Raw genomic sequence first — 57,671 nt, forward strand, 5'->3', positions numbered from 1 at the left:
TCGCCGAGACCTCCGCCGCCGTGCTCGTCACGGTCGCCCTGACGATCCTTCTCGACTCGATCTGGTGGGCGATGCTCGCCGCCGCCGTGCTCATGACGGGGGTGTCGTTCGCCCTGGTGGGCGCGAGCCCCCGCACGGTCGGCCGTCAGCACGCGACCGGCCTGCTGCGGGCGTGCGCGCCGATCATCCGGTTCGTCCGCGTCCTCCTGGGGCCGTTCGCGAGCGCCCTCGTGCGCGCCGCCGCGCGTGCGACACCCGGGGGCGGCCGCGCGGCGCCGTTCGCGACAGAGGATCAGCTGCTGTCCATGGTCGACGAGGCCGTGGAGGCCGACCTGATCGAGGACGAGGACCGCGAGCTCATCCACTCCGTGTTCGACTTCACCGACACGTACGTGCGCGCGGTCATGGTGCCGCGCACCGACATGGTCACGATCGAGGCCGGGGCGACGACGGATGCCGCGATGGAGCTCTTCCTGCGCACCGGCGTATCCCGCGCTCCGGTCGTGGAGGGCGACGACGACGAGATCGTCGGGATGCTGTACCTCAAGGACCTCGCGCAGTTCGCGTTCGGTGCGCCCGAGGGCTGGCGCCAGGCCGGTGTCCGCGGCATCCTGCGCCCCGTCGTGTACGTGCCGGAGTCGATGATGGCGTCGGCGCTGCTGCAGCAGATGAAGGTCGACGCCGTGCACGTGTGCATCGTGGTCGACGAATACGGCGGCGTCGCGGGCCTGGTCACCCTCGAGGACCTCATCGAGGAGCTCGTCGGCGACATCGCCGACGAGTACGACCTGCCTCAGTCGGAGGTCTCCGAGCTCGAGCCCGGGCGTTTCCGGGTCAGCGCGCGGCTCTCGCTCGACGACCTCGGCGACCTCTTCGGCATCGAGATCGAGGACGACGACGTCGACACCGTGGGCGGCCTGTTCGGCAAGGCGCTCGGCCGCGTGCCACAGCCCGGTGCGCACGCGGAGGTGTCCGGGATCGTCATGACCGGCGGCGCGTCGCGGGGCCGGGGCCGCGGTCTTGCGACCGTGTTCGTCGAGGCGAGCGAGGAGCTGCGCGCGGTGCAGGAGTCCTACGCCGCCGAGACGGGCGAGATCCCGGTCCAGGGCGAAGGCCGACGACGGAGAGTGGAGTCCTCATGAGTGACAGCGGGTTCCGGTGCGGGTTCGCGACGTTCGTCGGCCGCCCGAACGTGGGCAAGTCGACGCTCACCAACGCCCTCGTCGGCGAGAAGGTCGCGATCACGAGCGACAAGCCGCAGACCACGCGTCGCGCGATCCGGGGGATCGTCAACCAGCCGGACGGGCAGCTGATCATCGTCGACACCCCCGGCATCCACCGCCCCCGAACGCTCCTCGGCCAGCGGCTCAACGACCTCGTCGAGCAGGTGCTCGGCGACGTGGACGTCATCGCGTTCTGCGTCCCGGCGACGGAGAAGGTGGGCCCCGGCGACCGCCGCATCGCCGAATCCCTCGACGGCTACCCGCGCGCCGCGAAGGTGGCGCTCGTGACCAAGACGGATGCCGCGAGCCGCGACCAGATCACGGAGCGCCTCATCGAGGTCGACTCGCTCCGTGAGGACTGGGCCGCCGTCATCCCGCTGTCCTCGCTCGCGGGGGATCAGCTCGACGTGCTCGCCGCGGAGCTGCTCGCCCTCATGCCCGAGGGTCCGGCGCTCTACGACAGCGACATCTCCACCGACGAGTCGGTCGAGGACCGCGTGGCCGAGATCATCCGCGAGGCCGCCCTCGAGGGCGTGCGCGACGAGCTTCCCCACTCGATCGCCGTGACGATCGCCGACATCGCCCCGCGTGAGGGCTCCGACCTGACCGACGTGTACGCCGACATCGTCGTCGAGCGCGACAGCCAGAAGGCCATCATCATCGGGCACCGCGGCTCCCGCCTGCGGGACGTGGGCGCCCGCGCCCGCGCCCAGATCGAACCGCTCCTGGGCACCCGGGTCTTCCTCGGGCTGCACGTGCGGGTGGCGAAGGAATGGCAGCGCGACGCCAAGAAGCTCGGCCGGCTCGGGTTCTGACCCCGCGCGTATCCGCCAGCTCGCGTTCGAGGCCGCCGGAGCCGCGCCGGGGCGCCGCACCGGCGGACCCTGCTAGCATGGCGGCATGCGTCTGGGTGGATTCCTTCTCCTTATCCGCCGCGACGAGGCCTCGATCTAGGGCCTTCCTCGTCGCGGAGCTGATGGCGTGCCCGCCCCTCACGACGAGAGAAGCATTCATCATGGAGAACACCCAGAAGACCTCGGGAATGCCGGTGCACAAGTACCGCCCGTACCACGATCAGATCCGCGTCGACCTGCCCGACCGCACCTGGCCCGACGCCCGCATCACGGCCGCGCCGCGTTGGTGCGCCGTCGATCTGCGCGATGGCAACCAGGCGCTCATCGACCCCATGAGCCCCGAGCGCAAGCGCATCATGTTCGACCTGCTCGTGCGGATGGGCTACAAGGAGATCGAGGTCGGCTTCCCCTCGGCGAGCCAGACGGACTTCGACTTCGTGCGCCACCTCATCGAGAACGACGTCATTCCCGACGACGTCACGATCCAGGTGCTGACCCAGTCGCGCGAGCATCTCATCGCCCGCACGTACGAGGCGATCGCGGGTGCGAAGCGCGCCATCGTGCACCTCTACAACTCCACGAGCGTGCTCCAGCGCGAGGTCGTCTTCCGCACCGACAAGCAAGGCATCATCGACATCGCCCTGGAGGGCGCGCGGCTCTGCCGGGAGTTCGAGAAGCGCGTGCCCGAGACGCGGGTCTTCTACGAGTACTCGCCCGAGAGCTACACCGGCACCGAGCTGGAGTTCGCGGTCGACGTCTGCAACCAGGTGCTCGAGGTGCTCGAGCCCACGCCGGAGCGCAAGGTCATCATCAACCTGCCCGCGACGGTCGAGATGGCCACGCCCAACGTGTACGCCGACTCGATCGAGTGGATGAGCCGGCACCTGAACCACCGCGAGAACGTCATCCTGTCGCTGCACCCGCACAACGACCGCGGCACCGCCGTCGCGGCGGCCGAGCTCGGCTACATGGCGGGGGCGGACCGCATCGAGGGGTGCCTCTTCGGCAACGGCGAGCGCACGGGCAATGTCGACCTCGTGGCCCTCGGCATCAACCTGCTGACGCAGGGCATCGACCCGCAGATCGACTTCGGCGACATCGATCAGATCAAGCGCACGGCCGAGTACTGCAACCAGCTGCCGGTGCCCGAGCGCAGTCCGTGGGCCGGCGACCTCGTGTACACCGCGTTCAGCGGATCGCACCAGGACGCGATCAAGAAGGGCTTCGAGGCCATGGAGGCGCGCGCCGCCGCCGAGGGGGTCTCGATCGACGAGCTCGAGTGGGCGGTGCCGTACCTGCCGATCGACCCGAAGGACCTGGGCCGCTCGTACGAGGCCGTCATCCGCGTCAACTCCCAGTCCGGCAAGGGGGGAGTGGCCTACCTGCTGAAGACCGACCACTCGCTCGACCTGCCGCGACGCCTGCAGATCGAGTTCTCGGCGGTGGTTCAGGCCAAGACCGACGAGGACGGCGGGGAGGTCACCAGCGAGCAGATCTGGTCGGTGTTCCGCGACGAGTACCTGCCCTCCGACGTCGACGACGAGCGCTGGGGTCGGTTCGAGCTGCTCGGCACCCGCACGGCGAGCGACATGACCGGCGACGTCGAGCTCCACGTGCGCCTGCGCGACGGCGACGAGGTCGAGGATGCCGCGGGCCACGGTAACGGGCCTATCGCCGCCTTCCTCGAGGTGGTTCGCGCCCGCGGCTTCGACATCTCGCTGTACGACTACGTCGAGCACACCCTCAGCGCCGGCGGCGATGCGCAGGCCGCCGCGTACGTCGAGCTTCAGATCGACGGCGAGCGCCTGTGGGGCGTCGGGATCGACGGCGACATCTCCACCGCGAGTCTCAAGGCCATCGTCTCGGGGGTCAACCGCGCGATCCGCGCCCGTCAGCCCGCCCTCGCCACCGCGGCGGTCTGAGCGCCGCCCCGCAAGAACCGGGGCAGGTTGCGTGCTGTGGGGCAGGTTCTGCCGTGCCCCACAGCACCGCACGTGCCCCACTTCGGCCCGGAGCAGGCGCGCGGGAATGATCTGTCCCCGCGTCGCCGTTCACCGACTTCGCGGGCGCCGCTACGGCTTCACGATCGGGAGGGCGCCCGTCTCGGCGGCGACGCGGCGGCGGTAGAGCATGCGCTGCTCCGGCAGCGAGAGGTCGAAGACGACGGCGAGCACGCGGATGACGGCCGTGACGGCGATCCCGGCGATGGCCGCGGGGACGAGCGGTGCGCCGAGCGTCGCGGCCACCGCGAGCACGGTGCAGCCGGCGCCCGCGGCGACGGCGTAGAGCGATCCGACGTGCATGATCGCGACGGGAAGACCCATGATGACGTCGCGGAGCACGCTGCCGCCGACGGCGGCGCAGACGCCGACGAAGACGGCGGGCACGGGAGGCACGCCGAGGGTGAGCGCCTTCGAGGTGCCGAACGCCCCGAACATGCCGATGACCACGGCATCCAGCCCGACGATGAGCGCGTTCAGTCTCTGGAACACGCCCGCCAGCAGCATGCCCAGCAGCGCGGCGCCCGTCGCGGTCAGGAGGTACTCGTTGCGCTGGAGCGTCGCGGGGGCGACGCCCAGGAGCAGGTCGCGGATGAGACCGCCGCCCATCCCGATGAGGATGCCGATGATCGCGACGCCGAGAAGATCCAGCCGGCGCTGGCCCCGGAACCCGGAGGCGAAGAGCGCGCCTTGGATGCCGCCGAGGCCGACGGCGGTGAGGTCGGCCCAGAGGGGGATGACGAAGGTCGGCACGTCCACGCATCCATTCTCCCGTGACGCGTCGATAATGGACCGATGCCCACCTACCGCGACGAGGTCGTGGTCCTGCGCACCCACAAGCTGGGCGAGGCCGACAGGATCCTGACGATGCTGAGCCGTCGGCACGGCAAGCTCCGCGCTGTGGCGAAGGGGGTGCGCCGCACGTCGTCGCGCTTCGGGTCGCGGCTGGAGCCCTTCATGGTCGCCGACGTGCAGCTGTACGCCGGGCGATCGCTGGACATCGTGCAGCAGGCCGAGAGCCTGGGGGCCTACGGCGCCGACATCGTCGTGCACTACGACCGCTACACCGCCGCCAACGCGATGGTCGAGACCGCCGACCGGTTGAGCGAGGCCGAGGCCACCCCCCAGCAGTACCTGCTGCTCGTGGGCGGCCTGCGGGCGCTGTCCCGCGGCGATCACGCATCGCGGGCGATCCTCGACTCCTACCTGCTGCGTGTCATGGCGCTCTCCGGCTGGGCGCCGAGCCTCTCCGAGTGCGCGCGCTGCGGCGCGCCGGGGCCGCACACGGCCTTCGTCGCCCAGCTGGGCGGGATGGTGTGCGGCTCGTGCGCACCGACCGGCAGCGCCCGCATCGGCGCGGGCGCGGTGCAGACGCTGGAGGCGCTCATGGCGGGGGAGTGGGCCGTCGTGGACTCCGCCCAGGCGGCCGACATCGCCGCGGCATCCGGTGTCATCGCCGCGTACACCCAATGGCACCTCGAGCGCGGCATCCGATCCCTGTCCCACCTGGAGGCCCCCCGGTGACGCCCAAGCCCTACACCCACAAGGACGCCGTCGCGTACCGCCCCGTCGACTGGACGGGACAGTATCCCCCGGCATTGCCCGCGCGGGGCGTGCCGGAACACGTCGCGATCGTGATGGACGGCAACGGGCGGTGGGCCAACCGGCGCGGCCTGTCTCGCGTCGAGGGTCACCGCGCCGGGGAGGCCGCCCTGCTGGACGTCGTGGCGGGCGCCATCCAGGCGGGCGTGAAGCACCTCAGCGTCTACGCCTTCTCCACTGAGAACTGGACGCGCTCTCCCGACGAGGTGCGCTTCCTGATGGGCTTCAACCGCGACGTCCTCCACCGGCGCCGCGATCAGCTGAACGAATGGGGAGTGCGGGTGCGGTGGGCCGGTCGCAAGCCGCGACTGTGGGGGTCGGTGATCAAGGAGTTGCAGTTCGCCGAGCGGCTCACGGCCGACAACGACGTGTTGACGCTGACGATGTGCGTCAACTACGGCGGTCGCGTCGAGCTCGTCGACGCCATGCGCTCGATCGCCGACGACGTCGCGGCGGGGCGGATGAAGCCCTCCGCCGTGTCGGAGAAGGCCATCCGCCGGCGGCTGTACGTGCCCGACATGCCCGACGTGGATCTCTTCGTGCGCTCCAGCGGGGAGCAGCGCACGTCCAACTTCCTGCTCTGGGAGTCGGCGTACGCAGAGATGGTCTTCCTCGACACCCTGTGGCCGGACTTCTCCCGCGTCGACCTCTGGCGGGCCATCGAGCTCTACCACCAGCGCGACCGGCGCTTCGGCGGGGCGGTAGACCGCCCCGCCGAAGAAGCGCCCTCCCTCGCCGCGGAAGGATAGCCGCACGGGAATACATCAGGAGCGACCGTCGTTGCGCACAGATGTGACGGATGCCATCAAGATCGACGTGTGGAGCGATATCGCTTGCCCCTGGTGCTACATCGGCAAGCGCAACCTGGAGCGCGGGCTCGCGCAGACTGCAGCGGATGACGACGCGCCGAGGGTGGAGGTGGTCCTCCACTCGTACGAGCTGTCGCCGGACACCCCGGTCGACTTCGAGGGATCGGAGACCGACTTCCTCGCCGGGCACAAGGGGATGCCCGCCGAGCAGGTGCAGCAGATGCTGGACCGCGTCACGGGCATCGCGGCCCAGGCCGGCCTCAACTACCGCTTCGACCTGCTGCGTCACACGAACACCGTGAAGGCGCACGAGCTGCTGCACGCCGCGAAGGCCCAGGGGCGCCAGGCGGAGATGGCGGAGCGGCTCATGTCCGCGTACTTCGAGGAGGGCCGCCACGTCGGTCGCATTGACGACCTCGTCGAGCTCGCCGCCGAGGCGGGGCTCGACGCGGACGATGTCCGCGACGCCCTCGACACGCAGCGGTACCTCTCCGACGTGCGCCAGGACCAGGAGCAAGCCCGCGCCTACGGCATCACCGGCGTCCCGTTCTTCGTCATCGACGGAACCTACGGCGTCTCGGGCGCACAGCCCCCGGAGGCGTTCGCGCAGGTCGCGCGGCAGGTATGGGCCGAACGCCGCACGGCGGCGGCCGAACCATCGGCCTGACGGGTCAGCCGGGCAGGTTCTCCTCGATCACCGCGACGATCTCCGGATCCTCGGGGATCACCGAGGGGCGGAAGCGGTGGGTGCGTCCGCCGGGCGTCAGCACGAACTTCTCGAAGTTCCAGAGCACGGGCCCGCGGGCGCCCTCCGCGTCGTCGGAACGCTTCAGCGCCTTGTACAGCGGCGCCGCGGATGCCCCGTTGACCTTCACCTTCTCGAAGATGGGGAAGCTCACGCCCCACGTCGTGGCGCAGTACTCGAGGATCTGCTCCATCGATCCGGGTTCCTGGCCGAGGAACTGATTGCACGGGAAGCCCAGCACAGTGAAGCCGCGATCGCCGTACCGTCGCTGCAGGTTCTCGAGCTGCTCGTACTGCGGGGTCAGGCCGCACTTCGAGGCGACGTTGACGATGAGGAGCACCGTGTCACCGAAGGCCCCGAGGGTCGTCTCCCCTCCCTCGGCGGTGCGGAACGGGATCTCGCGAAGGGACAGGCCGGCATCCGTCGTCATCCGTCCACCATAATTCGCCGCCATCGCGCGAGGGCGGCGCAGAGGCGATCGGGTCTGGGAGAATGGGGGAGTGCCTGCCCCGACCGCTCTCGCCCCCGCGCTCCGCATCGGGCCGCTCGACCTGCAGGTCCCGGTCGTCCTCGCCCCGATGGCGGGCATCACCAACACCGCGTTCCGTCGTCTCTGCCGCGAGTACGGCGCCGGCCTCTACGTGAGCGAGATGATCACCTCGCGTGCGCTCGTGGAACGCAACGAGACGACGATGCGCCTGGTCACGCACCACGAGTCGGAGACGCCTCGCTCGATCCAGCTCTACGGCGTGGACCCCGCGACGGTCGCCGAGGCGGTGCGGATCATCGTCGCGGAGGACCTGGCCGATCACGTCGACCTGAATTTCGGCTGCCCCGTGCCCAAGGTCACCCGCAAGGGCGGCGGTTCGGCCCTGCCCTGGAAGCTCGGGCTGTTCACCGAGATCGTGCGGCGGGCGGCGAGCGCCGCCGGCGACCTGCCGCTCACCGTCAAGATGCGCAAGGGCATCGACGACGACCACCTGACGTACCTCGAGGCGGGGCGTGCGGCGGAGGACGCGGGCGCTGCGGCCGTGGCGCTGCACGCGCGCACCGCCGCGCAGTTCTACTCCGGGACGGCCGACTGGAGCGCGATAGCGCGCTTGAAGGAGACCGTCACGTCGGTGCCGGTGCTGGGAAACGGCGACATCTGGTCGGCCGACGACGCCGTCCGCATGATGTCGGAGACGGGATGCGACGGGGTCGTCGTGGGGCGCGGATGCCTCGGGCGGCCCTGGCTGTTCGGCGAGCTGGCCGCGGCATTCGGCGCCGACGCCTCCCGCGTCGACCCGACCCTCGGTTTCGTCGCGGCCGCCTTCCGGCGCCACGCCGAGCTGCTCGTGGAGTTCTTCGATGACGAGGGTCGCGGGTGCCGGGACATCCGCAAGCACGTGGCCTGGTACTTCAAGGGATACCCCGTCGGCGGCGACGTGCGGGCGAGTCTCGCGACGGCATCCTCGCTCGCCGAGATCGACGCGCTGCTGGCCCAGCTCGATCACGACGCACCCTACCCGGGGGCTGCGGCCGAGGGGCAGCGGGGCCGCGCCGGCACCCCCAAGCGCCCCGCGCTGCCGGAGGGCTGGCTCGAGCACCGGGAGCTGGATGCGACCTCCTCGGGCGATCTCGCGGCCGCCGAACTGGACCACAGCGGTGGGTGAGGCCGCCGTGACCGCCGCAGGCTACGGCGCGGACGACGTGCAGCGTTTCCATCCGGAGCGCCACCGTTCCGAGAGGGACGACTTCGCGCGCGACCGCGCCCGCGTGCTGCACTCGGCGGCGCTTCGTCGGCTCGCCGCGAAGACGCAGGTGCTGAGCCCCGCGAGCCCGGCGGATTTCGCGCGCAACCGCCTCACGCACTCCCTCGAGGTCGCCCAGGTCGGACGCGAGCTCGCCACGCAGCTGAGCCTCGCCGCCGACGTCGTCGACACGGCATGCCTCAGCCACGACCTCGGGCATCCCCCCTTCGGCCACAACGGCGAGCGGGCGCTGAACGACTGGGCCGAGGGAATCGGCGGATTCGAGGGCAACGCGCAGACCCTGCGCATCCTCACCCGTCTCGAGCCCAAGGTCGTGGGATCGGACGGCGAGACGTTCGGGCTCAACCTCACGCGCGCGAGCCTGGATGCCTCGTGCAAGTACCCCTGGACGTCGGATCGTCCCATGTCCGATCCCGGCGGGCGCCTGAAGTACGGCGTCTACGCCGACGACGGAGAGGTGTTCGCCTGGATGCGGCAGGGCGCCCCGGGGCGGGTGCGCTGCATCGAGGCCGAGGTGATGGACCTCTCCGACGACATCGCCTACTCGGTCCACGACTTCGAGGACGCCGTCACGAACGGATACCTCGATCCCCGGCGGCTGTCGTCGGTCGCCGAGCACGACGCGCTGGTCACCGCGATCCAGACGTGGGTGGGCTACGACTTCGCGCGCGACGAGCTGGATGACGCGCTGTACCGGCTCACCCGCATGGGCGAGTGGATCCCGTCGTTCGACGGCTCGCGGGCCGACCTCGCGAGGCTGAAGAACCTCGCCAGCGACCTCATCGGCCGCTTCGCGCGCGCCGCGACGACGGCCACCCGCGAGGCGTATCCGTCCCGGTCGCTGACCAGATACGGCGCCCATGTCGTCGTCCCGCGCGTCGTCGAGGCCGAGGTCGCGGCGCTCAAGGGGATGGTCGGTGCCTTCGTCGTGTCGATCGAGGGCCGCAAGGAGCTCTACAAGGAGCAGCGCCGCATGCTCAAGCGGCTCGCGAGCGCCGTGTGGGAGGCGGGGCCGGGTCATCTCGCTCCGGTCTTCCGGCAGGACTTCGACGCCGCGACGGACGACGCGGCGCGTCGCCGTGTGGTGCTCGACCAGGTCGCGAGCCTGACCGACCAGGACGCGATCGCGTGGCACATTCGTCTCGTGGGCGATCTCGATGTGGCGGGCCTCGGCATCTGGACGCCGAGGGCCTACGAACCGGTATCCGTCGAGGCCCGGTGATGGCCGGGCTCATCCGGCAGGCCGACGTCGAGGAGGTCAAGGCCCGCACGAACATCGCCGACATCGTCGGCGAGCGCGTCGCACTCAAGCCGGCGGGAGTCGGATCGCTCAAGGGCCTGTGCCCCTTCCACGACGAGCGCAGCCCGAGCTTCCACGTCCGCCCGCAGCTGGGCTACTACCACTGCTTCGGGTGCGGGGAGTCGGGCGACGCGTACACGTTCCTCCGCAAGATGGATCACATGTCCTTCGCCGAGGCCGTCGAGCGCCTGGCCGCGCGGATCGGCTTCACGCTGCACTACGAGGAGGGCGGCGGTCCCTCACCGGCATCGAGCGGGCGTAGCCGCCTCTACGAGGCGAACGCGGCCGCGGCGGCGTACTTCCAGGGGCAGCTGACATCGCCAGAGGCCGAGGCGGGGCGCCGCTTCCTCGGCGAGCGCGGCTTCGATGCCGCCGCCGCGGCGCACTTCGGCGTGGGCTACGCCCCGCGGGGGTGGGAGGGGCTGACCAAAGCGCTGGGCGCGCAGGGATTCACCCGCGAGGAGCTCACATCCGCGGGGCTCGTCTCGCAGGGGCAGCGCGGGGTGTACGACAGGTTCCGGGGCCGCGTGGTGTGGCCCATCCGCGACGTCACGGGGCAGACGATCGGCTTCGGCGCGCGGCGCCTCTACGACGACGACAACGGCCCCAAGTACCTGAACACCCCCGAGACCCCGATCTACCGCAAGGCGCAGGTCCTCTACGGTCTCGATCTGGCCAAGCGGGACGTCTCGCGCGAGGACCGCGTCGTCGTCGTGGAGGGGTACACCGACGTGATGGCCTGCCACCTCGCGGGTGTCACGACGGCGATCGCGACGTGCGGCACCGCCTTCGGCACCGACCACATCTCGGTGCTGCGGCGCGTGATGGGGGACGACTCGGCCTCGGGTGAGGTGATCTTCACCTTCGACCCGGATGCCGCGGGCCAGAAGGCGGCGCTGCGCGCCTTCGCGGAGGAGAAGCGGTTCTCGGCCCAGACCTACGTGGCCGTCGCCCCCGACGGGCTGGATCCGTGCGACCTCCGCCTGGCGAAGGGGGACGGCGCCGTGCGCGCGCTCCTGAGCGGAAAGCAGCCGATGTTCGAGTTCGTCATCGACCAGCGGATCGCCAAGTTCGACCTGTCCTCGGTGGAGGGACGGGTCGGCGCGCTCCGCGCCGCGGCGCCCATCGTCGCCGAGATCCGCGACCCGTCACTGCGACCCGGCTACACCCGCGTCCTGGCCCGCAGGCTGGGGATGGACCTCTCCGAGGTGCGTCCGGCGGTCGAGCGCGCGGCGCGGGGGGAGGGGCGCGGGTCGTCCCGGTCCGAGCCTCCCCGCCGGGTCGGGGGGGCATCCGGCGGAGCGGAGGGAAATACCGCGCCGCCCGCGGTTCGGCTGCGCACGCTCCCGAACCACCCCGATGTCGCACTCGAGCGCGACGCGATCATGGCGCTGCTGCAGTACGGCCACTCGGTCCCCGAGGAGCTGCGGGCCCGTGCGCTCGGGATCGCGATGCGGCATCCGGCCCTCGACGCCATCCGCGAGGTGCTGCGGGATGCCGATCCGGCTCGACCCGGCTGGGCGCCGACGGCGGTCGACGCCGTGCGGGAGCCCTACCGGGCACTGGCGGCCGATCTCCTCGCGCAGCCCTTCCCCGCGATGGACGAGAGAGGAGCCCACGCGTCCGCGGTGTCGTTGGCGCGCCGCCTCGTGCTGCGGGAGTTCGACCGGCAGAAGGCCGAGCTGCTGGGCGCCGTGCAGCGGGTCCCCGCCGATTCGCCCGAGGGCCGTACTCTGCGCGTGCGGCTGCGCGACGTCGACGCCGAGCGCCACGCCTGGGCCGTCGAGGAGTGACACCGCTCGCCGGGAGTGGCACGTCCCCCCGCGGGAGGGCATGATGAAGAGTATGGTTCGTCGCCGCGAGACTCCGATGGCGGTCCTCGCCGATGATCTGTCCATCGACCACACCGACGGTTCGCGCCCGGGCGGGGGTCGCGCCGTCGACGGTGTCAGCTTCGCGCTGGAGCCCGGCGCATCGCTCGTGGTGCGCGGCGCGACCGGTTCGGGCAAGTCGAGCCTGCTCGCCGCCGTCGCGGGCCGGGGCGGTCCGGGGCTGAAGATCGTGGGCGGCGACGCCTGGGTGACCGGCATTTCCGTGCGTCGGCCGGGGCGGGCGCTGCGTCAGCTGACCTACTACACGGGATACCTCCCGCAGGGGGCCGGAGCCTCGCTGCCGCCGCGCCTGAGCGCCCGCGACATCATCGTGGATCCGCTCGTGAGCCGCGACAAGCGGGTGGCGCCGCGGGTGCTGGATCTGCGGGTCGCGACCCTTCTCGACGAGCTGCGGCTGCCGCTGGGCGCCGCGGATCGCTTCCCGTACGAACTGAGCGCCGGCATGCGGCAGCGCGTGGCGATCGCCCGCGCGCTCGTGCTCGACCCCCGGATCCTCGTGGCCGACGAGCCGCTCGCCAACCTCGACCTCGACGCGCGATCCGCCGTGCTCGGGGCGATCGAGCGCCGCCGCCGCGGTGCCGGCATGGCCTGCCTCGTCGCGACGAATGAGCCGGAGACCGCTGCGGCGCTGGATGCCGAGGTCCTCGTGCTGCGGCACGGGCACACGATCGCCCGCGGACTGCACACGGCGGTGAAGTGGTCGCCCCTCACCGATGCGGAGGCCGTGACCGTGTCGTGAGGTGTCCCCGGTCTTTGCTAAACTAGTCGGGTTGCCCGGAGCGATCCGGGCATGATCCTCCATAGCTCAATTGGCAGAGCAATCGGCTGTTAACCGATAGGTTCTTGGTTCGAGTCCAAGTGGGGGAGCTTTCTTCTCCGGTGGTTCGCGGCCCCTGCGGCGAGTACGCCGCACGTCGTACCGGATTCTCCCCGTGCGATACCGCGCCCTGGGACTGCTGCGCGCCGTCTCAACCCGCGGCGCGGCGTCCCTGCTGGGCGAGCGGGTCGTCGCCGATCATCCGCCACACCGTACGGGTGAGAGCGGGGTGCTCGATCGCGATCTGGCGCAGCACGCGGTAGTGGCGCACGTGGGAGGGCATCCGTCCCCCGTCGGCGATGATCGCGTCGGCCCTCAGCGTGTGGACGACCAGCTCGTCGACGGTCGGGATCTCCTCCATGAAGGCCCACGGATCCTGGCCTTGGCGCAGGCGCTCCTCGATCACGACACTGAGCTCCTCGGATGCCTCGGCGCGCAGCAGCTCGAGGCTGGCGCGTCGCTCGATCCGGATCTCGGTCATCAGAAAATCCTACGTCGCGATCCGCACGGTCGCACCGTCACGCGTCCAGGTCGTCGATCCCCGGCATCCACGAGTTGCCCGGACGCCCCCAACCCCGTTTGCGGGCGATCTTCTGCGCGGACTTCCCGTCGGAGTCGCCGAGGCGGTCGACGTAGAGCACGCCGTCGAGGTGGTCGAACTCGTGCTGGAGGATCCGCGCCCGCCAGCCGTCGACCTCGATGCGCACGGCACGGCCCTCGAGGTCCTCGCCGAGAAGCAGGGCCCGGTCCGCGCGCCGCAGCGGGTATCGCTCGCCGGGGAACGACAGGCACCCCTCGCTCTCCGCGTCCGGGTCCGGGGCTCCCGGCTCAAGGGGAGAGATCCACAGGACGGGGTTGATCACCACGCCGCGCCAGGGCGCGCCCTCGTCGTCCTCGTAGCTGTAGACGAAGACGCGGGCGTCGACGCCGACCTGGGGCGCGGCGAGCCCGACGCCGGGCGCGGCATCCATCGTGTCGAACATGTCGTCGACGAGCCGGCGGATGTCGTCGTCGACGGTCGTGACGGGGGAAGCGGGGGAGTGCAGGACGGGGTCGCCCATGATCCGGATCGGGAGTACGGCCACGTCAGAAGCCTAACCGCCGCCCGCCAGGTAACCTCGTTCCGTGATGTGGGCGGGGTCGGTCGAGGACGTCGGAGAGCAGCTCGTCGGCGCTTTCCAGAACCCGGGCCTGCTGCTCGGCATCCCGCTCGCCCTCGCCGGAGCGGTCTTCATGTCCTTCGGCGCGCAGTACCAGCACCGCGGCGTGATGAAGGTCGAGCGCCTCTCGGGCCGGCCAGGCGCATCGGGTCTGACGATGCAGCAGCTGCGGCGCCTGCTGACCCGCCCCTCCTGGGTGGTCGGGAGCCTCATGCTCGGGATGGCGATCATCTGCCAGCTGGGTGCGCTCTCCGTCGCCCCGCTCATCGTCGTGCAGCCGCTCGGCGCGATCGCGCTCGTCGTCACGACCCTTCTCAACTGGCGCGTGAGCGGACACGCCCCCACCCGCCGGTCGCTCACCGCGATCATCGCGTGCGTGGGGGGCATCTTCGTCTTCGTCCTCATCGCCGCGATCTTCGCCACGGAGCGAACCCTCTCGCAGAGCGAGCTGGTCACGGTGCTCGTCATCCTCGGAGCCGTGACGCTCATGCTCCTGGTGCTGTGGCTGTGGCTGCGGCGCCGGATGCGTGCCCTCTTCTACATCCTCGCGGCGGGCGTGGTCTACGGCTTCGTCGCGACGCTGGCCAAGGTCGTCATCAAGCGTGTGCAGGCGGGTGACTTCGAGTGGCTCACGCTCCTGTGCCTGATCGCCCTTCTTGGCGCCACCGCCATCGGCGCGTACTTCGTGCAGACCGCGTATTCCGCGGGTCCGCCCGACCTCGTCATCGCCGGGCTCACCGTGATCGACCCCATGGTCGCCGTGCTGATCGGTCTTCTCGTGCTCGGCGAGGGAGCCGCGGCACCCCTGTGGGCGCTCATCGGCTTCGGGGTCGCTGGTGCCGTCGCGACGTGGGGGGTCATCTCCCTGGCGCGATTCCACCCGCAGATCGTCAGCGACTCGCAGGAGCTCCCGCTGCTGCGCGGCGGCGCCTCGGACGCCGTCGACCGGGACCTGCCCGGCTAGCACCGGGAGACCCGCTCGGCCGGATGCGAGAAGGAGGCGGGCCGCTCTCCGGCGGCCCGCCTCCCGTGGTGGGGCGGGTGGGACTTGAACCCACGATCGTCGGGTTATGAGCCCGCTGCCTTGACCAGCTTGGCCACCGCCCCGTTCGCGACACCGAGCCTACCCGGCGCGAGGGGAGGGCGTCGGCGGCACGATCACATCGCCATGCCGATGTAGGAGTACTTCACGAAGACCTCCGGCTCGAGCCCCGCCTCCTCGAGCACACCCTGCACGGCGGTGAGCATGTACGTCGAATCCCACCCGAGGTAGAGGTGGTGATCGTCATCCAGCGCCTCCCACTCCCCGTTCCAGGCCTGAGCCGGATACACCGGGCCTCCCCGGCGCTGCGTGTAGTTCAGCACGTCCTCCCGCGCGTCGGCCCACAGGCGCGTGAAGACGCGGTGGAAGAGGGCACGGACGTCGTACACCTCCCAGTGCTCGCCGCAGTACTCCGTGTACTCGAACTCGCGCTGCCATCCGCGCGGCCATCCGCGGCGTCGCTGGGCGTCGAGGATCGGGGTGAGGTCGTCGTCGTCGATGGCGGCGTCGGTGGGTCGCGGCCACACCTCGACGAACCGCGCCGCGAGCGCCGCCGCCCGCTGCGAGATGGCGGCGGTGCCCCACGCCTCCTCCCGCGCCACGTCGATCGTGAGGGGCACGCCGCTGCGGGCGTAGATCTTCCTCTTCTCCGGGAAGGACGCGTCGAAGGCCCGCTCCGCGAGGTCCTCCTCGAGGAGCGTGAGGTTGCCGAGCGTCGATGCGAGCGCCCGGTGGCTGTTCTGCTCGTCCTCCGTGTAGTCGGCCCAGCGACGCTGCCCGTCCCCGCTCCAGCCGTCGCCGGGGGAGAGCGGCACGATGTGATCGACCTGCAGGCTCGCTCCGGCCGCAGTGCCGGCCATCCGCGCCAAGACATAGGCCGCGTGGGGCAGGTCGGTGAACTTCAGGGCGACCCGCACACGCTGGTCGGACGGCGTGATGCGCGAGGCGGCGCGGCGCAGCGAGGCCTCGCCCTCCGCGCGTGCGCGGCACAGGCGTGCGACGAGCCGCCGGGAGTCCAGGCCGACCACCGCCCGGCGGATCAGCAGAGACTGCACGAGCTCGAGCGTGGAGAGCAGCGCCTGCCGCGACGTCACCCCCGCGTCCTCGTCGTGCAGCGCGCTCATCACCAGCGGCCGCATGGCCGGGCCGAGAGTCGCGAGCGCCGCGAGGTGGCGGCCCACCTCGGCATCCTTCGCCCTCTCGGGCTGCAGCAGCATCCCGTACATCCGGGAGTACTGCTGCCACTCGCCCACCACGCCCCGGAGCGTGACGACGTCGAGCCGCGGGAACACCTGCCGGAACGCGTCGTAGACGCTGTGCTCGCCGGGGACGCTGAACTCCCGGCCCGTCTTCATGACGAGATAGTCCCGCCAGAAAGCGCCGATCGACTCGCCCGTGTTGCGCTCGATCTCCAGCCACGAGCCGTCCTCGATCTCGCTCTGCTCGGCATGGGAGAGTCCCATCAGCACGTAGTTGTGGATCAGCTCGTGATCGCGCAGCGGCTCTCCGGTGGAGTTCAGGCTCGCGAAGATCTGCTGCGCATTCGCGGCGGCGCCGAGGGTGATGGCGACGTGCTCGAGCTTGCGCAGCCCCTGCCAGATGCGCGGCACCTCTTCGGCGTTGATCTGACTGCGGAAGAAGGCGTAGTTGTCGGCGAAGCGCGACGCTCCGCCGTCTCCCTGCTCGCGTGCGAGCACGAGCGTCTCGAAAGCCTCCTGCCACGCGCGATGGGGCTGCAGCTTGGTGCGCCCGCGATCGCCGGCGTGCATCAGCACGCGCTCGAGCTCCCCCGCGAGGGCCGGGTCGTCGTCGCCGATCGTGTGACGCAGCGCGGCAACGAGGAGCATGAGCGTCGTCACGCGCTGCTGCCCGTCGATCAGAACGAGGTCGGATGCCGCGTCGGTGCCGTCCGTCGAGGAGAGGACCGACCCGATGAAGTGCATGTGCCGCTCATCGGTGTCGGACACCGCGCGGATGTCGGAGAGAAGCTGCTCGCAGCCGCCGATGTCCCAGCGGTACTGGCGCTGGTAGACGGGGACGACGATGCGGGCGGGAGTCTGCTGGAGCCACGCCACGGTGTTGACCGCCGTCGCGTGGATGTTCGTCGCCGATGCCATGTGTCCTCGCTCGCTCCTCGCGGCGCACCCGACCCGGGCGGACGCGGACGCGGGCCCGCGCATCTCGGCTGCGCGGAGGACCCAGGCCCCCGGCATCCGGGCACACCGCGCTCGATCTTAATCGACGGCGATCCGCGGACGCGGCAGCGGATATTCACGGCCCGGGCTCCGGGGGTCGTTCAGGCGCCGGAGGTAGGCTTGCCTAAGTTGGGCCTGTTAAAACGTGCTGGCCCTCTGACGAAAGGCATGTCACCTCATGGGTTACATCAAATCCGCCGCCCTCGAAGAGACCGGCTATGTGGTGCTCGACTCCTACAACCAGGAACTCGACCCCAAAGAATGGCTCGATCTCGAGTACAACGATTGGAAGTCCTCCGGGGACACGCGTTTCGCGCCCCTCGCGAGCGCCTTCGGCGACATCGAGTGCAACGGGTTCTGGAACCACAAGCCGCCGCGCACCGACAAGGACGGCGTCTGGATCGACTCGCAGGTCGCCAAGGCTCCGAACCTCACCCGCCGCGCCCAGGAGCCGGGTGCCAACGTCGGCCGCTGCCGCGTGATCGAGCTGCAGCCCAACACCTACGCCGACTGCCTCTACAACCTGCACCAGGACGACAACAACCGCCTCAACCCCGACGGCACGGGCTGGGTCGTCCGAGGCTTCTTCAACCTCACCGACGACAAGGACAGTTACTTCGTGCTGCGCCACAACCGCACCGACCCCGAGGGCGAGGTGCGCATCGCACTGCCGGCCGGCGCGCAGCTGATCGTCGACACGCAGCGCCTGTGGCACGCGGCCACCCACCCCGGCACCGAGCCCCGCTACTGCCTCATCACGTCGTGGACGTCCGGCCCCGAGCTCGACGCTTACATCGAGAAGTACAACGGCCGCTCGCACGTGCCGAGCGTCGAGGTGCCGCAGGACGAGCTCGACGCAGGTCAGGCCGAGCAGGCCCGCCGCCTCGCCGCCCGCGCCGCGTACTACGCCGCGAAGGGACAGGCCGAGAAGGTCGCGATGAGCGAAGCCTGAGCCGGCCGCTTCGAACGCCCCCGGTGCGACGGGTTCCCCGAGAGGGGCCTGTTGCGCCGGGGGCGTTGCGCTGTCGGCGTGGTGTTGTGATCACGCGCCCGCGCGGGGCATAATGGCGGCACAAACGCATATCCGTCGCTGATCCACATCCGCAGGTCGTAGGGGAAGACGCACCTGAAGGAACGGAAGTGGAAATGGCGACATCATCGGCGCGCGGAGTGATCTTCATTCACTCGGCGCCACGCGCGTTGTGCCCGCACCTCGAGTGGGCGATCGGCCGTGCCCTCGGACGAGCCGTGAATTTCGAGTGGGCGGAACAGCCGGTACTGCCCGGGGCCCGTCGTGCCGAGTTCTACTGGGAGGCCGCCGCCGGGACGGGCGCGGCCCTGGCCAGCGCGATCCGCGGGTGGGAGCATCTGCGCTTCGAGGTGACGGAAGACCCCACGCCGCGCTCCGACGGCGGGCGCTGGCTGCACACGCCCGACCTCGGCATCCACTTCGCCCAGACCGACTCGGCCGGCAACGTCGTCATCGGCGAGGATCGGTTGCGCTACGCCATGGAGATCGCGGCGGGGGACGCCCGGGAGCTCCAGCGGGAGCTGCAGGTCGCCCTCGGCTCCTCCTGGGACGAGGAACTCGAGCCCTTCCGCCACGCGAGCGACGAAGCGCCCGTCGTGTGGCTCCACAAGGTCGGCTGAGCGCACCCGCGGGCATCCCCGCGAACAGGCGGCACCGCCTCAGGCGGTCGCGAACGCCACGACGGCGTTGTGTCCGCCGAAGCCGAACGAGTTGCTGATCGCCAGCTGATCGCCCGCACCGAGATCCTGCGGGGATCCGGAGATGCGGAACGGCACCTCGGGGTCCTGCGTGGTCAGGTTGATCGTCGGCGGCGCCTGGCGCTGCCCGATGGCGAGAATCGTGAAGATCGCCTCGAGCGCACCCGTGCCGCCCAGGAGGTGTCCGGTCGAGGCCTTCGTCGCCGACACCGGGATCTCGTCGATGCGGGCGCCGAAGACGGCCCTGAGGGCCTGGTACTCGTTGGGGTCGCCGACGGGTGTCGACGTGGCGTGAGCGTTGATGTGCGTGACGTCGTCGGGCGACGCGCCCGCCATGTCGAGGGCGAGCCGCACCGCGCGAGCCGCTCCACGCCCCTCGGGGTCGTTCGCCGTGATGTGGTAGGAATCCGCCGTGACGCCACCGCCGACGACGTAGGCGTAGATCTTCGCGCCGCGCGCCTTGGCGTGCTCCTCGGTCTCGAGGATCAGGGCTCCGGCGCCCTCGCCCATGACGAAGCCGTCGCGGTCGACGCTGCACGGTCGCGATGCCGTCGCGGGGTCGTCGTTGCGACGGGAGAGGGCCTGCATCGACGCGAAGGATGCGACCGTGATGGGGTGGATGGCCGATTCCGTGCCGCCCGCGATGACGATGTCGGCGAGGCCGTCCTGCAGGTGCTCGACCGCGTTGACGATCGATTCGGTGCTCGAGGCGCAGGCGCTGGCGACGGTGCGGGCGAAGGCGCGCGCGCCGAAGTGGAGCGAGAGGTTGCCGGCGGCGGCGTTCGGCATGAGCATCGGGACCGTCATCGGCATGACGCGCCGGGGTCCCTTCTCGCGAAGCGTGTCCCACGCGTCGAGGAGCGTCCACACGCCGCCGATCCCGGTGGCGAAGTCGACGCCCAGCCGCTCGGGCTCGACGTCGGGGGCGCCGGCATCCTCCCACGCCTCCATGGCGGCGATCATGGCGAACTGCGAAGCCGGATCGAGCCGCTTGGCCATGGGGCGAGCGAGGACCTCCTCCGGGCGCACCTTCGCCTCGGCGGCGAAGGTCACCGGAAGCTCATACTTGGCGACCCACTCGTGCTCGAGCGAGCGCGCGCCCGACTCTCCGGCGAGCAGGCCGCTCCAGCTCTCGGGTGCGGTTCCGCCCAGGGGCGAGCTCGCGCCGATACCGGTGACGACGATGCGGGGGGTGGTCATGACACGTAACCTCACGGGGAAAAGCGTTCTCCCGGGGGCGGGGCCCCCGGGAGAGACGACTCAGGACTGGTTGCTCGTGATGAAGGTGACGGCGTCCCCGACGGTCTTGAGGTTCTTGACCTCGTCGTCGGGAATCGTGACGCCGAACTTCTCCTCGGCGTTGACGACGATCGTCATCATGGAGATGGAGTCGATGTCGAGGTCGTCGGTGAACGACTTCTCGAGGGCGACCTCGTCGGCCGAGATGCCGGTCTCGTCGGTGATCAGCTCGGCGAGGCCCGCGAGGACCTCTTCCTGGGAAAGGGCCATTGTTTCTCCTTCTTTCGGGGAATCTGTGGGGTTGTGGCGTGTCAGGAGCCGCAGATCAGCCTAGTGCTCCGGTGCGGCGGCACCCGGGAGCACCACGACCTGGGCGCCGAAGACGAGCCCGGCTCCGAATCCGATCTGCAGCGCGAGCCCCCCTGCTACGTCGGGGTGCTCGGCGAGCAGGCGGTGGGTGGCGAGCGGGATCGACGCGGCGGAGGTGTTGCCGGTCGTCTCGATGTCGCGCGCGACGACCACCGTCTCGGGAAGCCCGAGCTGCTTGGCGAACTCATCGATGATGCGCATGTTCGCCTGGTGCGGCACGAACGCCGCCAGGTCGGACGCCGTGACGCCTGCGGCATCGAGTGCCTGGCGTGCGACCTTGACCATCTCCCAGACGGCCCAGCGGAAGACGGTGGGGCCCTCCTGGCGCAGCGTCGGCCACGGCGCGGACCCGTCGCGGAACTCGACGAGCGTGTGGTTCATGCCCACGGCATCCGCCTTGGAGCCGTCGGATCCCCACACGGTGGGCCCGATCCCGGGGAACTCGCTCGGGCCCACGACCACGGCGCCGGCACCGTCGCCCAGTAGGAACGAGATGCTGCGGTCGGCGGGGTCGACGATGTCGCTGAGCTTCTCGGCGCCGACGACGATCGCGTACCGGGCGGCGCCGGCACGGATGAGAGCGTCGGCCTGCGCCACGCCGTACGCGAATCCCGCGCAGGCGGCGTTCAGGTCGTACGCGGCGGCGGGGTTCGCCCCCACGCGGTCGGCGACGATCGCCGAGACGGAGGGTGTCTGCTTCGGATTGCTGATCGTCGCCACGATGACGAGGTCCACGTCGGATGCGGGGATCCCGGCGCGCTCCACCGCTTCCGCGGCGGCGGCGGACGCGAGATCGATCGCGTCGGTCTCCGCCACCGCGCGCGTGCGCGTGACGATGCCGGTGCGCTGGCGGATCCACTCGTCGCTCGAGTCGATCGGGCCGATCAGCGCCTCGTTGTCCACGACGTTCTCTCCGCGGGCGGCGCCGTAGGAGTAGATCCGCGTGTGGGCGGCGCCGGTGGGCTGGGTCAGGATGGGTGCGCTCACGCGGTCTCCTCCGCGAGCATCGCCACGGCGGGCTCGAGATCGTCGGGTGTCTTCACCGCGACGGCGGGGGTGCCGCGCAGTCCTCGCTTGGCCAGGCCGGTCAGCGTCCCCGCGGGTGCGAGTTCGATCATGCCGGTGATGCCGGCGGCGGCGAAGCCCGTCATGCACAGGTCCCAGCGCACGGGCGAGGCGACCTGCCCGACGAGGAGATCGAGGGCACCGCGGCCCGTGCTGACGGGCGCGCCGTCGCGGTTCGACCACAGCGTCATGGCGGGATCGGCGGGCTCGACGGCGTCGGCGGCCGTGCGCAGCGCCGAGACGGCGGGCGCCATGTAGGCGGTGTGGAACGCGCCGGCGACCTGCAGAGGCACGACGCGCGCGCCGCGCGGTGCGGATGCCGCGAGCTCGGCGAGGGCGGCGAGCGCACCGGCGGCGACGATCTGACCCGACCCGTTGTAGTTGGCGGGCGTGAGCCCGAGGCTCGTGAGCAAGGCGAGGACCTCGTCCTCGTCGCCCCCGACGACGGCGCTCATCCCGGTGGGCTCGAGGGCGGCGGCATCCGCCATCGCGCGGCCGCGGACTCCGACGAGCGTCATCGCGTCACGCGGGGCGAGCACTCCGGCCACGACCAGGGCGGCGATCTCACCGACCGAGTGACCGGCGGCACCGGTCGGCCGGGCGGGCGCTTCGGCGCCGAGGCGGTCGCTGAGCGCGCTCCACGTCAGGATGCCGGCGGCGACGATGAGCGGCTGGGCGATCTTCGTGTCGCGGATCGCATCGGCATCCCACTCGGTGCCGGCGGCCACGAGATCGACACCGGCGGCGTCGGAGAACGCCTCGACGTGCTCGCGCGCGCCGGGAAGGTCGAGCCAGGGGGAGAGGAAACCGGGGGTCTGTGAGCCCTGTCCCGGGCAGGCGATGACGATCACTGGTCCAGTCTGCCAATCGGTCGGAGGAGGATTATGGACATCTACGACGAAGAAACGCCGGATCGCTTGTGGGATGCTGCAACCTGGGGCCTTCTGCGGGCCCCGTCGAGCGAGGTGACTTGACCGAGGATCAGGGCCGACTGCAGGATCAGCGCCTCCCTTGGACCGGTCGCGTCCCAGCCGATGACCTCGCTGACCCGCTTGAGGCGGTAGCGGACGGTGTTCGGGTGGACGAACAGTTCGCGCGCCGTCGCTTCCAGGGAGCGGCCGTTGTCGAGGTAGCTCCACAACGTCGTCACGAGATCCGCGGAGTGGGCCTGGAGGGGCCGGTAGATGCGCTCGACGAGCGTCTGCTTCGCCAGCGCGTCGCCCGCGAGGGCGCGCTCGGGAAGCAGGTCGTCCGCCTCGACGGGACGGGGGGCGTGCCGCCACGCGCGGGCCACGGCGAACCCGGCCAGGGCGGCGCGCGCGCTGGCGCTCGCATCCACGAGCGCGGGCACCGGGGGCCCCAGGACGAGGTGCCCGGGCCCGAAACCCGCCTCGAGCCGCGATGCGATATCGGGGAACGCGAGCTCCGCGGCGTGCTCCTCGCCGCGGTCATCCGGCTCAGATCTGCCCATGACCACGACGAGACGGGAGCCCTGCACCCCGATCAGCACGTCGACACCCAGCTTGCGGGCCGCGCGCCGGAGGTGGTCCACATCGAACTGCGGGGGAGTCGTGCCCACGAGCACGCATACCTCGCCGTGACCGTGCCAGCCCAGGGCCGCGATCCGGCTCGGCAGCTCGGCGTCGGCCTCGCCCGAGAGGATCGAGTCGACAACGAGCGCCTCGAGCCGCGCGTCCCACAGGCCACGGGCCTCCGCCGCGCGGGCGTAGACGTCGGCGGCGGCGAAGGCGACGTCGCGGGAGTACTTGAGGATCGCCTCGCGCACGCGCCCTCCTCGCCCCGCGACGCGCTCCTCCGTCACCTCGACCGTGACGCGGATCAGCTGCAGGGTCTGCTGCAGGCTCACGCTGCGCAGCAGCTCACGGGGAGCGGCCGCGAAGATGTCCGCGGCGATCCAGGGCGTGGCATCCGGGTCCTCGTACCACTGGATGAACGAGGAGATGCCCGCCTGGGCGACGAGGCCGACGGCCGATCGTCGCCCAGGCGGCATCTCCCGATACCAGGGAAGCGTGTCCTCCAGCCGCTTGAGGGTCGCGGTGGCCAGATCCCCCGAGATGCGCCGCAGCCAGGCGAGCGTCTCGGCCTTCTGATCGGGCTCCGCAGTTCCCGTCACGATCGGGCTCAGCTCTCGCCGCCGGCGTTCCCGGTGGTACCGGCGGTGACATCGTGCAGGCGGTACTTCTCGATCGCCTGTCCGATGAGGGCACGGTCGACGGCGCCTTCCTGGGCGAGCGCCTGCAGCGCGCGCACCACGATCGACGGCCCGTCGATCTTGAAGAACCGGCGTGCCGCGGCACGCGTGTCGGAGAACCCGAAGCCGTCCGCGCCGAGCGTGAAGAAGTTGTGCTTCACCCAGGGGCGGATCTGGTCCTGGACGGCGTGCATGAAGTCGCTGACCGCGACCACGGGACCGGGGGTGCCCGCGAGCTTCTGCGTGATGTACGCCTCGCGCGGCTCCTCGTCGGGGTGCAGGTAGTTGTGCTCGTCGGCTGCGAGACCGTCGCGCCGGAGCTCGGTCCACGACGTCACCGACCACACGTCCGCCGCGATGCCCCAGTCCTGGCGGAGAAGCTGCTGGGCTTCGATCGCCCACGGCACTCCGACGCCGGACGCGAGCAGCTGCGTGCGCGGTCCGTCGCCCTCGCCGACGGAGACGCGGTGGATGCCGCGGACGATGCCTTCGGCATCCACGCCCTCCGGCTCGGCCGGCTGCACGATCGGCTCGTTGTAGACCGTCAGGTAATACATGACGTTCGGGTCGGGGTGCTCGCCGCCGTACATGCGCTCGATGCCGGAGCGCACGATGTGGGCGATCTCGTACCCGTAGGCCGGGTCGTACGACACGGTGGCGGGGTTCGTGGAGGCCAGGAGCTGCGAGTGGCCGTCGGCGTGCTGGAGGCCCTCGCCCGTGAGCGTCGTGCGGCCCGCCGTGGCGCCGATGACGAAGCCGCGCGCCATCTGGTCGCCCGCCGCCCACTGGGCGTCGCCGGTGCGCTGGAAGCCGAACATCGAGTAGAAGATGTAGACCGGGATCAGAGGCTCGCCGTGGGTCGAGTAGCTCGTGCCGATCCCGGTGAACGCCGCGAGGGCGCCCGCCTCGTTGATGCCGACGTGGAGGATCTGGCCCTGCGGGCTCTCCTTGTACGCCAGCAGCAGCTCGCGGTCGACCGAGGTGTAGTGCTGACCGTGCGGGTTGTAGATCTTCGCCGTCGGGAAGAACGCGTCCATGCCGAACGTGCGCGCCTCGTCGGGGATGATCGGCACGATCCGGTGACCGAAGTCCTTCGCGCGGAGGAGGTCCTTGAGCAGGCGCACGAACGCCATGGTCGTGGCGACCTCCTGCGTGCCGGAGCCCTTCTTGGGCAGGGCGTAGGCCTTGTCGTCCGGCAGGGTGAGGCCCACGTGCGTGGACCGCCGCTCCGGGATGAACCCGCCGAGGTCTTTGCGACGCTCGAGGAGGTACTGGATCGTCTCGTCCTGCGTGCCGGGGTTGTAGTACGGCGGCAGGTAGGGGTTCTCCTCGAGCTGGGCGTCCGTGATGGGGATGTGCATCGCGTCGCGGAAGAGCTTCAGGTCGTCGAGGGTCATCTTCTTCATCTGGTGCGTCGCGTTGCGCCCCTCGAAGTGCGGACCCAGGCCGTAGCCCTTGATCGTCTTGGCGAGGATGACGGTGGGCTGGCCCTTGTGCTCCATCGCCGCCTTGAATGCCGCGTAGACCTTGCGGTAGTCGTGGCCGCCGCGCTTGAGGTTCCAGATCTGCTCGTCGCTGTAGTCCTTCACGAGCGCGAGGGCCCGCTCGTCGCGGCCGAAGAAGTTCTCGCGCACGTAGGCGCCGTCCTCCGCCTTGAACGTCTGGTAGTCGCCGTCGGGCGTGACGTTCATGAGGTTCAGCAGCGCACCGTCGGCGTCGCGGGAGAGCAGATCGTCCCACTCGCGGCCCCACACGACCTTGATGACGTTCCAGCCCGCGCCGCGGAAAAAGCTCTCGAGCTCCTGGATGATCTTGCCGTTGCCGCGCACCGGCCCGTCGAGCCGCTGGAGGTTGCAGTTGACGATAAAGGTGAGGTTGTCGAGCCCCTCGTTGGCGGCCACCTGGAGCTGACCGCGGCTTTCGACCTCGTCCATCTCGCCGTCGCCGAGGAACGCCCAGACGTGCGAGTCGCCGACATCCTTGATGCCGCGGTTGGTGAGGTACTTGTTGGCCATCGCCTGGTAGATCGCGTTGATCGGTCCGAGCCCCATCGACACGGTCGGGAACTGCCAGAACTCCGGCATCAGGCGCGGATGCGGGTACGACGGGATGCCGTTGGGCGCCGCGGACTTCTCCTGGCGGAAGCCGTCGAGCTGCGCCTCGGACAGGCGCCCTTCGAGGAAGGCGCGGGCGTACGTGCCCGGCGAGGCGTGGCCCTGGATGAAGATCTGGTCGCCCCCGGAGGGGTGGTCCTGGCCGCGGAAGAAGTGGTTGAAGCCCACCTCGTACAGCGCCGCGGACGACGCGTAGGTGGAGATGTGGCCGCCGACCCCGATCCCGGGACGCTGCGCGCGGTGCACCGTGATCGCGGCGTTCCAGCGGATCCACGCGCGGTAGCGCCGCTCGATCTCCTCGTCGCCGGGGAACTCCGGCTCGTTCTCCGGGGCGATCGTGTTGATGTAGTCCGTCGTCGGCACCATCGGCACGCCCAGGTGCAGATCGTGCGACTTCTTCAGCAGGCTGAGCATGATCTCGCGACCCCGGCCGTGGCCCTTGGCGTCGACGAGCTGCTGCAGGGACTCCTGCCACTCCGAGGTCTCTTCCGGATCGCTGTCGAGCGCGTCCTGCGAGTACGGGTCCTGGTCGTGAACAGTCACGCGGTGACCTTTCTGCGTGCCGGCAGGTCATGCCGGGGAACCGGGTCGGTGGCGTGGGGACCTTCGTCGGCACCCCACAAAAAGCGCACCGCGAACAGCCTAGCCAGTTCCGAATGCCCCGGGGTGCACGGGCCTAGACTGAACGGAGGGGCCTTTAGCTCAGCTGGTAGAGCGCCACGTTTACACCGTGGATGTCGTCGGTTCGATCCCGGCAGGGCCCACGTGAATGCCGCACCCGCCGACCAGCGTCGCCTCCTCGAGATCGCCGACGCGGACGCCCGCACCCGGCAGGCCGAAGCCCTGCGTCGCACACCGCCGCAGGCGGCCCGTGTGCAGGAGCTCCTCGCCGCCCGCCAGACCCAGTCCCACGAGCTGGCGCTGCGCTCCGGTGCTCTCGACGACCTTCGCGCCGAGCTCGCGCGCGTCGAGAGCGACGTGCGCGTGGTCGATGCACGGCGCTCGCGGGACGCGGAGCTGCTTCGCACCGTCTCCAACCCGAAGGATGCCGCGGGGCTCGAGCATGAGCTCGCCTCTCTCACGAAGCGCAAGAGCGACCTCGAGGACGCCGAACTCGCACTCATGGAGCGTCTCGAGGCCGCCGAGTCGGCGGTCGCCGAGCAGGAGGCGCTCATCGCTGAGACCAACGCGGAGGGCGCGCGCCTCTCCGCGGAGGCGAAGGCCGTCGTGGCCGAGACGACCGCGCTCCTCGAGCAGCTCGCGCGGGACCGCGCCGCCGTCGCCGGCTCCGTTCCCGCCGCGTTGCTCGCCATGTACGAGCGGCTCGCGGCGCGTGGATCGGGCGCAGCCCTCCTGCGCGCCCGCACCTGCGGCGGCTGCCACATGGTGCTCTCGGGCACCGACCTGCAGGCGATCCGCGCGATCCCGGTGGACGAGGTGGCGACCTGCCCCGAGTGCGGGTGCATCCTCGTGCGCACGGAGGAGTCGGGTCTGTGACCGACGCGTTTTCCGGCACGGACGGCGCTCCGGCGGCGGGATCGACCCCGGCCGAGCTGATCGTCGAGGCGGACGGCGGCTCGCGCGGCAATCCCGGTGTGGCCGCGGGCGGCGCCGTCGTGATCGACGCCGCGACAGGCGCGGTTCTGGCCGAGATCGGTGTCGACGTCGGCGTCGCCAGTAACAACGTGGCCGAGTACAGCGGACTCATCGCGGGGCTGCGCGCGGCCTTCGAGATCGCCCCGGCGGCGCGCGTGCGCGCGCGGATGGACTCGAAGCTCGTCGTCGAGCAGTTGTCGGGGCGCTGGAAGATCAAGCACCCCGCGATGCAGCAGCTCGCCCGCGAGGCCCACGAGGTGATCGCGGGGCGACCGGTGCAGCTGGAGTGGGTGCCGCGTGCGGACAACGCGCGCGCGGATGCTCTGGCCAACGAGGCGATGGACCGGCGTGAGAGCTTCCGCCGTGACCTCGCGGTCGACTGACGCCGCCCGATTCCTCGTCGTCGGACTCACGGGGCGCAACCTCGTCGCCCTCGTGTCCCTCGATGGGCGAGGGCGGGAGACCGGTCGGCGATCCGTCGCGCGTGACGTCCTCGCCGACGTGCTCGGCGGCGCCGGATCGGGCGAGACGACGGCGCCCCGGATCGTCTGGGGGGACACGGCGCGCTGGTATCGCGACATCCTGGCCCGGGGGCGGCGCGTCGAGCGCTGCCACGATCTGCGGCTGTGCCACGCGATCCTCGCCGCGGCCGCGCACCGCCCCGGCGGCGTCCCCTTCGCCCCGGCTGCCGCCTGGAGCGTGGCGTCGCACGTGCCGCTGGAGGGCGCGCCCGACGCACTGTTCGAGATCGACGACGCGCCCGGGTCGGTGCCGCAGGGGATCGACGACGCCCTGGCGGAGTTCGCGCGTCAGCTCGACGCGCTGTCGATGCCGGGCGCGGGCGGGCTGCGCCGCCTCGTCGCCGCCGAGTCCGCCGGCGCGCTGATCGGTGCCGAGATGACCGCGGCAGGTCTGCCCTGGGACGCGGTCGCACACGACGGCATCCTGCGCACCGTCCTCGGTCCGCGCCCTCCGGCCGGAGGCGTTCCCTCTATGCAGGCCGCGCTCGGCGCGCGCGTGCGTGAGCTGCTCGGCGACCCCGCCGTGAGCCTGGACTCCCAGCCGAAGCTCCTGCGTGCGCTGCATCGTGCGGGGGTTCCGGTGCAGTCCACCGGACGATGGGAGCTGCGTGAGCACCGGCATCCCGCGATCGAGCCGCTCATCGAGTACAAGAAGCTCGCCCGTCTCGCCTCGGCGAACGGGTGGGCGTGGCTGGACGAGTGGGTGCACGACGGGAGATTCCGACCCGCGTACGTGCCGGGAGGCGTCGTCACCGGGCGGTGGGCGTCGAGCGGGGGCGGCGCACTGCAGATCCCGCGATCGCTTCGGCCCGCCGTCCGTGCCGACGAGGGGTGGCTGCTGGTCTGCGCCGACGTCGCGCAGCTCGAGCCCCGCGTGCTGGCCGCGATGGCGGGCGATCGGGCCATGGCGGATGCCGCCCGGGGCGCCGATCTGTACGCGGGCATCGTCGAGCGGGGCGCCGTGACGACGCGCGACGAGGCCAAGGTGGCGATGCTGGGAGCGATGTACGGGGCGACGAGCGGTGAGAGCGGGCGCCTCGTCCCCCGGCTGCGGCGAGTGTTCCCCCATGCCATGGCGCTCGTCGACGCCGCGGCGGCGACGGGGGAGCGGGGCGGCGTCGTCACCACGTGGTGGGGTCGCACATCGCCGCCGCCCTCCCACGAGTGGCGTGCGTTGCAGTCTCACGCGCACTCCGCCGATGCGGACCCGGCCGAGGAGGCGATCGCGCGCCGCGCCGCGCGTGATCGCGGGCGGTTCACGCGCAACTTCGTCGTCCAGGGCACGGCTGCCGAGTGGGCGCTGGTGTGGCTGGCCGACCTGCGCGCGCGACTGCGACTGCTCACCGCGGCGCCCGGCACACCGTCCGCGAGCGCCTCCGGGCCGGCCTTCGCGCACGTTCCCCACCTCGTGTTCTGGCTCCACGACGAGGTCATCGTGCACACCCCGGAGGCGCTTGCGGAGCCCGTCGCCGGCGCGGTGAGAGAAGCCGCGGCATCCGCGGGTCGGCTGCTCTTCGGCGATTTCCCGATCGACTTCCCTCTCGATCTGCGGGTGTCACGCACGGCGGGCAAGGGGTGACGACGACGGCGGGCGGCTAGACTCGCACCTGCGAATGGGTCGGCTGGACGGTCGCGTGGCGCGCGAGCGCACCGAGGAACGTCCGGGCTCCACAGGGCAGGGCGGTGGGTAACACCCACCCGGAGCGATCCGCGAGACAGTGCCACAGAGAGCAGACCGCCGGGGAGACCCCGGTAAGGGTGAAAGGGTGGTGTAAGAGACCACCGGGGCCGTGGTGACACGGCTCGCACGGTAAACCTCGCCCGGAGCAAGGCCATACAGGGGATGTTGACGCGGCCCGCCGAGTCCCCGGGTAGGCCGCTGGAGCGGCACGGCAACGTGTCGCCGAGAGAGATGACCGTCCACGGGGCGCGAGCCCCCGGACAGAACCCGGCGTACAGGCCGGCCCATTCGCCCGGCCTCATCGATCGGCCTCGGCGCGTCGGTACGGGCTGCTCGCCGCGCGAGCGTCAGTCTCCCGCGAGGGAGGCGGCGCCGATGATGCCGGCACTGTTGCGGTGCACGGCCGGGACGATCGGGGTCGTCAGCTCCAGCAGCGGCAGGAAGCGATCGGGGTGCTTCGACACGCCTCCGCCGACGACCAGCAGGTCGGGGGAGAAGAGGAAATCCACGTGGTCGTAGAACTTCTGCAGCCGCTTCGCCCACTTCTCCCAGCTCAGCTCGTCGCGCTCCATAGCGGAGTACGCCGCGTACTTCTCGATCGAATCGCCCTTGTAGCTGAGGTGCCCGAGCTCGGTGTTGGGGATCAGCATCCCGTCGTAGATGAAGGCGGAGCCGATGCCGGTGCCGAGCGTCGTGAGGATCGTGAGCCCGTCCTGTCCGCGGGCGGCGCCGTAGCGCACCTCGGCGATGCCCGCGGCATCGGCGTCGTTGACGAAGTGGATGCCGCGGCCCAGACCCTTCTCGAAGAACTTCTCGGCCTCGAATCCGATCCACGAATCCGACACGTTGGCGGCGGACATCGTCGTGCCGCGCTTGACGATGGCGGGGAAGGCCACACCGAGGGGCAGGTCTCCCTCGACGCCGGGGAGACGCTCGAGCACCTCCTGGACGGCGGCGAGCACGTCGTCCGGGGTCGCGCCCTCGGGCGTGTCGACTCGGATGCGATCGCTCGTGAGCTCGCCCCGCTCGAGGTCGACGATGCCTGCCTTGATCCCGGTTCCGCCGATGTCGACGCCGACAGCGCGGCTCACCTTCTTGGCCATGCGTTCCAGCCTATCGGGGGTCGCACGCGTGATCAGTAGGATCGAGACCATCACCGATCGAAGGGGAGCCGCGTGTCCGACAGCGATGAGAAGTACTGGTACAACCTCACCACGGGCCAGGTGGAGCGGGGATACGTCTCGCCCGCGGTCGATCGCGCGGGGCCGTTCGATTCGGCCGAGGAGGCTGCGAGGGCCCCCGAGCTGCTGAAGGAGCGCGCCCGCGCATGGGCCGAGGACGAAGCCCGCGACGACGCCTGGGGCTCCGGGTCGACGAACGAATCCGACGCGCCCCGCTAGGCTGGGAGCGGCATCCGGACGAGTAGTAGGGAAGCATGGACAGGCAGCGCGATTTCGTCTTGCGGACGATCGAGGAGCGGGGCGTCAAGTTCGTCCGGCTGTGGTTCACCGACGTCATCGGCACCCTCAAGTCGGTGGCGATCGCGCCCGCCGAGGTCGAGGGCGCCTTCTCCGAAGGGCTCGGCTTCGACGGGTCGGCGATCGAGGGCCTGACCCGCACCTCGGAGTCGGACCTGCTCGCCCTGCCCGATCCCTCCACCTTCCAGATCCTTCCCTGGCGGGGCGAGATCGATCCGACCGCCCGCATGTTCTGCGACATCGCGACGCCCGACGGACAGCCGGCCGTGGCCGATCCCCGCCATGTCCTCAAGCGCGCGCTCGCCCGGGCGGCCGAGCGCGGCTTCACCTTCTACACGCACCCCGAGATCGAGTTCTACCTCCTGAAGTCCTCGACCTACGGCCAGGGCGGGCCGGAGCCCGTCGATTCGGCCGGCTACTTCGACAACGTCCCGGGCGGCACCGCCCACGACTTCCGCCGCCGCAGCGTGCGCATGCTCGAGGATCTCGGCATCTCCGTCGAGTTCAGCCACCACGAGGGCGGCCCCGGCCAGAACGAGATCGATCTGCGCTATGCCGACGCGCTTGCGACAGCCGACAACATCATGACCTTCCGCACCGTCATCAAGGAGGTGGCGATCGAGCAGGGCGTGTACGCGACGTTCATGCCCAAGCCCCTCTCGGGGCAGCCCGGAAGCGGCATGCACACGCACATGTCCCTTTTCGAGGGCGATGTGAACGCTTTCTACGAGGAGGGCGCGGAATACCAGCTCTCGAAGGTGGGGAGGCAGTTCATCGCAGGCCTGCTGCGGCACGCCAACGAGATCTCCGCGGTCACGAACCAGTTCGTCAACTCCTACAAGCGCCTGTGGGGCGGTGACGAGGCGCCGAGCTTCATCTGCTGGGGCCACAACAACCGCTCCGCGCTCGTCCGTGTGCCCCTGTACAAGCCCAACAAGAGCCAGTCGTCGCGAGTGGAATACCGCGCCGTGGATTCGGCGGCGAACCCCTACCTCGCGTACGCGCTCATGCTCGCCGCGGGCATGAAGGGGATCGAGGAGGAATACGAGCTGCCTCCCGAGGCCGAGGACAACGTCTGGTCGCTCACCGATGGCGAGCGTCGCGCGCTCGGCTACGCGCCGCTTCCCGCGAGCCTCGATCAGGCCCTGTCCTACATGGAGGAGAGCGAGCTCGTCGCCGAGACCCTCGGTGAGACGGTGTTCACCTATGTGCTGAAGAACAAGCGGCGCGAGTGGCAGCAGTACCGTGCGCAGGTGACGCCCTTCGAGCTGCAGAGCAACCTCGAGATGCTCTGACCCGCGGCACCATGTCGCAGCTTGCGCGCTCGTCCGGCCTCACGCATCTCGCGCGGCTGGGGTTCAGCGATCTGTCGCGCGCGGACGAGGCCCTCGCCGAGCTCGAGGAGGCCACGGGGGTCGACCGCTCGGTGTGGCTCGCGGACACGGCACGCGCCGCCGACCCCGACGAGGCCGTCGCCTGCCTGAGGGACGTCGCGCGGCGCGACGCGGGACCGGTGCGTCGCGCTCTGTCCGATGACGCGCGGCGCCCGGCGGTGTGGGCGCTCTTCGGCGCCTCCCAGGGGTACGGCACGTTCTTCCTACGCCATCCGGCCGAGCTCGACGAGGTGCAGGCTCCCGGGCCGCTGCCGACGGCGGAGGAGATCACCGCCCAGATGCGCGAGGCGATCGGCTTCTCGGACGGCTTCGCCGCCGACGGCACGGAGAGCGCCTGGGTCGCGCTTCGCGTGCGCTATCGGCGCATCGTGGCGCGTGTCGCGGTGCACGACCTCCTCTCGCCCGACCCGGTCGAATCCGTCCGGGCTGTCTCGGCGGTGCTGGCGGATGCCGCGGGCGCCGCCCTGGACGCGTCTCTCGCCGTCGCCCGCACGCGCATCAGCTCGCGCGGGACGGGGGCGGCGCTGTTCGCGCGGGAGGACGTCGCGGCGACGCGGCTCGCGATCATCGGGATGGGCAAGACCGGAGCGCGCGAGCTGAACTACGTCTCCGACGTCGACGTGATCTTCGTGGGCGGAGCCGAGGACGACGACCGCGAACGCCTCGGGGAGAGCCGCGTCGTCGACATCGCAACCCGCCTCGCCGTGCAGACGATGCGCGGGATCTCGGAGGTCGAGATCGAGCCGCCCCTGTGGGAGGTCGACGCGAACCTGCGCCCCGAGGGTAAGCAGGGTGCTCTCGTGCGCACGCTCGAATCCCACGTGTCGTACTACGAACGCTGGGCCAAGACCTGGGAGTTCCAGGCGCTGCTGAAGGCGCGGCCGATCGCGGGCGACGCGGAACTGGGTCGTGCGTATGTGGATGCCGTGGGCCCCAAGGTATGGACCTCGGCCGCCCGCGAGAACTTCGTCGACTCGGTCCAGCGCATGCGTGAGCGCGTGACGGAGCATATCCCGCCCGGCGACGTGGCGTACCAGCTCAAGCTCGGGCCGGGAGGCATCCGCGACATCGAGTTCACCGTCCAGCTCCTGCAGCTCGTGCACGGACGGGACGATGAGCTCATCCGGCAGCGGAGCACACTCGACGCGCTCGATGCCCTCGAGGCCGGCGGGTACATCGGCAGAAGCGACGCCACCGTCTTCGCCCATGACTACCGGCTGCTGCGTCTGCTCGAGCACCGGCTCCAGCTGGCCCGGCTCTCCCGCACCCACCTGATGCCGCGCGACGACGAGGCGCGGCGGGTGCTTGCGCGGGCAACGCGACTGGCGGACTCCGGGGAGGCGGTCTGGCAGCTCTGGGAGTCCGTCAAGCGCGAGGTGCGCGAGATCCACGTGCGGCTGTTCTACCGGCCGCTGCTGTCGGCGGTGGCGGCGCTCCCCGATGAGGAGCGGACGCTGTCGACGGCTCAGGCGCACGACCGGCTGGCCGCCATCGGCTTCCGCGACCCCGCCGGTGCGCTGCGCACGATCGGGACGCTCACGAGCGGCATAAGCCGCAAGGCGTCGATCCAGCGCCACCTCATGCCCGTCATGATCCGGTGGTTCGCCGACGGCGTCGATCCCGACTACGGGCTGCTCGCCTTCCGTCGGATCAGCGAACGACTCGGGGACACGCCCTGGTTCCTCGCGACGCTGCGCGACTCGGCCGGCGCCGCCGAGCGGTTGACCCGCGTGCTGTCGGGGTCGCGGTACATCGGCGAGCTGATGGAATGGATCCCCGAATCCGTCGCATGGCTCGACGACGACGCAGCTCTCGTCCCGCGCACCGGTGTCGCGCTGCAGCAGGAGGCCCGAGCGATCCAGACCCGGCACGCGACGATCGACGACGCGATGCGTGCCGTACGCGCCTTGAGGCGTCGCGAGCTGCTGCGCACGGCGATGGCCGCGGTGCTCGGAGTGCTGACGATCGAGCAGCTGGCGGCGAGTCTCACGACGATCACCGAGGTCACGATCCAAGCCACCCTCCGCGCGGTCCGGCGCGAGGTCGTGCCGCCCGAGGACGACGACCTCGACTTCGCGATCATCGCGATGGGGCGGCTCGGGGGAGCGGAGCTGGGGTTCGGCTCCGACGCCGACGTGATGTACGTGTACCGCCCCGAGTCCGTCGACCCCGAGCGGGCGAGCGCGCTGTCGCTCAAGATCGTCCACGAGCTGCGCCGCGTCTCGGAGGATCACCGGCTGCCGCTGGACCTCGACGCCGATCTGCGGCCCGAGGGGCGCAACGGCCCGCTGGTCCGCTCGCTCGAGGCCTACGCCGCCTACTACCGTCGCTGGTCGGTCTCGTGGGAGGCGCAGGCGCTGCTGCGCGCGCGCGGGATCGCGGGGTCGGTGAAGCTGATCCGCGCCTTCATGGATCTCGCCGACGAGGTCCGCTACCCCGAGCACGCCGATCCGCAGGGTATCCGCGAGATCAAGCGCATCAAGGCCCGCGTGGAGACCGAGCGGCTCCCGCAGGGCGCGGACCGGGCGCGGCACCTCAAGCTCGGACCGGGGACGCTGAGCGACGTCGAGTGGTTCGTGCAGGTGCTCCAGCTGCAGCACGCCCACGCGTACCCCGGCCTGCGCACGACCTCCACTCTCGCCGCCCTGAGCGCGGCGGTGGATGCCGGCCTCGTCCCGGCGTCCGCCGGGGAGCGGCTGGCCGAGGCCTGGCACCTCGCGACACGACTGCGCTCCGCCAACACGCTGCTGTCGGGGCAGACGAGCGACGTGCTCCCGACCGACCGACGCCAGCTGGACGGAATCGGACGGATCCTCGATTACCCGCCGAGGTCGGCGAGCGCGCTCGAAGAGGACTATTTCCGCGCGACCCGCCGTGCGCGTCGCGTCTTCGAGCGCCTGTTCTTCGGCTGAGGCCGTCGCGCCTTCGCCGCGGACGGGTGCCTCGTTCGCGGCGAAGACGTGCACCTGCCATAGCGTGGGTGGAGACGAAAGGACGACGATGTCTGCACACCCCCTGCCCTACCCGCTTCGCGCACCCCGCAGCACACCCGAATCACGCCATGGGGCACCGCCCGCCCCGCGGCAGGAGACCCGCCCCGGGATGCTGATAGATCGCGACATCGAGGTGCCCACACGGGCCGGGCGGACGGTGCAGATCGACGTCTACCGTCCCGAGACGGGGGATCCCGCCGGCGTGCTGATCGCCTGGTCGCCCTACGGCAAACACGACCCCGCGCCGATCGGCCAGATATACCCGACCAGCGGCGCGAAGCCGGAATGGATGAGCGATCTCACGACGTTCGAGGGCCCCGACCCGGTCTTCTGGGTGCCGCGCGGCTATGCGGTCGTGATCGCGGACATCCCCGGCACCTGGTACGCGAAGGGTCCGGCGTCCTACGTCTCGCCGGAGGAGGCGGAGGACTTCGCCGACCTCATCGAGTGGGCTGGGATCCAGCCCTGGTCGAACGGCCGCGTGGGCCTGACGGGCGTCTCCTACCTGACGGTGGCGCAGTGGCGCGTCGCCGGCCTTAATCCGCCCCATCTGGCGGCCATCAACCCGTGGGAGGGCTGGTCGGACACCTACCGGGAGGTCGCGCGCCACGGCGGCATCCCCGAGACCTCGTTCTGGCCCTACATCTGGGAGCGGTGGGGAGCCTCGACCGGCCAGATCGAAGACCTGGAGAGGGAGGACCGCGAGCACCCCTTCTTCGACGACTTCTGGGCGTCGAAGGCCGCCGACCTCGAGGCCGTGACGGTCCCCGCCTTCGTCGTCGCGTCGTGGACGGACCAGGGACTGCATACGCGGGGCACCCTCGAGGGGTTCCGCCGCATCTCCTCGCCGCAGAAGTGGCTGTACGTGCACGGCGCGAAAAAGTGGGCCGAGTACTACAGGCCCGAGATGGTGGAGATGCAGGCGGCGTTCTTCGACCACTTCCTCCTCGGCCGCTCGACCGAGGTCACCGACTGGCCTCCCGTGCGGCTCGAGTTGCGCGAGCGCTACGGGCGGGGCACGTTCGTCGAGGGGACGAGCTGGCCGCTGCCCGACGTGACGTATCGCACGTTCCACCTCGACGCCTCGACCGGGACGATGTCGACCCGACCCGTGGAGACCGAGTCGACCGCGACCTACCACGGCCTCGGTGATCCCTTCGTCCCGTCACGGGTGGTCTTCGAGCACCGATTCGAGGAGGCGACCGACATCGTCGGCCATGCGCGTCTCACCCTCTACGCCGAGGCTCCGGACGCCCCGGACATGGACGTGTTCGTCGGCCTGTTCAAGCGAGACGCGGCGGGAGAGATCGTGCCCTTCGCCTACTACGCGCAGTTCGAGGACGGACCCGCCGCGCTCGGCTGGCTCCGCGCGTCGCACCGGGAACTCGATCCCGAGCGCTCCACCGACTATCTGCCCGTGCTCGCCCACCGGCGCAGTCTGCCGCTCGAGTCTGACGGGCCGACCCGGCTCGACATCGAGGTCCTACCCTCCGGAACGCGCTTCGCGGCGGGGGAGAGCCTCGTGCTCGTCGTGCAGGGTCACGACATCAAGCACTATCCGAAACCCCTCGTGTACGCCCGCCACGAGACCGACATCAACCGCGGCCCGCAGGTGCTGCATACGGGAGGGCGTTTCGACGCGCGGCTGACTGTTCCGGAGCTGCCGGCGGACGCACCGGTCACACGGCGGCGCGACCGCGCCTGACCCTCACACGACGACAGCCCCTCCGAACCGGCGGCTCGGAGGGGCTGTGCGTTCTCGTCAGGTCAGACCCCGAAGTACAGCTCGGCTTGAGGATCTGAGAACCGGAGGGGGTTCCGCAGGCTCACACTTCCCTGCAAACACAGGGAAGTGCAATGGTGAGCATGAGTGGGGTCGCTGCTGCGGCTGTCCGAGAACCCGTCCGTTTACTCGATTCTTGGCCGTCCTACGGGGGTCGCTGGAGGTCTGCGGGTGGTGCCGCCTACCTCATTGGTATGAGCGACGACCGCCCCCGCCTCTGGACTCCGCAGGAGCTTGCGGAGTACACGGGCATCCCGATCAGGACGCTCGCTGACTGGCGGACAGAGCGTGCGCGCAGCCGAGGTCTCGGGTTGCCGTTCGTCGCACTCTCGTCGCACAACGTCCGTTACCGCGATGAGGATGTCGAGGCGTTCATCGCGCGGCGGATCGTGGCTCCGACGGATAGGGCGGGCGACTGATGGCGCGGCCGAAGCGCGCGCTCGGCGAACTCGGCAAGGTGACCTACACGGTCGAGCCGAACGGCTTGGTCATCGCGCGAGCGCGAGTCTATGACGGCAACGGGCAAGAACGTCGTCCCAGCGGCAGCGGAGCGACAGAGGCTGCGGCTCTGACCGCGTTGCAGGAGGCGGCTGATGTCGCCGTCGGTCGAGTCCTGGCGCAACGAACACAGCTCATGACGGTCGCTGAGCTGGCGACGACGTGGCTGAAGACGGCGTACCACGACGACGATCCGCGGGTGCTGCGCCAGCGCCGCGAGCAGACCGTCGATGGCTACGCCACGGTGGTGCGCGCGCATGTCATCCCGCGCGCCGGGGCCATCCCCATCGCCGACATCACCGCCGACCGTGCTGATGGGCTGCTCATGGACATCGCACGGGAGAAGTCGGTGACGACCGCGAACAAGGTTCGGAACGTGATGTCGCTCATGTTCGATTGGGCGATCCAGCAGGGGCACTTCTCGGCTGCCGGGTCGATCCAGAACACACGGTACGGAGCGGTCGTCGTGGCGAACCCGATCCGTGCGACCAGGCGAGCGGACGAGCCGGACACGGTGTACTTCGAACTCGACGCGGTGCAGGTCAAGTACATCCTCCACCTCATCCGCGAGGTGTGGCCCGAGCGGCACCGGAAGCGGTATCCGGTGGGCCGACGGCCCAACTACAAGCTGCTCGCCGACTACATCCTCATCACGCTCGGCACCTCCGAGAGGACCGCGGAACCGATTGCAATCCGGTTCCAGGACGTGCGGTTCGAGGCGGTGGAACAACCGGATGGAAGCCTCACGATGGAGGCGCTCGTCTGGGTCGGCGGGACGATGGTTCGCACCAAGTCCCGCGGCCTGTTCCGCCAGGACTCACCCAAGGCGGAGCGGCAGAAGCGTTGGGTTCGCGTGCCGAAGTTCGCGGCGAAGGTTCTGAGCGAACTCGTGGCGAGCCACGTTCCCGACCCCGAACGCAATCCAGACGACGTGCTGTTCACGTCCGAGCGCGGCCGTCCGCGCGACCCGAGCGCGGTCGGCGAGTTGCTCAGGATGTTCCGCCGCGAGTTCGAGCCGGAACTGCTGGCTATCGGGGTCGACGCCGAGCATCTCACCTTCCGCAGTCTCCGCAAGGCGGTCGCTGCCGCGGTATCGGACACGGCTGGCGTCGAGGTCGCACGCGACCTGCTCGGGCACAGCAGTACCGACATCACGGAAGGGCACTACGCGAAGCGTCCCGACCTCATCGTCGAGATCGCGGCCGACGCGCTCGACGAGGCGTTCGCGGGCATCGACGCGTAGCTGTAAGGCTCAAGAAGGGGATGCCGTATGAACACTTGTATTGTCCAGAGTGTGCAGGTGGAGGTAGGATGGGGTCATGACCATGACGAGCTTGACGATCAACCCGGAGGATGTGCGCTCCAGCGCCGGGGCGCGCCCGGCTTGGCTGGAGCAGGTCGCCGCGTATGTGCAGCAGGCGGCAGCGGGTGGGGAGACGGTGACGCTGACGGCGAAGCGCCGCATGATGACCCCCGAGCAGGTCGCCGACGCGATGGGCGTGTCTCGTCCCACCATCTCGCGGAAGATCAAGGCGGGGGAGATCCGTGCGGTCAAGGTCGGCAATCGCAATCGCATCCCCTACGAGGAGTTCGAGCGGTACTGGCGCAAGACGATGGGCGACCTCGTGGAGCTGACGCGCGATGAACTCCGTGACGACCTCTTCGGCGATCAGTGAGCTGACGCGCGTTCTCCTGGACGCGAACATCATCGCTAAGCCCGTCACTCGGACTCTGTTGGTCGTCGGCGGGGTGCCGAGCGGCTTCCGCGCCTTCTGGAGCCGGGCTGCCGAGCGGGAGGCCCAGGTGCACATGCGCCCGAGGGCGCTCCCGCCGTCGAGTGTCCGGGAGCGATTCGACGTCTTGCTCGGGCCGACCGGCACGGGTGCGGAACGCTTCGTCGGGACGAAGGGCGCGGATCGGCAGATCCTTGCCGATGCTGCGGCCGCGGGCGCGCGCTTCCTGGTCACCGAGGATGTGGACGACTACGGGCTGGACGATCTTGCTAGCGTCGGTATCTCGGCGGCGAACTCCGATCTGTTCCTCGCCGCGCGGCTCACCCGCGATGCCTACTCGACGGTGATCGACCTGTTCGTCGAGCGTCAGCTCAACCCGCCGACCACGCCCGCGCAATTCCACGCCGCCATCGCCAAGAACCACCCGCGCCTGTTCGCCGCACACGCGGACCTCTACGAGGTCGAACCCGAACACGGCATCCACAGCGAACCGGAGGTGATCTTTCGCGGCGCGCGCTGCCTGCGCTGCGAGCAGATCATCGCCGACCCCGCCACGATCATCGACGGGCTCGGCCCGGAGTGCCGCTGAGCTACAGCCGCGGGGCGTTGCCCGGCGGCGCGGCCGGAGGCGTCATGGGGACGAACGGGATCGCGGGCTCACGCCCCGCGCCCTCCCGTGATCCGAGGTTCGGTTGGTAGGCGCGGACGGTCTCGACTGTCAGCTCGACGCGCTCGGACTCTGACGCGGCGGGCTCAGGTGCCGGTTCGTCCTGCATCGCGGCGAGCTGGGACTCGACGCGGGCGAGGTCTTCCTCGGCGTCGGCGAGGGCCTGAGCGTGGCGGAAGGGCTGGCCGAGGCGCTGCTGGGTGTCGGCGACGGTCTGCTCTGCTTCTTCCAGGTCTTCGCGGGCCTGGTCGAGGAGGGAGGGGATGCCGCTGACGCGGTTCTCGATGCGCTGCACGAGTCCGAGCCCGGCCTCCAGGAACGACTCCTTCGGCATCGTGAATCCCGAGCGGGGCACCTCGGGCAGGGATACGGTCACATCGAGGGCGGCGAGCCCGGAGCGGGCCTCGACGTGGATGTCGAAGCCGGAGATGCGGCCGATGATCCCGAAGTCCTTGTGCCCGTACCGCGGCAGCCACTTCAGCCCGGAGTCGCCCATCCACGCGGCGAGGGCGTGGGCGGCTTCGGAGCGGGAGATCGTGCTGTTCGGATGGTCGATGGGTGCGGCCATCGCGCTCCAGCTCGCTCACCACCCGTCGTATCGGCGCAGCATCGCAGGTCTCGTGCTCGACTCGCCTGTGCTCGACTGGGCGGAAGTTATCAAAGCGAACTGTGCCCGCAGCGGACTCCCCGTAGCAGCGGGCAGCCTCGCGATCCCGTGGCTGACGCTCCGCCCGCTGGCCCACATGGTCGGCCTGCCCGAGCGCATCCCACTCCGGTCCTTCGACTGGACGGTTCGTGCCGAGGAACTCACCGCGCCCACGCTCATCCTTCACGGCACCCACGACGACTCCGTACCGATACGGCTCTCACAAGCACTCCGAGATGCTCGGCCTGGTCTTGTGTCACTGGAGGTCTTCGAAGCAGGACACACGCTCTCGTGGAACTCTGACCCCGACCGATGGCAGAGCGCGGTGATCGCCTGGCTCGCCGCGCACGTCCCGTCCTGAATCCATCCAGGGCATCCGCTGGGGAGAACTTGGGCTGGAAGGTCGCACTGTGACTTCCACCGGCAACACCCGGTCAAACCCGGCTCAATCGGCCTACCTCGCCGGTAGTGTGTAGGGGAGCGGCGTAGGAGCGGAGGTGAGGAGCCGATGGCGGAACCTTGGCTGTCTGCCGACGACATCGCGAACCATCTCGGCATCACGAAAGACACGGTGTACGCCTGGATCGCCGAGAAGGGCATGCCCGCGCACAAGATCGGTCGGCTGTGGAAGTTCCAGGTCAGCGAGGTCGACGAGTGGGTGCGGCGTGCGGGCGCGTCGGATACCGACAGTTCCGACTCGACGCGGGGGCGGGGCTGAGTGCGAATCATCGACAACGTCAACGAGCTGCTCGGAGACGACCTGAAGGCCGAGATCAGGCCGGGATCGCGCCTGCGCATCGCGGCCTCGACGTTCTCGATCTTCGCGTTCGAGGCGCTAAAGAAGGAACTCTCGCAGATCAAGGAACTGGAGTTCATCTTCACCGCTCCTGCGTTCAATGCTGCGAAGGCGACGGACAAGCCCACGCCGGAGCGCCGTCAATTCGAGGTACGTCACGGCACCGAGTCGACCCTCTACGGGTCTGAGTTCGAGATCCGGCTGCGGAACAAGCTTACGCAGCGCGCCATTGCCCGCGAGTGCGCGGAGTGGGTACGTCAGAAGGTGACATTCCGCTCCAATCGCACGGGTGCGCCGATGCAGCCACTCGCCGCCGTGGGTGACGCCGCGGCGTACTTCCCGATCCAGGGATTCACCACAGCGGACCTCGGCTACGAGCGCGGCCCAGCGACCTCGAACTACGTCCCGAAGTTCGAGGGGGCGAACGAGACCCGCCAGTTCGTCCAGCTCTTCGATCAGATCTGGCACAACCCTGAGCAGCTCGACGACGTGACGCAGACCGTCTACGACCACATCGCGTCGGTCTACGCCGAGAGTTCGCCGCAGCGGGTCTACTTCCTGATCCTCTACAACCTGTTCAGCGAGTTCCTCGACGACATCAACGAGGACGTGCTGCCGAACGACCTCACCGGCTACCAGGACACCGCGGTCTGGAACGCCCTCTACAACTTCCAGAAGGACGCGGCGACCGGCGTCATCAACAAGCTGGAGACCTACAACGGCTGCATCCTCGCCGATAGCGTCGGGCTCGGGAAGACGTTCACCGCGCTCGCGGTCATCAAGTACTACGAGCTGCGGAACAAATCGGTGCTCGTGCTCGCGCCGAAGAAGCTCGCGGAGAACTGGACGAACTACAACGCGAACCTGACGAGCAACATCTTCGCCAAGGATCGCTTCAACTACGACGTGCTCGCCCACACCGACTTGTCGCGCGAGTCGGGGGAGTCGCTTGGCGTCCCCCTCGACCGCGTGAACTGGGGCAACTACGACCTGGTTGTGATCGACGAGTCGCACAACTTCCGCAACGCCGACTTCACGAGCGAGAAGGAGACCCGCTACCAGCGTCTGATGCGCAAGGTGGTGCGCGAGGGCGTGAAGACCAAGGTGCTGATGCTCTCGGCGACGCCGGTGAACAACCGCTTCAATGACCTGCGCAACCAGCTCGCCCTCGCCTACGAAGGCGATTCCGCCCAACTCGCGGCGAAGCTAAACATCTCCACGACCGTGGAGGAAGTCTTCCGTCAGGCGCAGCGCGCGTTCAACGAATGGTCCGACTTGCCGACGGAGGAACGCACCCCGGATGCAATCCTGTCTCGGCTCGACTTCGACTTCTTCGAGCTGCTCGACTCGGTGACCATCGCGCGCTCCCGCAAGCACATCCACGCCTTCTACGACACCGCGGACATCGGGGCCTTCCCTGAACGTCTCCCGCCGCAGTCCGTGCATGCCCCGCTGACAGACCTGCCCGATGCGCCGACGTTCAACGAGATCTTCGACCAGCTCCAGTCGCTCAAGCTCGCGGTCTACGCGCCGCTCGCCTACGTCTTCCCCAGCCGTGTAGAGAAGTACGAGCTGCTCTACGGGAACGTCGGGGGTGGGCGCAACCTCGCCGGAGGCGCGGTGGCGAATCTCGGCGCGGCCAGCCGCGAAAAGGGCATCCAGAAGCTGATGACCGTGAACCTCCTGAAGCGGCTGGAGAGCAGCGTGGAGGCGTTCCGGCTCACGCTCCAGCGGCTGGAGGGCACGGTCGCGGAGGCGCTGGAGGCGATTGACGACCATGCGAGCGCGGTGACCGATGTGGCCTCCAGCCTTACCGATCTGGACGCCGATGACGACGACTTCGACTTCCCGACCAGCGGCACGGTCGGCAAGAAGGTGCAGATCGACCTCGCCGACATGGATGTCGAGTCGTGGAACCGCGACCTGTCCCACGACGGCCTGGTCATCTCGCGCCTGCTCGCGTCCATCGAGGCGATCACCCCGGAGCACGATCTGAAGCTCCACCAGCTCAAGCGGCTGATCGAGGCGAAGTTCGCCGAACCGATCAACCCCGGCAACAGGAAGGTGCTGATCTTCTCGGCGTTCGCCGACACCGCGGGATACCTCTATCGGGAGTTGAGCCCGGTGCTGAAGCAGCATGGATACGACTCGGCGCTCGTGACGGGGCAGGGCAACCCAAGCACCACGCTCGGCAAGGGGTATGGCTTTCAGCAGACCCTCACGCTGTTCTCCCCGCGCTCGAAGCAGCGGCATCTGGTGCTGCCGCGGGAGGCCGCCGAGCTGGACGTGCTCATCGGCACGGACTGCATCAGCGAGGGCCAGAACCTCCAGGACTGCGACTACCTCGTCAACTACGACATCCACTGGAACCCGGTGCGGATCATCCAGCGATTCGGCCGTATCGACCGCATCGGCTCGACCAACGAGCGCATCCAGCTCGTCAGCTTCTGGCCCGACATCTCCCTGGACGAGTACATCAACCTGAAAGAGCGGGTCGAGAACCGCATGGTCATCGCCGACCTCGCGGCGACCGCCGACGACAACGTGCTCACCCAGGAGGCCAGCGACACTGCGTTCCGCAAAGAGCAGCTCCGCAAACTCCAGGAGGAGGTCATCGAGCTGGAGGACGTGCGCACCGGCATCTCCATCACCGACCTCGGGCTCAACGATTTCCGTATGGACCTGCTCGGGTACATCAAGGAGTACGGCGACCTGGCAAACACCCCCAAGGGCCTGCACGCCGTCGTTCCCGCGCAGCCCGACAAGGGCCTGAAGCCGGGCGCGCTCTTCGCGCTGCGGAACATCAACGCCGACGAGATGCTCCACCGGGGCAACCGCCTGCACCCGCATTACCTCGTCTACCTCGACGACGAGGGCAAGGTCATCGCAGACCACACCGAGGTGAAATACCTGCTCGACCTGATCCGCGCCGGGTGCCGCAACCGGGACGAGCCCGCCTGGGAGGTCTGCCGAGTCTTTAACGCGGCGACCCGCGACGGCGCCGAGATGCGCAAGTACAGCGACCTGCTCACCGCAGCGATCCGCTCCATGATCGACGTGACCGAGGAACGCGACATCGACAGCCTGTTCAGCCCCGGCCACACCACCGCCCTCGTGCAGACCATCGCCGGTCTCGACGACTTCGAGCTGATCGCTTTCCTCGCCATCGTCGAGGAGGAGGCGCTCAGTGGTTGAACATGTCGAAACCAGACCCGTGCTGTACCGGTGGCCGCCCGCCGCACAGTTCGGCCGCGTGGTGCCGAAGACGAAGTTCTACGAGCACGGCAACGTGCGCACCGCGCTGCGCGAGAAGTTCGTCGAGGATGTCCAGCGCATCACCTGGGCCTACAAGCTCGCGGAGTCCACTATCCGGCTGAAGGGCACGGAGGCAGTTCCGGAGATCCAGGTGTTCGCCGTCGAAACCAAAGGCGGCGAGGTCCCCGACGACGTGCTCGCCGCGATCGACAAGTCCGTGCACTTCCCGATCCTCTTCGAGATCAGCAAGGGCGAGGAGGTGCGCACGGTCGCCGCGCAGAAGACGCTCGGCGGCAGCACCCCGAAGCTCGGCACCTACTTCAGGACGGACTGGCTTCCCGCCGCCGCTGACCGCCAGCCGCTCCCGGCAGCCATCGACCTTCCTGCACTCTATGAGTCGCTGCTCACGTCGCTGCTCCCCGTGGCGACACGCCGAGGGGAGTCCGTGTCGGATGCCACCGGGAGAATGGACAGAGCCCGGACGCTCGAACGCGAGATTGCCGCACTGGAGCGGAAGCTCCGCAACGAGCCCCAGCTTAACCGCAAGGTCGAGCTACGCAAAGCACTGAAGGAACGCCAGGCCGCACTCGCAGGACTGGTGTGAGAGGGAGAGATGACGAAGCCGGACAAGCTGGAGCTGCAGTCAGCCGACGTGACGCGCAAGAACATCGAGGCGCTGGCGGCGCTGTTCCCACACATCGTCACCGAGGGCCTGGACGACTACGGCAACCTCGTTCACCAGGTCAACTTCGAGGCGCTTCGGCAGGAGCTGAGTGATTACGTCGTCGAGGGCAAGGAGGTCTACCAGATCGACTGGCCGGGCAAGCTTGCCGCCGAGTTCGCCTCGAACGCTCCCATCGAGAAGACGTTGCGCCCGAACCTCGCGGACTCCGTCGACTTCGACACCACGAAGAATCTCTTCATCGAGGGTGACAACCTCGAAGCGCTGAAGCTGCTCCAGGAGTCGTATCTTGGCAAGGTTCGCCTCATTTATATTGATCCGCCGTACAACACCGGAGGCGACCTCGTCTACCGTGACGACTTCTCCTCGTCGACGCAGGAGTTCCTCTGGAAGTCGAGGCAGGTCAACGAGGTCGGCGAGAAGCTCGTGTCGAACACGGAAGCGAACGGTCGCTTCCATTCGGACTGGCTGAGCATGATCTACCCGCGGCTGCGGCTGGCGAAGCGTTTCCTTGCCTCGGACGGCGTGATCCTGGTCAGCATCGACGATGCCGAGCAGGCATCGCTCCGTCGCCTGATGGACGAGGTCTTCGGGGAGCAGAACTTCATCGCACAGCTTGTGTGGGAGAAGGGGCGCAAGAACGACGCGAAGTTCTTCTCCGTTGGACATGAGTACCTCGTGGTGTATGCGAAGTCGAAGTCCTCCTTGCGCGAGCAGAACACGTCGTGGCGCGAGGAGAAGCCGGGAGCGCGCGAGGTCTGGGACGAGTATCTGCTTCTCCGCGAGGCGCACGGCGCAGATGACGGGGCCGTCGAGCAGGCGTTGACGGAGTGGTACAAAGGACTCCCGAAGAGCCATCCGGCAAAGAAGCTCGCCCGAACAAGGCATATCGACGCGAACGGACCGTGGCGTGATGACAACATCTCGTGGCCCGGAGGCGGTGGGCCGCGTTACGACGTGATCCACCCGGTCACAGGGCAACCGTGCGCCGTACCGGAAGCGGGTTGGCGCTATGGCGAGGACGAGATGAAGCGTCGCATCGCGCTGGGGCTCATCGTGTTCCGTGACGACCACACTCAGCCGCCCTTCCGAAAGTCGCACCTACGTCCGATCGCGGGCGAGGTGGACGACGTTGACGATGAGGGCGGCGAGGACACCGGGCTCGCCGTTCAAGTTCGCGGAAGCTACTTCTACAAGCAGTCCCAGGTTTCCGTTCGGCACCTTCGCAATCTCATGGGTGCGCAGGTCTTCAACAACCCTAAAGACCACGAAGTGCTGTCTCGCCTCTTCGAATACGTCCTTGGCGGCAAGGGCGGTGTCGTCATGGACTTCTTCGCAGGTTCGGCCACCACGGCCGAGGCCGTTTTCGATCTCTGTGCCCGCACCGGGCTCAACTGCCCGGTGATCCTCGTGCAGCTCCCGGAGCTGCTGGAGGACAACCTCAAGTCGGCGACCGGTTCGGCGAAGACAACGATCCAGAACGCGATCAAGCTCCTTCAGGAGCTCGACAAGCCGCTCAACATCGCCGAGCTGACCAAGATCCGCATCCAGAGGGCCGGTGCGCAGGTCCTGGCGGATCGCAAGCCCTCGGAATGGAACGGCGACATCGGGTTCCGCGCGTTCACCATCGACACGAGCAACTTCACGGACATCACCACCACCCCCGACGCCGCTGACCAGGAGACTCTGCTCGACCTCGTCGAGAGCGTCAAGACCGACCGCAGCGGTCTGGACGTCCTGTTCGAGGTGATGATCGCATGGGGGCTCAACCTCGCCGCGCCGATCAACATCGAGACCCTCGAGGGGCGCGAGGTCTACTCCGTCGAGGATGGCGCCCTGCTTGCCTGCTTCGATGACCGGCTCGATGAGGCGCTGATCCGGGCGCTCGCGCTGCGCGCCGCAGCGGACACCACGCAGAAGGTTGTCTTCAAGGACACCGGATTCGCCTCGGACGACGCGGCGATCAACGCGCACCAGGTGTTCGAGCAGCTCTCGCCTGACACGACGGTCAAGGTGATCTGAACAGATGAAACTGCACTTCAAGGTTCAGGAGTATCAGACCGCCGCCGTGCACGCCGTCGTGGACTGCTTCCGTGCCGTGCACCGACAGCCGTTCGCCGACAACATCACCTACAAGATCGACCCTGGTCGCACGACCGGCCGACGCGGCCTGCCCGAACTGGATCACCGCGTCGACGAGGCCGCCGCCGGGACGGGCTACGGCAACAGTGCCCTGCTCCTGAACCCGGCGCAGCTTCTCGACAACATCCACGCGGTGCAGCGTCGCACGAGCGGGCTCCCGCTCTCAGGCGAGCTGATTGCGAGCCCGGCGGCTGGACTGAACCTCGATATCGAGATGGAGACCGGCACAGGCAAGACCTACGTCTATATCAAGACGATCATGGAGCTTCACCGGCAGTTTGGCTGGTCGAAATTCGTCGTCGTCGTCCCGAGCGTTGCGATTCGTGAGGGCGTGAAGAAGTCCTTCGAGATCACCGCCGACCATTTCCTCGCCGAGTACAAGACGCAGGCCAGGGCCTTCGTCTACGACTCCGAGCATCTCGAAGACGTTGAGACCTTCTCGTCCGACACCGGCATCCAGGTCATGATCATCAACGCGCAGAACTTCAACCGGGACGCGAAGAAGGCCGACCAGGATTCTGCCGAGAGCGGCAAGTCGTCGGGCCTGAAGATGTTCAAGGCACTCGACGGATTCAAGTCCCGTCGCCCCATCGACGTGATCGCCGCCAACCGGCCGATCCTCATCATCGACGAGCCGCAGCGTCTTGGCAGTAACCCGTCGAAGCCCAGCGAGACGCTGAAGGCGCTCGGACGGTTCAACGCACTCTTCGCGCTCCGGTACTCCGCGACCCACGCCATCGAGCACAACAAGGTCCACAGGCTCGATGCCCTTGATGCCTACAACAAGAAGCTCGTCAAGAAGATTGCCGCACGCGGTATCAGCGTGAAGGGGCTCGCGGGGAGCAGCGCGTACTTGTACGTCGATGGTCTGGAACTCGGAAAGGGGGCCGACTTCCCGAAGGCTCGTATCGAGATTCAGCACCAGCCGAAGAACGGGCCCATAACGGCGAAGACATTCAGGGTAAAGCAGGGCGACCGGCTCCACGACATCTCGGGCGGCATCGAAGCGTACAAGGGGCTCGTCATCGACGTTGTCGACGCGATCGCCAACACCGTCAGCCTCCTGGACGGGCAGGTGCTCCAGGGCGGTCAGGTCACCAACGATGTCACCGACGAACAGAAGCGACGGCTACAGATCCGCGAGGTCATCCGCGCCCACCTCGACAAGGAGCGACAGCTCTTCGGTCACGGCATCAAGGTGCTCTCGCTCTTCTTCATTGACGAGGTGCTGAAATACCGCGACTATGACCAGCCCGACCGGCTGGGGGAGTACGCCCGCGTCTTCGAGCAGGAGTACGAAGCCCTCAAGGCCGAGCGGCTCAGCGAACTCGACCTTGACGAATCAGGAGCGGCATACCGCACGTTCCTGGAACGCGATGCGGTACGCGACATCCACAACGGCTACTTCTCCGTTGACAAGAAGACCGGGCGCTGGGTCGACAGCGATGCCTCTGACGCATCCGATGAGAAGGGCAAAGGGCTGTCGAAGGATGCCGAGGCATACGACGCCATCCTTCGGGACAAGGAGAAGCTCCTCGACCGCGACTACCCGCTCCGCTTCATCTTCAGCCACTCCGCTCTCCGGGAGGGCTGGGACAACCCGAACGTGTTCACGCTCGGATTCCTCAAGAAGGCCACCGCGGGCGACTCCCGCCGCCAAGAAGTCGGGCGCGGTCTCCGTCTAGCCGTCGACCACAATGGCGACCGAACCGACAACCCGGTGACCGTCCACGACATCAACGTTCTGACTGTCGTGACCGAGGAGTCCTACGTCGACTTCGTTGCAGGGTTCCAGAAGGAGACGCTGGGCCTCCTCAGCGCGCGGCCGCGGAAGGCGACGCCCGAGTTCTTCGTCGGGGCGGTCCTGCGCGACGCCATCGCTGGCACCGAGCACAAGATCACGCTCGATGAAGCGAAGCAGCTCCAGCACTGGCTCATCAAGCACGACTTCGTCGACCACGACCAGCACCTCACCGACCTGTGGCTCGGCCGCGCCGACCTCCCCGAGATCCCCGCGATGCCGCCCGCGCTCCAGCCGTACTTTTACCAGGTCGCAGAGCTGATCGACTCGCTGCATGTCCGCGCCCCAAAGATCGACGACGGACGCAAGGCGAAGGTCGTGCCGATGAACAAGGCCAACTTCAACAAGAAGGAGTTCCAGGAGCTCTGGGCGCGAATCAACCACCGCGTTGTGTACCAGGTCGCGTTCGACTCTCAGGAACTCATCGACAACTGCACCCGAGTCCTCGACACGTCGCTCGAAGTAGCCCGACTCCAGTACGTCGTGACCGAAGGGGTTCAGCGTGATGTCATCGAGGCGGAGCACCTGGAGGCCGGAGAGAGCTTCAAGATGACCCGCACGAAGTCGTCGGAGTCGACACTCAGCGCAAGCTCCACGGTGTCCTACGACCTGATCGGCGAGATCGCTGAAAAGACGAAGCTCACCCGTCGCACCGTGGCGACCATCCTCCGCGGGGTCAGGCCCTATACGTTCGAGAAGTTCAGGCAAAACCCTGAGCAGTTCATCACCGAAGCGGCCCGCCTCATCCGCGAACAAGCCGCGGCAACGATGGTCGAGCACATCGAATACGACATTCTCGATGACCGCTACGACGCATCCATCTTCACCGAGAACCAGACTGCTCAGGATCTGTCGAAGGCCGTGCATACGCCCAACAAGAACGTCTATGAGTACGTCCTCGACGATTCGCAGGTCGAGCGCGACTTCGGCGCAGCTCTCGACATCAGTCAAGAGGTGTCTGTCTTCACGAAGCTCCCACGCGGCTTCAAGATCCCGACCCCGCTCGATGACTACAACCCCGACTGGGCGATTGCCTTCCAGGAGGGCGCCGTCAAGCACGTCTATTTCGTCGCCGAGACCAAGTTCTCCCTCTCATCGTTGGAGCTGCGCGGCGCGGAGAAGGCGAAGATCGACTGCGCCAACAAGCTCTTCGAGAGGCTCGACCAGGTGGCCGGCACGCCGGGCATCAGGTACCACGGTGTGACCAGTTACGACCATCTGCTGCAACTCGTAGGGGCGTAGCCGGGATGGTCATCGAGCTGTACTTCTCGCAGCATTTCGGGGTTTCGCCGAAGGTACTGCAGGACTACGGCGCGTTCGATGTCAGCCTCGCGTCCGATCTGCCGCTCTTTGTCGACCCTTTCCTGCTCTTCAACAGCAAGAAGCAGGAGTACCGCGATCTCCATGACGGAATGATTCGGTACCTCCTCTTCCTGCGCGACCGAGCCACTCCCGATCTCGATCTGGGGCTCATCAGGTCCTGGTACATGTTCCAGGAGGTTAAGCAGAACTGGCTCGGATTCACCGTCCTCGGCAACTCGGGGACCGGACTCGGCAAGGAGTTCGCCCGCGCGCTCCACAGCTCCCTCGGTTCCATCCTGAAAGGGTTCGGCGAAGAATCGATCACCAAGGGCGCCCACCTGGAGAAACTCGCGCTCATCAAGGAGGGTGTCGGACGTGACAACATCAGCGACTTCACCACGAACCTGATCAAGGGTTACCTGCTGGAGTACACGCAGGCCTTCGCTCAGAAGCATCTGTCGGCCGATCAACGCGGGACGTTCTCGGTCACCCGCGCTGCTTTCAACTACGAGACCGAGACGTGGGAGTCGCGCCAGTACGAGCTTCCCGCGCTTCGTGGAGACTACGTCCTGCTCACCCCGGCTGACATGCTCACCAAGGATGACACCTGGATCAGCCGCTCGGACCTCGTGCGCGAGTTCAGCAGCATCCCCGACGCCATCGAAGATGATGAGCTTCGCGCACAGGTCAACAATTACCTCTTCAAGAAGCTGAGCGACAGCCCCACGAAGAAGGAGTACTCGGACCTCGCGGCGGCGGCGATCCTCCAGTTCCCAGAGCTCATCGACTACTACATCCGTCAGAAGGAGAACACCGGGGAGCAGGCAGTCGGCCTGAGCGCACAACGGCGGCAGGAGGTCTTCGAGATTCTCGTGCAGATGGTGCAGAAGGTCGTCGAAGACATCCGCACCAACACCTCGCTGTACCTGACGCCGGTCACCAGCTACGACGAGGCGCTGACCCGCGCCAACGGATTCAAGAAGTACGTCGAGAACCAGGACGGCTACCGGCTCCTCAACAAGCCCGGCCAGGAACGCCCCCTCGCCACGGAGAAGGAGGTCCAGCTCTTCTTCGGCCTCATCTTCTTCGGCAGCGAGTTCGACGTGAACCGCGAGGTCAACAACGGGCGCGGTCCCGTGGACTTCAAAGTGAGCAAAGGAGCCGTCGACAAGTCGCTGATCGAGATCAAGCTTGCCAGCAACAGCCAACTGAAGCGGAACCTCCAGAACCAGGTCGAGGTCTACGAGAAGGCGAACGGCACGCGCAACTCGGTCAAGATGATCGTCTGCTACACGGAGGCGGACGTGGCGAAGGTCGATTCCGTCCTGAAGGAGCTGGATCTCGGCGGCGAGAAGTCCATCGTCGTCATCGACGCGCGCGCGGACAACAAGCCCTCGGGCTCGAAGGCATAAGGCGGTTCAGCAGCGATGCTTCAGTACCTTCGGCTGCGCGGTGCCCCCGCCTTCGACCCGGCATCCGGTACAGACATCGGCCCGCTCAAGCCGGTGAACTTCTTCTTCGGGTCCAACGGCTCCGGCAAGACGACGATCAGCCGCGCCTTGGCCGACTCGACGCGGTTCACGGGAACCACCTTGGAGTGGAACCCAGCGACCAGCGTGCTCGGCATCAAGGTCTACAACCGCGACTACGTCAATGCGACGCTCACGCCCGCAGGCCACCTGGCTGGCGTGTTCCTCCTGGGCGAGACGAACGCTGAGATCCAGACCGAGATCGAATCGCTGACAGGACCGAGTGGTTCCATCGCCGCTGCCAAAGAAGGCCTTGCGGGACTCCGCGCCTCGTTGGACGCAAAGAACGGTGAGATCGATGGTGTCCGTACCGCGCTGAAGGAGGCGGCGTGGGCGAAGCGCAATGACGTCCCTGCAGAACTGCGTGAGATGTTCACGGGGTACAACAACAGCAAAGATCGGCTTCTGGACCGACTGCTCGAAGTCGCGGCGGCGAACCTCTCCGCCTCCGAGGACTTCACGGCGCTTACCTCCGAGGCAGCAGCAGTTCTCGCGGAAGATGCGCAACCGCTCCTGGAGCTGCCGCTTGGACGCGACATCAGGATCGAAGACGCGCCGGGCCACTCTCTCTTGGGCGCGGCAGTCGTGGGTAGCGGGGATGTGCGCCTCGCGCCTCTTATCCAGCAGCTCGGCAACGCCGACTGGGTTCAGCATGGTCGTACCCATCTCGAACACGCGAACGGTGTCTGCCCGTTCTGCCAGCAGACCGTTCCATCCGACCTCGGTGAGCAATTGGAGGCGTACTTCGACCGGACCTACGTCGAGCAGATGGAACAACTGTCGGCCCTCAACCAGCACTTCGAGTCCTGGGCGCAGCAGTGGACGACCTATCTCGATGATCTGCCAGCGAAGCCGGGCGTCGCCGAGCACCTCAATGCCGAACGGCTAGCGACCGCGCGTGCTGCGTTGGAGCTGGTGATCGCTGAGACCCGAGCACAGCTGAGCGCAAAACTGTCCGGGCCGTCGAGCATCCTCTCGGTGCCCGATCCCTCGCCGCAGGCAGAAGGCGTCAACGCCGTTGTTCGGGAGGCCAACACGGCAATCCAGGGCTTCAACCTTCTCATCAGGAACCGATCAGCCGCGAGGAAGTCGCTTCTCGACCGCTGCTGGGTCGTGTTCGCCCGGGTGACCCTCGTCGCCGAACTCGCCCGCTATGAGGGAGCGATGCCTGGTCACCTGACGGGGAAGGAAAGCATCGAAGGGCAGATCGTGTCGGCGACGGCGGACATCCGCGCCAAAGAGTCGCGCCTCCGCGAGCTTCAGGCGAAGGTCACATCAAGCAAGCCGATCATCGACCGCATCAACCGCCTCTTGGATTCCGTCGGCTTCCATTCCTTCTCACTGGCGGAGTCGACAGCAGTTCAGGACGGTTACACCCTCGTCCGCTCGAACGGCGACGTCGCAACGGAGACCCTCAGTGAAGGCGAGCGGACATTCATCACCTTCCTCTATTTCGCTCAGTCGCTACATGGCTCGCCGCAGGATGAAGCCGAGCCGAATGATCTCCTGGCGGTGATCGACGACCCGATATCAAGCCTCGACAGCGATGTGCTGTACGCCGTCTCCACCCTTGTCCGCAGGCTCGTCGAGGATGTCGCAGCAGGCACAGGCCGAGTGCGGCAGCTCCTGCTCATGACGCACAACGCTCACTTCCACAAGGACGTGACCTATCGCCCGCACGGCGGCCCGAAGCTCGGGTCTTGGAAGTACGGTGTCGTGCGGAAGCGAAGCGGGCAGTCGAGCGAAGTCGAGCTACGCGACGACAACCCGATCCAAACCGCCTACGGTGCCCTGTGGGACGAGGTCAAGAGGTCGGCCGAGCATCCCTCGGAGAGCGCAGTCGGCCTCCAGAACACCTTGCGTCGCATCCTGGAGACCTACTTCAAAGTGCTCGGCGGTGTCGACGATCCCGCCATCATTGCCAAGTTCGAGGGAGACGAGCAAGTCATCTGTCGCTCGCTCTTCACCTGGGTCAATGCTGGCTCCCACTCGATCTTCGATGACCTCGACTACTCGCCGACGCCGAGCACCGTAGAGGCCAACCTCCGTGTGTTCCGCCGCATCTTCGAGGAGCACGGGCAGATCGGTCACTACCGCATGATGATGGGCGAGCCTGTAGAAGAAGTCTCTGCGGAGAATCAGGCGGTCGAGGTCGAGTCGGGGAGTGAAGCAATCGAATGACCGACATCCCCAGGGGGCTGACCTCACGCCAGGAGATCGTTGAAATCGACATCTTCGACAGGCTCAGCGGGTCGATCCGTGACGCACTCCTCGCAGAGTTGTCGCACAAGCCGGAGCACAAGATCATCTCCCTGTCGATCACGTCCTACAGCGAGTTCGCCACGAGCTACCGTGCGGTCGCCGTCATCGAGTACCTGTAGGCATCGTGGGCAAGCGCGCCGACAGTGATGAGCACTACGTTCTCGACCTCTGCGACGAGGTGATCGGGGCCCGCGGGGAGCGACAGGCGACGTTCCTGTGGCTTGTCGGTGAGGTGTCGCCGACGACCGGACGGGCTCGCAGGCTCCCCGTCGACGGGTATTGGCCTGCGCTGGGGCTCGTCGTCGAGTTCCAGGAGAAGCAGCACACCGCGGCCGTCCCGCTGTTCGACCGTCGCGCGACCGTCTCCGGCGTGCCCCGTGGCGAGCAGCGGCGGCTCTACGACCAGCGAAACGCGGAGATCCTGCCGCAGCAGGGTATCCGGCTCGTCGTGATCCACGAGTCGGAGTTCACGACCAAGACCGACAGGATCGTGCGCGATCATGAGCGCGACATCGCCGTCGTCCGCGCCCGCCTCGTCTGACCTCGGAAGCCCTCCAGAGACCAGTACACGTCTGGCACATCGAGGCTGACCCCGCCTGACGGCGTGCTCAGCGGCTCACCTCTTTGACGAGAGAGGCGGTGCCGGGTGTCGGTTTCGATGCGGGTCATGGGTGCGGGGGACGGCTACAGGTACCTGCTGCGCACCGTGGCATCCGCCGACGGCGAGCGGGCGCTCTCGACCCCGCTGACCCGTTACTACGCAGAGCAGGGCACTCCACCCGGCTGCTGGATGGGCGGCGGCCTTGCCGCGCTCGGGAACGGCGAGATCCGCGAAGGTGCGCGGGTGTCCGAGGCGCAGCTCCAGCTCCTGCTGGGTATGGGCCTTGACCCGGTGACGGGCGATCCGCTGGGGAAGGCGTACCCGGTGTTCCCGGCCGTTGAGGATCGGATCGCCACGCGGCTCTCCCGGCTCGATCCGGCGCTGGGCGCGGCGGAGCGCGCCGAGGCAGTCGCGGTGATCGAGGCGGAGGAATCGGCGCGCAGGTCGCGGCGGGCGGTCGCGGGGTTTGACTTCACGTTCTCACTGCCGAAGTCCGCGTCGGTGCTGTGGGGTCTTGCGGACGCAGCGACTCAGGCGCAGATCGCAGGGGCGCACCATGCGGCCGTTGCAGAGGTCGTTGCGTTCATGGAGCGGGAGGTTGCGGCGACGCGCTCGGGCGCAACCACTCGCGACGGCGCGGTTGCGCAGGTCGAGGTGACGGGGCTGATCGCCACGGCGTTCGATCATTTCGATTCGCGGGCGGGTGATCCGCAGTTGCACACGCATGTGGTGGTGAGCAACAAGGTGCGCACCGTGTTCGACGGCAAGTGGCGGTCGCTGGACAGCCGGCCGCTGCACGCGGCGACCGTGGCGCTGAGCGAGCTGCACAACGCGGTCTTCGCCGACCACCTCAACCGCGCGCTCGGCGTCGGCTGGGAGCAGCGCGAGCGGGGAGCCGACCGCAATCCGGTGTGGGCGGTCGCCACGGTGCCGGAAGGACTGGCTGCGGAGTTCTCATCCCGGTCGCGGCACATCGAGATCGAGAAGGATCGCCTGATCGCTGAGTACGAGGCGGCGCACGGGCACGCACCATCGCGGGAGACGATCATCCGGCTGCGGCAGCAGGCGACGCTGGCAACCCGGCCCGACAAGGAAGTCCGCCCGCTCGCCGACCTCGCCCAGGAGTGGCGCACCCGAGCGAGCCGACTGCTGGGCCGGGACGCAACCGAATGGGCGCGAGAAGCCGTCGCGGTCGAGCCCGCGGAGCTCCTGCGCGCGGAGGATGTGCCGCTGGAGCGGATCGCCAGGCTCGGCGCGTCGGTGGTCGCCGCGGTTGCCGAAAAGCGCACGACGTGGAGCCTCTGGAACCTGTACGCCGAGGCCGCACGGCAGACGATGGGCTGGCGCTTCACCGGCACGGAGGACCGCGAGGCGATCACTGGCATGATCGTCGATGCCGCGGAGCAGGCGTCCATCCGGCTCACCCCGCCCGAGCTTGCCTCCAGTCCCGCGGCGTTCCAGCGCGCGGACGGGACGAGCGTGTTCCGGCCTCGCAACGCCGCCCGCTACAGCGGTGCCGCGGTGCTCGCCGCCGAGGACCGGCTGCTTGCGCACTCCCGTGAGCAGGTTGCACCGCGCCTGGCCGACGCAACCATCGCGCACGCGTTGCAACCCCACCGTGGGCGCACGCTCGGCGACGACCAGCGCGCCGCACTCGCAGCGATTGCGTCGTCAGGGCGGATGCTCGACCTGCTCGTCGGCCCCGCAGGGGCGGGCAAGACCACCGCGCTGCGCGCGTTGCGGCGCGCATGGGAGGCCGAGCACGGGCACGGCTCAGTCATCGGCCTGGCACCGTCCGCGGTCTCGGCCGAAGTGCTGGCCGGTGACCTCGGCATCCCGCAGAGAACACCGCGAAGTGGTGGCAGACCTACCGCGACCACGGCACCGGGTTCGCTGCTGGGCAGCTTGTGATCGTGGACGAGGCATCCCTTGACGGGACGCTCGCGCTCGACCGCCTCGTGCGCGTCGCGGTCGAGGCCGGAGCCAAGGTGCTGCTCGTAGGCGACCCCGCGCAGCTCCAGTCCGTCGACGCCGGGGGAGCGTTCGGGATGCTCGTCGCCGACCGCGCCGATGTGCCCGAGCTGACGGACGTGCGCCGCATTGCCGCAGCCTGGGAGAAGGAGGCATCCCTCGACCTGCGCCACGGGCGCATCGAAGCCATCGACTCCTTCCAGGCCCACGGGCGCATCCG

General features: G+C 68.7%; 48 protein-coding genes, 3 tRNA genes, 1 other RNA gene and 1 pseudogene (2 of these 53 running past the window's edge). 38 read left to right on the forward strand and 15 right to left on the reverse strand.

What is annotated here, in order from left to right:
* The 3 genes from RYJ27_RS05765 to leuA all read left to right on the forward strand — a co-directional run.
* Window positions 1-1,142, forward strand: partial view of a hemolysin family protein gene (locus RYJ27_RS05765; RefSeq protein WP_330171767.1) — the 3' portion only. 202 nt of this gene lie to the left of the window's left edge; the window shows 1,142 of its 1,344 coding nt (coding positions 203-1,344); its start codon lies beyond the left edge, outside the window; it ends in the stop codon at window positions 1,140-1,142.
* Window positions 1,139-2,038 (forward strand): GTPase Era, encoded by a 900-nt coding sequence (era, locus tag RYJ27_RS05770; RefSeq protein WP_330171768.1) that lies wholly within the window; start codon window positions 1,139-1,141, stop codon window positions 2,036-2,038. The genes RYJ27_RS05765 and era overlap by 4 nt, the downstream gene beginning before the upstream one ends.
* Window positions 2,039-2,238: 200 nt before the next feature.
* Window positions 2,239-3,999, forward strand: a complete 1,761-nt coding sequence (gene leuA, locus RYJ27_RS05775) for a 2-isopropylmalate synthase (protein WP_330171769.1) — start codon at window positions 2,239-2,241, stop codon at window positions 3,997-3,999.
* A 150-nt stretch (window positions 4,000-4,149) separates the two neighbouring features.
* On the opposite strand, the gene RYJ27_RS05780 is transcribed toward leuA, so the two are convergent.
* The gene (locus RYJ27_RS05780) at window positions 4,150-4,836 is read right to left on the reverse strand and encodes a trimeric intracellular cation channel family protein (protein WP_330171770.1); all 687 of its coding nucleotides are present in this window, start codon (window positions 4,834-4,836) and stop codon (window positions 4,150-4,152) included.
* 36 nt (window positions 4,837-4,872) lie between these two features.
* Here RYJ27_RS05780 and recO point away from each other — a divergent pair, with 36 nt between their 5' ends.
* From recO to RYJ27_RS05795, 3 genes are read left to right on the forward strand one after another with little or no spacing between them, the layout of a single operon-like run.
* On the forward strand, window positions 4,873-5,601 hold the full coding sequence (gene recO, locus RYJ27_RS05785; protein WP_330171771.1) for a DNA repair protein RecO: 729 nt from the start codon (window positions 4,873-4,875) through the stop codon (window positions 5,599-5,601).
* Window positions 5,598-6,428: an isoprenyl transferase gene (locus tag RYJ27_RS05790; RefSeq protein ID WP_330171772.1), complete on the forward strand. Its 831-nt coding sequence runs from the start codon at window positions 5,598-5,600 to the stop codon at window positions 6,426-6,428. The genes recO and RYJ27_RS05790 overlap by 4 nt, the downstream gene beginning before the upstream one ends.
* Window positions 6,429-6,471: 43 nt before the next feature.
* The gene (locus RYJ27_RS05795; RefSeq protein WP_330171773.1) at window positions 6,472-7,155 is read left to right on the forward strand and encodes a DsbA family oxidoreductase; all 684 of its coding nucleotides are present in this window, start codon (window positions 6,472-6,474) and stop codon (window positions 7,153-7,155) included.
* 4 nt (window positions 7,156-7,159) lie between these two features.
* Here RYJ27_RS05795 and RYJ27_RS05800 read toward each other — a convergent pair whose 3' ends face one another.
* A complete protein-coding gene (locus RYJ27_RS05800) occupies window positions 7,160-7,663 on the reverse strand; it encodes a glutathione peroxidase (protein ID WP_330171774.1) in 504 nt (167 codons plus the stop codon).
* 70 nt (window positions 7,664-7,733) lie between these two features.
* Here RYJ27_RS05800 and dusB point away from each other — a divergent pair, with 70 nt between their 5' ends.
* The 5 genes from dusB to RYJ27_RS05825 all read left to right on the forward strand — a co-directional run bounded on the left by dusB (window position 7,734) and on the right by RYJ27_RS05825 (window position 13,046).
* Complete coding sequence (gene dusB / locus RYJ27_RS05805; RefSeq protein WP_330171775.1) at window positions 7,734-8,888, forward strand: tRNA dihydrouridine synthase DusB; 1,155 nt, start codon at window positions 7,734-7,736, stop codon at window positions 8,886-8,888.
* Window positions 8,833-10,209 (forward strand): deoxyguanosinetriphosphate triphosphohydrolase, encoded by a 1,377-nt coding sequence (locus RYJ27_RS05810; RefSeq protein ID WP_422732868.1) that lies wholly within the window; start codon window positions 8,833-8,835, stop codon window positions 10,207-10,209. Before dusB ends, RYJ27_RS05810 begins: the two co-directional genes overlap by 56 nt.
* On the forward strand, window positions 10,209-12,080 hold the full coding sequence (dnaG, locus tag RYJ27_RS05815) for a DNA primase (protein WP_330171777.1): 1,872 nt from the start codon (window positions 10,209-10,211) through the stop codon (window positions 12,078-12,080). The genes RYJ27_RS05810 and dnaG overlap by 1 nt, the downstream gene beginning before the upstream one ends.
* Window positions 12,081-12,156: 76 nt before the next feature.
* Window positions 12,157-12,918: an ATP-binding cassette domain-containing protein gene (locus RYJ27_RS05820; RefSeq protein WP_330171778.1), complete on the forward strand. Its 762-nt coding sequence runs from the start codon at window positions 12,157-12,159 to the stop codon at window positions 12,916-12,918.
* Between the two features lie 55 nt (window positions 12,919-12,973).
* Window positions 12,974-13,046 (forward strand) — tRNA-Asn (locus tag RYJ27_RS05825).
* Window positions 13,047-13,147: 101 nt separating this feature from the next.
* Here RYJ27_RS05825 and RYJ27_RS05830 read toward each other — a convergent pair.
* Window positions 13,148-13,477 (reverse strand): tryptophan synthase subunit alpha, encoded by a 330-nt coding sequence (locus RYJ27_RS05830; protein ID WP_330171779.1) that lies wholly within the window; start codon window positions 13,475-13,477, stop codon window positions 13,148-13,150.
* Between the two features lie 37 nt (window positions 13,478-13,514).
* Window positions 13,515-14,081 carry a peptide deformylase gene (gene def / locus RYJ27_RS05835; RefSeq protein WP_330171780.1) on the reverse strand — a complete coding sequence of 189 codons (567 nt, stop codon included), beginning with the start codon at window positions 14,079-14,081 and terminating at the stop codon, window positions 13,515-13,517.
* A gap of 43 nt (window positions 14,082-14,124) precedes the next feature.
* Here def and RYJ27_RS05840 point away from each other — a divergent pair, with 43 nt between their 5' ends.
* Window positions 14,125-15,120: a DMT family transporter gene (locus RYJ27_RS05840; protein ID WP_330172001.1), complete on the forward strand. Its 996-nt coding sequence runs from the start codon at window positions 14,125-14,127 to the stop codon at window positions 15,118-15,120.
* A 66-nt stretch (window positions 15,121-15,186) separates the two neighbouring features.
* On the opposite strand, the gene RYJ27_RS05845 is transcribed toward RYJ27_RS05840, so the two are convergent.
* Together RYJ27_RS05845 and RYJ27_RS05850 are read right to left on the reverse strand one after the other, a co-directional pair.
* Window positions 15,187-15,263 (reverse strand) — tRNA-Ile (locus RYJ27_RS05845).
* Window positions 15,264-15,314: 51 nt separating this feature from the next.
* Window positions 15,315-17,315, reverse strand: coding sequence for a DUF262 domain-containing protein (locus RYJ27_RS05850; protein ID WP_330171781.1), 2,001 nt, complete (start codon window positions 17,313-17,315; stop codon window positions 15,315-15,317).
* Between the two features lie 256 nt (window positions 17,316-17,571).
* Between RYJ27_RS05850 and RYJ27_RS05855 the strand changes: the two genes are divergently transcribed.
* Both RYJ27_RS05855 and RYJ27_RS05860 read left to right on the forward strand, forming a co-directional pair.
* Window positions 17,572-18,345 carry a hypothetical protein gene (locus RYJ27_RS05855; protein WP_330171782.1) on the forward strand — a complete coding sequence of 258 codons (774 nt, stop codon included), beginning with the start codon at window positions 17,572-17,574 and terminating at the stop codon, window positions 18,343-18,345.
* A gap of 194 nt (window positions 18,346-18,539) precedes the next feature.
* Window positions 18,540-19,043, forward strand: coding sequence for a DUF3145 domain-containing protein (locus RYJ27_RS05860; protein ID WP_330171783.1), 504 nt, complete (start codon window positions 18,540-18,542; stop codon window positions 19,041-19,043).
* Between the two features lie 39 nt (window positions 19,044-19,082).
* On the opposite strand, the gene RYJ27_RS05865 is transcribed toward RYJ27_RS05860, so the two are convergent.
* The 6 genes from RYJ27_RS05865 to aceE are packed head-to-tail and all read right to left on the reverse strand — an operon-like array spanning window position 19,083 to window position 26,663.
* Window positions 19,083-20,321 carry a beta-ketoacyl-[acyl-carrier-protein] synthase family protein gene (locus RYJ27_RS05865; protein ID WP_330171784.1) on the reverse strand — a complete coding sequence of 413 codons (1,239 nt, stop codon included), beginning with the start codon at window positions 20,319-20,321 and terminating at the stop codon, window positions 19,083-19,085.
* A gap of 60 nt (window positions 20,322-20,381) precedes the next feature.
* The gene (locus RYJ27_RS05870) at window positions 20,382-20,630 is read right to left on the reverse strand and encodes an acyl carrier protein (protein WP_330171785.1); all 249 of its coding nucleotides are present in this window, start codon (window positions 20,628-20,630) and stop codon (window positions 20,382-20,384) included.
* Between the two features lie 60 nt (window positions 20,631-20,690).
* A complete protein-coding gene (locus RYJ27_RS05875; RefSeq protein WP_330171786.1) occupies window positions 20,691-21,716 on the reverse strand; it encodes a beta-ketoacyl-ACP synthase III in 1,026 nt (341 codons plus the stop codon).
* Window positions 21,713-22,645 (reverse strand): ACP S-malonyltransferase, encoded by a 933-nt coding sequence (locus RYJ27_RS05880; RefSeq protein ID WP_330171787.1) that lies wholly within the window; start codon window positions 22,643-22,645, stop codon window positions 21,713-21,715. The genes RYJ27_RS05875 and RYJ27_RS05880 overlap by 4 nt, the downstream gene beginning before the upstream one ends.
* 41 nt (window positions 22,646-22,686) lie before the next feature.
* Complete coding sequence (locus tag RYJ27_RS05885) at window positions 22,687-23,928, reverse strand: PucR family transcriptional regulator (protein WP_330171788.1); 1,242 nt, start codon at window positions 23,926-23,928, stop codon at window positions 22,687-22,689.
* A gap of 8 nt (window positions 23,929-23,936) precedes the next feature.
* Complete coding sequence (gene aceE / locus RYJ27_RS05890; protein WP_330171789.1) at window positions 23,937-26,663, reverse strand: pyruvate dehydrogenase (acetyl-transferring), homodimeric type; 2,727 nt, start codon at window positions 26,661-26,663, stop codon at window positions 23,937-23,939.
* 148 nt (window positions 26,664-26,811) lie between these two features.
* Between aceE and RYJ27_RS05895 the strand changes: the two genes are divergently transcribed.
* From RYJ27_RS05895 to rnpB, 5 genes are all read left to right on the forward strand, one after another.
* Window positions 26,812-26,884, forward strand: a tRNA-Val gene (locus tag RYJ27_RS05895).
* 1 nt (window position 26,885) lies between these two features.
* On the forward strand, window positions 26,886-27,617 hold the full coding sequence (locus RYJ27_RS05900) for a zinc ribbon domain-containing protein (protein ID WP_330171790.1): 732 nt from the start codon (window positions 26,886-26,888) through the stop codon (window positions 27,615-27,617).
* Window positions 27,614-28,099 carry a reverse transcriptase-like protein gene (locus RYJ27_RS05905; protein ID WP_330171791.1) on the forward strand — a complete coding sequence of 162 codons (486 nt, stop codon included), beginning with the start codon at window positions 27,614-27,616 and terminating at the stop codon, window positions 28,097-28,099. Before RYJ27_RS05900 ends, RYJ27_RS05905 begins: the two co-directional genes overlap by 4 nt.
* Window positions 28,065-29,816, forward strand: coding sequence for a bifunctional 3'-5' exonuclease/DNA polymerase (locus RYJ27_RS05910; RefSeq protein WP_330171792.1), 1,752 nt, complete (start codon window positions 28,065-28,067; stop codon window positions 29,814-29,816). Before RYJ27_RS05905 ends, RYJ27_RS05910 begins: the two co-directional genes overlap by 35 nt.
* A 35-nt stretch (window positions 29,817-29,851) precedes the next feature.
* An RNA gene (gene rnpB / locus RYJ27_RS05915) (RNase P RNA component class A) lies at window positions 29,852-30,209 on the forward strand.
* 56 nt (window positions 30,210-30,265) lie between these two features.
* Here rnpB and ppgK read toward each other — a convergent pair.
* Complete coding sequence (gene ppgK, locus RYJ27_RS05920; protein ID WP_330171793.1) at window positions 30,266-31,021, reverse strand: polyphosphate--glucose phosphotransferase; 756 nt, start codon at window positions 31,019-31,021, stop codon at window positions 30,266-30,268.
* A gap of 72 nt (window positions 31,022-31,093) precedes the next feature.
* Here ppgK and RYJ27_RS05925 point away from each other — a divergent pair, with 72 nt between their 5' ends.
* The 8 genes from RYJ27_RS05925 (at window position 31,094) to RYJ27_RS05960 (ending at window position 40,386) form a co-directional block, all read left to right on the forward strand.
* Window positions 31,094-31,318, forward strand: a complete 225-nt coding sequence (locus RYJ27_RS05925) for an SPOR domain-containing protein (protein ID WP_330171794.1) — start codon at window positions 31,094-31,096, stop codon at window positions 31,316-31,318.
* Between the two features lie 35 nt (window positions 31,319-31,353).
* On the forward strand, window positions 31,354-32,691 hold the full coding sequence (gene glnA, locus RYJ27_RS05930) for a type I glutamate--ammonia ligase (RefSeq protein WP_330171795.1): 1,338 nt from the start codon (window positions 31,354-31,356) through the stop codon (window positions 32,689-32,691).
* 11 nt (window positions 32,692-32,702) lie between these two features.
* Window positions 32,703-35,702 carry a bifunctional [glutamine synthetase] adenylyltransferase/[glutamine synthetase]-adenylyl-L-tyrosine phosphorylase gene (locus tag RYJ27_RS05935; protein WP_330171796.1) on the forward strand — a complete coding sequence of 1,000 codons (3,000 nt, stop codon included), beginning with the start codon at window positions 32,703-32,705 and terminating at the stop codon, window positions 35,700-35,702.
* A gap of 88 nt (window positions 35,703-35,790) precedes the next feature.
* Window positions 35,791-37,488: a CocE/NonD family hydrolase gene (locus RYJ27_RS05940; RefSeq protein ID WP_330171797.1), complete on the forward strand. Its 1,698-nt coding sequence runs from the start codon at window positions 35,791-35,793 to the stop codon at window positions 37,486-37,488.
* A gap of 272 nt (window positions 37,489-37,760) precedes the next feature.
* Window positions 37,761-37,985: a helix-turn-helix transcriptional regulator gene (locus RYJ27_RS05945; protein ID WP_128216360.1), complete on the forward strand. Its 225-nt coding sequence runs from the start codon at window positions 37,761-37,763 to the stop codon at window positions 37,983-37,985.
* 215 nt (window positions 37,986-38,200) lie between these two features.
* Entirely contained in the window at window positions 38,201-39,307 is a 1,107-nt protein-coding gene (locus RYJ27_RS05950; protein ID WP_330171798.1) for a site-specific integrase, read from the forward strand.
* A 76-nt stretch (window positions 39,308-39,383) separates the two neighbouring features.
* The gene (locus RYJ27_RS05955; protein ID WP_330171799.1) at window positions 39,384-39,740 is read left to right on the forward strand and encodes a helix-turn-helix domain-containing protein; all 357 of its coding nucleotides are present in this window, start codon (window positions 39,384-39,386) and stop codon (window positions 39,738-39,740) included.
* Window positions 39,715-40,386, forward strand: a complete 672-nt coding sequence (locus tag RYJ27_RS05960) for a hypothetical protein (RefSeq protein WP_330171800.1) — start codon at window positions 39,715-39,717, stop codon at window positions 40,384-40,386. The genes RYJ27_RS05955 and RYJ27_RS05960 overlap by 26 nt, the downstream gene beginning before the upstream one ends.
* 1 nt (window position 40,387) lies before the next feature.
* Here RYJ27_RS05960 and RYJ27_RS05965 read toward each other — a convergent pair whose 3' ends face one another.
* Window positions 40,388-41,032, reverse strand: a complete 645-nt coding sequence (locus RYJ27_RS05965) for a hypothetical protein (protein ID WP_330171801.1) — start codon at window positions 41,030-41,032, stop codon at window positions 40,388-40,390.
* Between RYJ27_RS05965 and RYJ27_RS05970 the strand changes: the two genes are divergently transcribed.
* From RYJ27_RS05970 to RYJ27_RS05990, 5 genes are all read left to right on the forward strand, one after another.
* A complete protein-coding gene (locus RYJ27_RS05970) occupies window positions 41,019-41,471 on the forward strand; it encodes an alpha/beta hydrolase (RefSeq protein WP_330171802.1) in 453 nt (150 codons plus the stop codon). The two genes, RYJ27_RS05965 and RYJ27_RS05970, sit on opposite strands and share 14 nt — an antisense overlap.
* Before the next feature lie 147 nt (window positions 41,472-41,618).
* Entirely contained in the window at window positions 41,619-41,828 is a 210-nt protein-coding gene (locus RYJ27_RS05975) for a helix-turn-helix domain-containing protein (protein WP_330171803.1), read from the forward strand.
* Window positions 41,829-45,101 (forward strand): helicase-related protein, encoded by a 3,273-nt coding sequence (locus tag RYJ27_RS05980; RefSeq protein WP_330171804.1) that lies wholly within the window; start codon window positions 41,829-41,831, stop codon window positions 45,099-45,101.
* Window positions 45,094-45,765, forward strand: coding sequence for a DUF4391 domain-containing protein (locus RYJ27_RS05985; protein WP_330171805.1), 672 nt, complete (start codon window positions 45,094-45,096; stop codon window positions 45,763-45,765). The genes RYJ27_RS05980 and RYJ27_RS05985 overlap by 8 nt, the downstream gene beginning before the upstream one ends.
* Before the next feature lie 9 nt (window positions 45,766-45,774).
* The gene (locus tag RYJ27_RS05990; protein ID WP_330171806.1) at window positions 45,775-47,865 is read left to right on the forward strand and encodes a site-specific DNA-methyltransferase; all 2,091 of its coding nucleotides are present in this window, start codon (window positions 45,775-45,777) and stop codon (window positions 47,863-47,865) included.
* Here the strand turns inward: RYJ27_RS05990 and RYJ27_RS05995 are convergent.
* Complete coding sequence (locus RYJ27_RS05995; protein ID WP_330171807.1) at window positions 47,852-48,115, reverse strand: hypothetical protein; 264 nt, start codon at window positions 48,113-48,115, stop codon at window positions 47,852-47,854. The genes RYJ27_RS05990 and RYJ27_RS05995 overlap by 14 nt on opposite strands.
* Window positions 48,116-48,118: 3 nt before the next feature.
* Here RYJ27_RS05995 and RYJ27_RS06000 point away from each other — a divergent pair, with 3 nt between their 5' ends.
* From RYJ27_RS06000 to mobF, 6 genes and pseudogenes are all read left to right on the forward strand, one after another.
* Window positions 48,119-51,028, forward strand: a complete 2,910-nt coding sequence (locus tag RYJ27_RS06000) for a restriction endonuclease (RefSeq protein ID WP_330171808.1) — start codon at window positions 48,119-48,121, stop codon at window positions 51,026-51,028.
* Between the two features lie 5 nt (window positions 51,029-51,033).
* Window positions 51,034-52,500, forward strand: a complete 1,467-nt coding sequence (locus RYJ27_RS06005; protein ID WP_330171809.1) for a hypothetical protein — start codon at window positions 51,034-51,036, stop codon at window positions 52,498-52,500.
* A gap of 15 nt (window positions 52,501-52,515) precedes the next feature.
* A complete protein-coding gene (locus RYJ27_RS06010) occupies window positions 52,516-54,798 on the forward strand; it encodes an AAA family ATPase (RefSeq protein ID WP_330171810.1) in 2,283 nt (760 codons plus the stop codon).
* Window positions 54,795-54,998, forward strand: coding sequence for a hypothetical protein (locus tag RYJ27_RS06015; RefSeq protein ID WP_330171811.1), 204 nt, complete (start codon window positions 54,795-54,797; stop codon window positions 54,996-54,998). The genes RYJ27_RS06010 and RYJ27_RS06015 overlap by 4 nt, the downstream gene beginning before the upstream one ends.
* A gap of 5 nt (window positions 54,999-55,003) precedes the next feature.
* Window positions 55,004-55,420 carry a hypothetical protein gene (locus tag RYJ27_RS06020; protein WP_330171812.1) on the forward strand — a complete coding sequence of 139 codons (417 nt, stop codon included), beginning with the start codon at window positions 55,004-55,006 and terminating at the stop codon, window positions 55,418-55,420.
* 126 nt (window positions 55,421-55,546) lie between these two features.
* Window positions 55,547-57,671 (forward strand): annotated as a pseudogene (mobF, locus tag RYJ27_RS06025) (MobF family relaxase) (it continues 1,399 nt past the right edge of the window).

This window comes from Microbacterium limosum, assembly GCF_036324365.1.
GTDB lineage: Bacteria > Actinomycetota > Actinomycetes > Actinomycetales > Microbacteriaceae > Microbacterium > Microbacterium limosum.

Coding starts and splice junctions, on each gene's coding strand:
- RYJ27_RS05970 (WP_330171802.1), top strand. CDS start 41,019: ATGGGTGCGGCCATCGCGCTCCAGCTCGCTCACCACCCGTCGTATCGG.
- era (WP_330171768.1), top strand. CDS start 1,139: ATGAGTGACAGCGGGTTCCGGTGCGGGTTCGCGACGTTCGTCGGCCGC.
- RYJ27_RS05935 (WP_330171796.1), top strand. CDS start 32,703: ATGTCGCAGCTTGCGCGCTCGTCCGGCCTCACGCATCTCGCGCGGCTG.
- RYJ27_RS05865 (WP_330171784.1), bottom strand. CDS start 20,321: ATGACCACCCCCCGCATCGTCGTCACCGGTATCGGCGCGAGCTCGCCC.
- RYJ27_RS05855 (WP_330171782.1), top strand. CDS start 17,572: ATGGGTTACATCAAATCCGCCGCCCTCGAAGAGACCGGCTATGTGGTG.
- RYJ27_RS05975 (WP_330171803.1), top strand. CDS start 41,619: ATGGCGGAACCTTGGCTGTCTGCCGACGACATCGCGAACCATCTCGGC.
- RYJ27_RS05965 (WP_330171801.1), bottom strand. CDS start 41,032: ATGGCCGCACCCATCGACCATCCGAACAGCACGATCTCCCGCTCCGAA.
- RYJ27_RS05945 (WP_128216360.1), top strand. CDS start 37,761: ATGAGCGACGACCGCCCCCGCCTCTGGACTCCGCAGGAGCTTGCGGAG.
- RYJ27_RS05820 (WP_330171778.1), top strand. CDS start 12,157: ATGGCGGTCCTCGCCGATGATCTGTCCATCGACCACACCGACGGTTCG.
- RYJ27_RS05810 (WP_422732868.1), top strand. CDS start 8,833: ATGCGACCTCCTCGGGCGATCTCGCGGCCGCCGAACTGGACCACAGCG.
- RYJ27_RS05940 (WP_330171797.1), top strand. CDS start 35,791: ATGTCTGCACACCCCCTGCCCTACCCGCTTCGCGCACCCCGCAGCACA.
- RYJ27_RS06005 (WP_330171809.1), top strand. CDS start 51,034: ATGGTCATCGAGCTGTACTTCTCGCAGCATTTCGGGGTTTCGCCGAAG.
- RYJ27_RS05950 (WP_330171798.1), top strand. CDS start 38,201: ATGACGGTCGCTGAGCTGGCGACGACGTGGCTGAAGACGGCGTACCAC.
- RYJ27_RS05860 (WP_330171783.1), top strand. CDS start 18,540: ATGGCGACATCATCGGCGCGCGGAGTGATCTTCATTCACTCGGCGCCA.
- leuA (WP_330171769.1), top strand. CDS start 2,239: ATGGAGAACACCCAGAAGACCTCGGGAATGCCGGTGCACAAGTACCGC.
- RYJ27_RS05830 (WP_330171779.1), bottom strand. CDS start 13,477: ATGACCGAGATCCGGATCGAGCGACGCGCCAGCCTCGAGCTGCTGCGC.
- RYJ27_RS05870 (WP_330171785.1), bottom strand. CDS start 20,630: ATGGCCCTTTCCCAGGAAGAGGTCCTCGCGGGCCTCGCCGAGCTGATC.
- RYJ27_RS05850 (WP_330171781.1), bottom strand. CDS start 17,315: ATGGCATCGGCGACGAACATCCACGCGACGGCGGTCAACACCGTGGCG.
- RYJ27_RS05840 (WP_330172001.1), top strand. CDS start 14,125: ATGTGGGCGGGGTCGGTCGAGGACGTCGGAGAGCAGCTCGTCGGCGCT.
- dnaG (WP_330171777.1), top strand. CDS start 10,209: ATGGCCGGGCTCATCCGGCAGGCCGACGTCGAGGAGGTCAAGGCCCGC.
- RYJ27_RS05955 (WP_330171799.1), top strand. CDS start 39,384: ATGACCATGACGAGCTTGACGATCAACCCGGAGGATGTGCGCTCCAGC.
- ppgK (WP_330171793.1), bottom strand. CDS start 31,021: ATGGCCAAGAAGGTGAGCCGCGCTGTCGGCGTCGACATCGGCGGAACC.
- RYJ27_RS06015 (WP_330171811.1), top strand. CDS start 54,795: ATGACCGACATCCCCAGGGGGCTGACCTCACGCCAGGAGATCGTTGAA.
- recO (WP_330171771.1), top strand. CDS start 4,873: ATGCCCACCTACCGCGACGAGGTCGTGGTCCTGCGCACCCACAAGCTG.
- glnA (WP_330171795.1), top strand. CDS start 31,354: ATGGACAGGCAGCGCGATTTCGTCTTGCGGACGATCGAGGAGCGGGGC.
- RYJ27_RS05990 (WP_330171806.1), top strand. CDS start 45,775: ATGACGAAGCCGGACAAGCTGGAGCTGCAGTCAGCCGACGTGACGCGC.
- RYJ27_RS05800 (WP_330171774.1), bottom strand. CDS start 7,663: ATGACGACGGATGCCGGCCTGTCCCTTCGCGAGATCCCGTTCCGCACC.
- RYJ27_RS06010 (WP_330171810.1), top strand. CDS start 52,516: ATGCTTCAGTACCTTCGGCTGCGCGGTGCCCCCGCCTTCGACCCGGCA.